40 protein-coding genes and 4 pseudogenes (1 of these 44 only partly in view) are annotated in these 57,671 nt (G+C 49.9%); 32 read left to right on the forward strand and 12 right to left on the reverse strand.

What is annotated here, in order from left to right; translation table 11 throughout:
* Positions 1-890, reverse strand: the 5' portion of a protein-coding gene (locus tag SBI19_RS02665; protein WP_317964670.1) for a prenyltransferase/squalene oxidase repeat-containing protein. The gene continues 103 nt to the left of window position 1, outside the view; 890 of the gene's 993 nt are visible here — the first part of the coding sequence; the start codon lies at positions 888-890; the stop codon falls past the left edge of the window.
* A gap of 297 nt (positions 891-1,187) precedes the next feature.
* Here SBI19_RS02665 and SBI19_RS02670 point away from each other — a divergent pair, with 297 nt between their 5' ends.
* Positions 1,188-1,553: a hypothetical protein gene (locus tag SBI19_RS02670; RefSeq protein WP_317964671.1), complete on the forward strand. Its 366-nt coding sequence runs from the start codon at positions 1,188-1,190 to the stop codon at positions 1,551-1,553.
* Here the strand turns inward: SBI19_RS02670 and SBI19_RS02675 are convergent.
* Together SBI19_RS02675 and SBI19_RS02680 are read right to left on the reverse strand one after the other, a co-directional pair.
* The gene (locus SBI19_RS02675) at positions 1,522-1,887 is read right to left on the reverse strand and encodes a hypothetical protein (RefSeq protein ID WP_317964673.1); all 366 of its coding nucleotides are present in this window, start codon (positions 1,885-1,887) and stop codon (positions 1,522-1,524) included. The two genes, SBI19_RS02670 and SBI19_RS02675, sit on opposite strands and share 32 nt — an antisense overlap.
* A gap of 647 nt (positions 1,888-2,534) precedes the next feature.
* Positions 2,535-3,401, reverse strand: a complete 867-nt coding sequence (locus tag SBI19_RS02680) for an AraC family transcriptional regulator (RefSeq protein ID WP_317964675.1) — start codon at positions 3,399-3,401, stop codon at positions 2,535-2,537.
* 139 nt (positions 3,402-3,540) lie between these two features.
* On the opposite strand from SBI19_RS02680, the gene SBI19_RS02685 reads away from it, so the two are divergent.
* The 7 genes and pseudogenes from SBI19_RS02685 (at position 3,541) to SBI19_RS02710 (ending at position 17,504) form a co-directional block, all read left to right on the forward strand.
* Positions 3,541-6,210 carry a glycoside hydrolase family 78 protein gene (locus SBI19_RS02685; protein WP_317964677.1) on the forward strand — a complete coding sequence of 890 codons (2,670 nt, stop codon included), beginning with the start codon at positions 3,541-3,543 and terminating at the stop codon, positions 6,208-6,210.
* Between the two features lie 193 nt (positions 6,211-6,403).
* Positions 6,404-6,694, forward strand: coding sequence for a hypothetical protein (locus tag SBI19_RS29615; RefSeq protein ID WP_483312226.1), 291 nt, complete (start codon positions 6,404-6,406; stop codon positions 6,692-6,694).
* A gap of 39 nt (positions 6,695-6,733) precedes the next feature.
* Positions 6,734-8,035: pseudogene (locus SBI19_RS02690) on the forward strand (spore germination protein); the annotation flags it as partial.
* A gap of 3 nt (positions 8,036-8,038) precedes the next feature.
* Positions 8,039-9,160 (forward strand): GerAB/ArcD/ProY family transporter, encoded by a 1,122-nt coding sequence (locus SBI19_RS02695; RefSeq protein ID WP_317964679.1) that lies wholly within the window; start codon positions 8,039-8,041, stop codon positions 9,158-9,160.
* Positions 9,132-10,361, forward strand: coding sequence for a Ger(x)C family spore germination protein (locus SBI19_RS02700; RefSeq protein ID WP_317964681.1), 1,230 nt, complete (start codon positions 9,132-9,134; stop codon positions 10,359-10,361). Before SBI19_RS02695 ends, SBI19_RS02700 begins: the two co-directional genes overlap by 29 nt.
* Before the next feature lie 23 nt (positions 10,362-10,384).
* Positions 10,385-10,591 (forward strand): CLC_0170 family protein, encoded by a 207-nt coding sequence (locus SBI19_RS02705; RefSeq protein ID WP_317964683.1) that lies wholly within the window; start codon positions 10,385-10,387, stop codon positions 10,589-10,591.
* Positions 10,592-10,769: 178 nt separating this feature from the next.
* Positions 10,770-17,504: an S-layer homology domain-containing protein gene (locus SBI19_RS02710; protein WP_317964685.1), complete on the forward strand. Its 6,735-nt coding sequence runs from the start codon at positions 10,770-10,772 to the stop codon at positions 17,502-17,504.
* Positions 17,505-18,158: 654 nt separating this feature from the next.
* Here SBI19_RS02710 and SBI19_RS02715 read toward each other — a convergent pair.
* On the reverse strand, positions 18,159-19,019 hold the full coding sequence (locus SBI19_RS02715; protein ID WP_317964687.1) for a helix-turn-helix transcriptional regulator: 861 nt from the start codon (positions 19,017-19,019) through the stop codon (positions 18,159-18,161).
* 151 nt (positions 19,020-19,170) lie between these two features.
* Here SBI19_RS02715 and SBI19_RS02720 point away from each other — a divergent pair, with 151 nt between their 5' ends.
* The 13 genes from SBI19_RS02720 to SBI19_RS02780 all read left to right on the forward strand — a co-directional run bounded on the left by SBI19_RS02720 (position 19,171) and on the right by SBI19_RS02780 (position 38,791).
* On the forward strand, positions 19,171-20,679 hold the full coding sequence (locus SBI19_RS02720; protein WP_317964689.1) for a tagaturonate reductase: 1,509 nt from the start codon (positions 19,171-19,173) through the stop codon (positions 20,677-20,679).
* Positions 20,679-22,184 (forward strand): UxaA family hydrolase, encoded by a 1,506-nt coding sequence (locus SBI19_RS02725; RefSeq protein ID WP_317964691.1) that lies wholly within the window; start codon positions 20,679-20,681, stop codon positions 22,182-22,184. Before SBI19_RS02720 ends, SBI19_RS02725 begins: the two co-directional genes overlap by 1 nt.
* Before the next feature lie 218 nt (positions 22,185-22,402).
* On the forward strand, positions 22,403-22,735 hold the full coding sequence (locus SBI19_RS02730) for a PadR family transcriptional regulator (RefSeq protein WP_317964693.1): 333 nt from the start codon (positions 22,403-22,405) through the stop codon (positions 22,733-22,735).
* Entirely contained in the window at positions 22,732-24,084 is a 1,353-nt protein-coding gene (locus SBI19_RS02735) for an FtsW/RodA/SpoVE family cell cycle protein (RefSeq protein WP_317964695.1), read from the forward strand. Before SBI19_RS02730 ends, SBI19_RS02735 begins: the two co-directional genes overlap by 4 nt.
* A 553-nt stretch (positions 24,085-24,637) precedes the next feature.
* Positions 24,638-26,092: a cysteine peptidase family C39 domain-containing protein gene (locus SBI19_RS02740; protein WP_317964697.1), complete on the forward strand. Its 1,455-nt coding sequence runs from the start codon at positions 24,638-24,640 to the stop codon at positions 26,090-26,092.
* Between the two features lie 735 nt (positions 26,093-26,827).
* Positions 26,828-27,766 carry a carbohydrate ABC transporter permease gene (locus SBI19_RS02745; RefSeq protein WP_317964699.1) on the forward strand — a complete coding sequence of 313 codons (939 nt, stop codon included), beginning with the start codon at positions 26,828-26,830 and terminating at the stop codon, positions 27,764-27,766.
* A 36-nt stretch (positions 27,767-27,802) separates the two neighbouring features.
* Positions 27,803-28,645: a carbohydrate ABC transporter permease gene (locus SBI19_RS02750; protein WP_317964701.1), complete on the forward strand. Its 843-nt coding sequence runs from the start codon at positions 27,803-27,805 to the stop codon at positions 28,643-28,645.
* Between the two features lie 168 nt (positions 28,646-28,813).
* A complete protein-coding gene (locus tag SBI19_RS02755; protein WP_317964703.1) occupies positions 28,814-30,229 on the forward strand; it encodes an ABC transporter substrate-binding protein in 1,416 nt (471 codons plus the stop codon).
* A gap of 74 nt (positions 30,230-30,303) precedes the next feature.
* Complete coding sequence (locus SBI19_RS02760) at positions 30,304-32,133, forward strand: cache domain-containing sensor histidine kinase (protein ID WP_317964705.1); 1,830 nt, start codon at positions 30,304-30,306, stop codon at positions 32,131-32,133.
* Positions 32,126-33,727, forward strand: a complete 1,602-nt coding sequence (locus tag SBI19_RS02765) for an AraC family transcriptional regulator (protein WP_317964707.1) — start codon at positions 32,126-32,128, stop codon at positions 33,725-33,727. The genes SBI19_RS02760 and SBI19_RS02765 overlap by 8 nt, the downstream gene beginning before the upstream one ends.
* A 210-nt stretch (positions 33,728-33,937) precedes the next feature.
* A complete protein-coding gene (locus SBI19_RS02770; protein ID WP_317964709.1) occupies positions 33,938-35,755 on the forward strand; it encodes a heparinase II/III family protein in 1,818 nt (605 codons plus the stop codon).
* Between the two features lie 13 nt (positions 35,756-35,768).
* Positions 35,769-36,896: a glycoside hydrolase family 88 protein gene (locus tag SBI19_RS02775; protein ID WP_317964711.1), complete on the forward strand. Its 1,128-nt coding sequence runs from the start codon at positions 35,769-35,771 to the stop codon at positions 36,894-36,896.
* The gene (locus SBI19_RS02780; RefSeq protein ID WP_317964713.1) at positions 36,887-38,791 is read left to right on the forward strand and encodes a DUF2264 domain-containing protein; all 1,905 of its coding nucleotides are present in this window, start codon (positions 36,887-36,889) and stop codon (positions 38,789-38,791) included. The genes SBI19_RS02775 and SBI19_RS02780 overlap by 10 nt, the downstream gene beginning before the upstream one ends.
* Before the next feature lie 237 nt (positions 38,792-39,028).
* Here SBI19_RS02780 and SBI19_RS02785 read toward each other — a convergent pair whose 3' ends face one another.
* Complete coding sequence (locus SBI19_RS02785) at positions 39,029-39,238, reverse strand: hypothetical protein (protein WP_317964715.1); 210 nt, start codon at positions 39,236-39,238, stop codon at positions 39,029-39,031.
* 450 nt (positions 39,239-39,688) lie between these two features.
* The gene (locus SBI19_RS02790) at positions 39,689-40,588 is read right to left on the reverse strand and encodes a LysR family transcriptional regulator (RefSeq protein WP_317964717.1); all 900 of its coding nucleotides are present in this window, start codon (positions 40,586-40,588) and stop codon (positions 39,689-39,691) included.
* A 135-nt stretch (positions 40,589-40,723) separates the two neighbouring features.
* Between SBI19_RS02790 and SBI19_RS02795 the strand changes: the two genes are divergently transcribed.
* Both SBI19_RS02795 and SBI19_RS02800 read left to right on the forward strand, forming a co-directional pair.
* On the forward strand, positions 40,724-42,115 hold the full coding sequence (locus SBI19_RS02795) for an MFS transporter (protein WP_317964719.1): 1,392 nt from the start codon (positions 40,724-40,726) through the stop codon (positions 42,113-42,115).
* Between the two features lie 410 nt (positions 42,116-42,525).
* The gene (locus SBI19_RS02800; protein WP_317964721.1) at positions 42,526-44,442 is read left to right on the forward strand and encodes an alpha/beta hydrolase; all 1,917 of its coding nucleotides are present in this window, start codon (positions 42,526-42,528) and stop codon (positions 44,440-44,442) included.
* A gap of 436 nt (positions 44,443-44,878) precedes the next feature.
* Here the strand turns inward: SBI19_RS02800 and SBI19_RS02805 are convergent, their stop codons facing one another.
* On the reverse strand, positions 44,879-45,310 hold the full coding sequence (locus SBI19_RS02805) for a pentapeptide repeat-containing protein (protein WP_317964723.1): 432 nt from the start codon (positions 45,308-45,310) through the stop codon (positions 44,879-44,881).
* Positions 45,311-45,514: 204 nt separating this feature from the next.
* On the opposite strand from SBI19_RS02805, the gene SBI19_RS02810 reads away from it, so the two are divergent.
* The 3 genes from SBI19_RS02810 to SBI19_RS02820 all read left to right on the forward strand — a co-directional run bounded on the left by SBI19_RS02810 (position 45,515) and on the right by SBI19_RS02820 (position 48,450).
* On the forward strand, positions 45,515-46,693 hold the full coding sequence (locus SBI19_RS02810) for a serine hydrolase domain-containing protein (RefSeq protein ID WP_317964725.1): 1,179 nt from the start codon (positions 45,515-45,517) through the stop codon (positions 46,691-46,693).
* Positions 46,694-46,830: 137 nt separating this feature from the next.
* Positions 46,831-47,823 (forward strand): copper amine oxidase N-terminal domain-containing protein, encoded by a 993-nt coding sequence (locus tag SBI19_RS02815; protein ID WP_317964727.1) that lies wholly within the window; start codon positions 46,831-46,833, stop codon positions 47,821-47,823.
* A gap of 300 nt (positions 47,824-48,123) precedes the next feature.
* Positions 48,124-48,450 (forward strand): NIPSNAP family protein, encoded by a 327-nt coding sequence (locus SBI19_RS02820; protein ID WP_317964729.1) that lies wholly within the window; start codon positions 48,124-48,126, stop codon positions 48,448-48,450.
* A 191-nt stretch (positions 48,451-48,641) separates the two neighbouring features.
* On the opposite strand, the gene SBI19_RS02825 is transcribed toward SBI19_RS02820, so the two are convergent.
* The gene (locus tag SBI19_RS02825) at positions 48,642-49,850 is read right to left on the reverse strand and encodes an IS110 family RNA-guided transposase (RefSeq protein WP_317964731.1); all 1,209 of its coding nucleotides are present in this window, start codon (positions 49,848-49,850) and stop codon (positions 48,642-48,644) included.
* 286 nt (positions 49,851-50,136) lie between these two features.
* Positions 50,137-50,550 carry a DUF3888 domain-containing protein gene (locus SBI19_RS02830; RefSeq protein WP_317964733.1) on the reverse strand — a complete coding sequence of 138 codons (414 nt, stop codon included), beginning with the start codon at positions 50,548-50,550 and terminating at the stop codon, positions 50,137-50,139.
* A 179-nt stretch (positions 50,551-50,729) separates the two neighbouring features.
* Here SBI19_RS02830 and SBI19_RS02835 point away from each other — a divergent pair.
* Positions 50,730-51,966: pseudogene (locus SBI19_RS02835) on the forward strand (IS110 family RNA-guided transposase).
* 565 nt (positions 51,967-52,531) lie between these two features.
* Here SBI19_RS02835 and SBI19_RS02840 read toward each other — a convergent pair.
* Positions 52,532-53,005, reverse strand: a complete 474-nt coding sequence (locus SBI19_RS02840) for a hypothetical protein (RefSeq protein WP_317964735.1) — start codon at positions 53,003-53,005, stop codon at positions 52,532-52,534.
* Positions 53,006-53,310: 305 nt separating this feature from the next.
* Here SBI19_RS02840 and SBI19_RS02845 point away from each other — a divergent pair, with 305 nt between their 5' ends.
* The 4 genes and pseudogenes from SBI19_RS02845 (at position 53,311) to SBI19_RS02860 (ending at position 55,358) form a co-directional block, all read left to right on the forward strand.
* The gene (locus SBI19_RS02845; protein ID WP_317964737.1) at positions 53,311-53,808 is read left to right on the forward strand and encodes a hypothetical protein; all 498 of its coding nucleotides are present in this window, start codon (positions 53,311-53,313) and stop codon (positions 53,806-53,808) included.
* Between the two features lie 218 nt (positions 53,809-54,026).
* Positions 54,027-54,542: pseudogene (locus tag SBI19_RS02850) on the forward strand (recombinase family protein); the annotation flags it as partial.
* A gap of 196 nt (positions 54,543-54,738) precedes the next feature.
* Positions 54,739-54,921, forward strand: coding sequence for a hypothetical protein (locus tag SBI19_RS02855; RefSeq protein ID WP_317964739.1), 183 nt, complete (start codon positions 54,739-54,741; stop codon positions 54,919-54,921).
* A gap of 122 nt (positions 54,922-55,043) precedes the next feature.
* Entirely contained in the window at positions 55,044-55,358 is a 315-nt protein-coding gene (locus SBI19_RS02860) for a hypothetical protein (RefSeq protein WP_317964741.1), read from the forward strand.
* A gap of 64 nt (positions 55,359-55,422) precedes the next feature.
* Here SBI19_RS02860 and SBI19_RS02865 read toward each other — a convergent pair whose 3' ends face one another.
* Positions 55,423-55,623, reverse strand: coding sequence for a hypothetical protein (locus SBI19_RS02865; protein ID WP_317964743.1), 201 nt, complete (start codon positions 55,621-55,623; stop codon positions 55,423-55,425).
* A gap of 74 nt (positions 55,624-55,697) precedes the next feature.
* On the opposite strand from SBI19_RS02865, the gene SBI19_RS02870 reads away from it, so the two are divergent.
* On the forward strand, positions 55,698-56,567 hold the full coding sequence (locus SBI19_RS02870) for a hypothetical protein (RefSeq protein WP_317964745.1): 870 nt from the start codon (positions 55,698-55,700) through the stop codon (positions 56,565-56,567).
* A gap of 562 nt (positions 56,568-57,129) precedes the next feature.
* On the opposite strand, the pseudogene SBI19_RS02875 reads toward SBI19_RS02870, so the two are convergent.
* A pseudogene (locus SBI19_RS02875) lies at positions 57,130-57,324 on the reverse strand (IS110 family RNA-guided transposase); the annotation flags it as partial.
* Positions 57,325-57,671 lie beyond the last annotated feature (347 nt).

A 57,671-nucleotide genomic window follows, 5' to 3' on the forward strand; every position in this document is an offset into this window, starting at 1 on the left:
CTAAGCTCATGAATATCCTCGAATACATCGCCGTCCGATCCGCCGGACAGTGACTCGACGCTTCTCAGAAGATGGTCGCATATGGCATGAATCATTGCTTGCAGCTCGGCTGCACGATGGTCGGTCAGTGATGCTGCGTGAATCAAAGTGTACAGCACATCCAGTTCAACGAACGACAAGGCATCGACTTTCAATGGAATTTCGTTCGCGTTATGCAGCTGTAAGCAGGTATCGATCCATGCCTTCGAATAGCGCATCTTGCGGTTGCGGTAAGTAAGATTGAATAGGTAGTGGAACGAGCTGGCCAAGTGATGGAATAACGGCGCGCTTGCTGCTTGCTGCATGGCTGCCTTCCGCCACAGACCTGTTGAAGGATCCGTCTCCTCGTGAAGCCAGTTGAAATAGGCTTCCTCCCATGCATCGTCCACTTCACCTGCTAATACCATGGCGGCGTACAAGCCCGCGCCTTTGTGCGATTCCGCCCAAGGCTCGCGGATCCAGTTGAGGTTGTCTAGAAACTCGTAAAGTGTCGTTGGATCCTTGAGATCTTGTAGGTCAATCAAAGGATATAGCGGTTTGCTGTCCAGCAGCTCCAGCGCCGATATCGCGAAAGCCGTTCCGTGGAGCGGATGATGTCCGATTCCGTTGAACAGACCCGTATGAGGGTCCTGGAACTGCTGAAGCGCTGCAACGAAAGCGCGGTGCTCGTCCGTATGTTGAGCCGGAAGTTCATTCAGTGTATATAGCAAAATGACCGCATTTGCCGTTCCGTACAAATCTGCCGTGGTTGACGAATCGGACAGCTTGCGGCGGTATCCGCCGGGTTCGCCCGCTTGATGGGCTGCGATAGATCGACGTATTTTAGCGAGAAATGGCCGTATATCAGTCATAAGGTCGTTGCCTCTTTTCCGATAGGTTGACCTCATTCTAGATCAATTCGGAACAGCCAGCTATATGATAATGGTCAAGAGTATATGGAATAATGTCAGTTGTTTAGGCTGGGGCTTGGTGGTAAGATATCGTCGCAATTGTTTTTAAGTTATGGATTTACGGGAGGCACATGATGAGAAGTCTGTACGTATTAGGGGAAAGCATATCGCGCTGATTAACTTGGACAACCGAACGGCGCTAACGGCGGTGACAGCAGCATGGTGCTGACGTTTCTGTTGGGGGAGCCGTGTAAAGGTGTGCGATATGATCTATTGCTGCTTAACTGCGGATTGCATGATATTAAGAGCGATCCAGCTACGGAAAGCAAGCAAGTTCCGATTCAACAATATCGGGATAATCTCGCACAAATCGTCGCAATTTCCCGGGAAATGTCAACAGAGCTGATCTCGGTTCGTACAACAGGTGCGGTTGAGGAAATTAACAACGTGAAGTCATCTGGACGGACGTTGTGCACGATCAGCTCAAGGGAATTGGTCATCGCGGGTATAAGGCAGATTTTATGGAGAAAGCCGGTCATCCTAGAGGATGTGCCGGCTTTCGTACTTCTTATTAATAACTTGTGGCCTCTTGTTATTTCACAACGATTTCGAGCGCTTCAGTAAGGTGATCATTTGCAAATCGCCAGACTACATCCACGTGCTTACCTGCTGTGATCGCTGAGATGTCAGCCTTCGACTTTTCATCTTTTGTCGTGTTGTAGATGACAGTGTTGGAAGTAATGGAGAAATTCCCTCTATCCATTTCAGACGAATTATTCTCTTGCTGCAGATTGCTAAGTGTGAGGAGATAATCAGTTCTTACACCTTCGATGGTTATGCCTGTTTTGTCAACGGATTGAACTTCACCAGCCGCGGAATAATGCGGCTCACCTTTGTCCTTGCTGCATCCAGTAATAAGTACGAGTAAAGAAACGATTATCGTAACTGCCATCTTCATCTAATCAATCCCCTATTCGATAGAGCTTATGTCATTAGACGCCGATCAACTGGAGCTTGTTGCAGCTAAATCTAGCCGGGGCAATTATTCTGGTTAAGGCTTTCGAATGAAAGTCACGAAGTAACCGGCGAATTCGACAATGGAACGATCCGTATTGAAATCCCTAAGGTGAAGTTGTGGAGCCTTGACGGGCGAACGCAGGCGCGTTGTGCTGACGGCGTATGCGGAGGGCATGCCATCGGCGGAGCTTGTGATTGTGGTGGAATGAGGATAGTGAACAGTTGGGCCAACCGTTAGACGGCGGCTAAAGGACCTCAGAGGTGCTATTTTCATTACTATTACATGACTCGTTATGCTAATGAACCACAGAGGCGCTATTCTATTACTTTGCAGCAATATCGGCACTTGTGAGGACTAATAAGGTCATCGTGGTCCGTTAGCGCGGTGGAGTTCGCAGTATGGGAGATATAGCGTCGCCTCAGTCCATTAGCGCATCGCGCCAGCATAATGACGAAGTCCCACCCATTTCAATGGCTGGCGTCATCTGCCGAATAGGGTACGGTCATTCCCGATGCATCATTATTTAATAGAAGAGAGTTGCCGCGATGGCAACCTTCTACTATTCGAAGCGGTTAGGCATATGATCTCTATTGTTTAAAAAAAGTTCTGCGATATTGCCCAGGCGTGGTGCCTTCAATCCGTTTGAACACGCGGTTGAACGATTGGATGTCGCGATAGCCGACGAGACCGGCAATCGCTTCGAGCTTGTGCTGCGTGCTGCGCAGAAGCTCGCATGCCGTCATGATCCGCTGATGCTGGACGAAGTCGAGGAACGTCTGTCCCGTGTGACGCTGGAACAGGCGCTGGAAGTGTCGTTCGCTTAGCCCGAATCGGGATGCTGCATCCTCTTGCGTCAGTCGGTCCAATGCTCGCTCGCGTACATAGGCGATCGCTTCATCCATGCTTGCGAGGGTGGATGCATTCGGCTCTTTCGCCGTCGACCGCAGCCGCGTCCATTCGATTAGAATTTGGGTCAATAAGGCGGTCAGCATGGCCGATGCACCTGGCCGATCAGCGGCATGCTCCGCGTAGATGCGTTCGAACAATGGCGCCAGCGCAGAACGCGTATCTCGCACGATTCCGCCCTCGATCGATTGTTCGGCGAGCGATTGCCATATGCGGCCCAGCGCAAGCTCCGGTGCTGCGGCTGAGATTTGTTCCAATACAGCAGGTGTGAACACGACATTATAGACGACTAGTCTATTCTTCTTGTCGGTGGAATAGGGACGGAACACATGAGAGGAACCAATCGGCAGCGCGAAGAAATCGCCTCGCGAAGCGGGTAGCGCTTTGTCCCCAAGATATTGAAAGCCGAGCCCTTCGGCTACGTAATTCAACTCGATGAAGTCATGTTCATGGAGATCGGAATCGACGAAGTTCTCTTCGATTCGGTTGACGAACACGTTGAGACCGCTTCGAAACAAGTCAGCCCCTCTTATGGTGTGACGCGCCATTTCGATGCCTCCTTGAGGAGATGGTGAGATGTCCATTTTACCACGTATTTTCGTCCGAATCAGCAATATAACTAACATCCTGGATCCGGTACACTGCTGTCAGAAGCAGCTATTCTATACGTGATAGGAGAATGGACGAATGTCGGAGATCGAAGTATATGGACTGACATGTAATCATAGGATGAATCCAATCGGAATCGGCGACGGATCGCCTGTATTAAGCTGGAAGCTTCGCTCGACGGGACGAGCTTTCCTGCAACAGGGCTATCAGATTCAAGTAGGGCAGCATTCGGACTTCAGCGGGGAGCTTGATTGGGACACGGGAAGACAAAAGAGCGGCCAATCGACGAACATCGGCTATGAAGGAACACCGCTGCAGCCGCGGACAAGATATTACTATCGGGTGAAGGCATGGGGAACGAGCGGGACGGAATCGGCATGGAGCGCGCCAGCTTATTTCGAAACAGGACTATTGTCGAACGAGGCATGGGCAGCAGCTGAGTGGATTTCGTACCCTCGGCCGCGCGACGAAGCAGGGGACGAACCGATCGCTTATTTGCGCAAGCGCTTCCTTCTCGATCGGCCGATTGCTTCCGCCCGCGTCTATGCAACGGCGCTCGGAATGTACCAGCTGTTCGTGAACGGAGAGAAGGCTGACGATACCCGGCTTAATCCCGGCTGGACCAGCTATACCAAACGGCTGCAGTACCAGACTTTTGACGTGACGCAGCTGTTGTCGGCAGGCGAGAACGCGCTTGGCGTCATGCTCGGGAATGGCTGGTATCGCGGTGTGATGGGCTGGGACAAAAAGCAGTATTATGGCGACACAAGGGCCGCGTTGGTTGTTCTGCATGTACGTTACGAGGACGGATCGGAACAAGTCGTTAGCTCGGATAACAGCTGGAAGGGCGGCGAAGGAGCCATTCGCAGCTCCGAAATCTACGATGGCGAGCGGTACGATGCAAGGCAGGAAAGCACCGGCTGGTCGCTTGCAAGTTTTGACGATAAGGAGTGGGGAGCTGTGACTCCTTACGATCACTCGAAGAAGCTTCTCATCGCACAGGAGAATGAGCCGGTTCGGGTCGTGAATACGATCGTCCCCGTGTCGGTATTGACGACGCCAAGCGGCGAAACCTTACTCGATATGGGGCAGAACATGGTGGGCTGGATGCGTTTCAACGTTCAAGCTAAGGCTGGGACGGTGGTGAAGCTCCAACATGCAGAAGTGCTGGACCGTAACGGAAACTTCTATATCGGCAACCTTCGCAAAGCCGAACAGACGATTACGTATATTTGCGCAGGTGACGGCGTTGAGACATTCGAGCCATCCTTTACGTTCCAAGGATTCCGTTATGTCAAAGTGGAAGGCATCTCGCCTGAGCAAATTCCTGGCCGCTTCGTCGGTTGCGTGCTGACGAGCGACCTGCAGGAAGCAGGACGATTCCGCTGTTCGGATCCGCTCATTAATAAGCTGGCGGACAATATCGTCTGGGGCCAAATCGGCAACTTCGTTGACGTGCCGACGGACTGCCCGCAGCGTGACGAACGGTTGGGCTGGACAGGCGATGCGCAAGCTTTCGTACGGGCCGCGGCCTATAATAGGAATGTCATGCCATTCTTCGCGAAGTGGCTGCGGGATCTGGCTGCCGATCAGAGGTCAGACGGAGGCGTTCCGCATGTTGTACCGGACCTATCGTCGTCTGCTGGCGAGAACTCCGCAGCTTGGGGAGATGCGGCGGCGATCGTGCCATGGGTATTGTATGAACGTTATGGTGACGAGCGCGTGCTGCGTGAGCAATACCCGAGCATGAAGGGCTGGGTCGAGTACATTCGCGCGCAGGGAGATAACGAACTGTTGTGGAATACGGGTTTTCACTTCGGCGATTGGCTTGGTCTGGATGCGAAGGAGAACAGCTATGTCGGCGCAACGCCGCGCGATCTCATTGCGACGGCCTTCTATGCGCATTCAACGGGGCTGTTGGCGAAGGCAGCAGCAGTGCTGGGCTATACGGAAGAGGCGGCCAAGTATGCGGATCTTCGCGCGAACATCGAGCAAGCTTTCCGCGATGAGTATGTAACGCCAAGCGGACGGATTGCATCGCCGACGCAGACAGCCTACGCTGTTGCATTAATGTTCGACTTGCTGAAGGAAGAAGATCGCGTTCAGGCAGCGAACCGCCTTGCTAAGCTAGTCGAGGAATCGGGCAACCAACTGACGACGGGCTTCGTCGGCACTCCATATTTGTGTCATGTGCTTACGAGATTCGGTCATGTAGAGCTTGCTTACAAGCTCCTTGAACGGCGCGAATATCCGTCTTGGCTGTACCCGGTAACGAAGGGAGCGACGACGATCTGGGAGCATTGGGACGGCATTAAACCGGACGGCAGTTTCTGGAGCGACGATATGAACTCCTATAACCATTACGCTTACGGAGCGGTAGGCGATTGGCTGTTCGGCACGGTCGCAGGCATAGATGCGGATGAGACTGAGCCAGGGTATCGACGCATTATCATCCGCCCGCTCCCTGGCGGCTCGCTAACCTCCGCTGAAGCAACATTCGAGTCTCCATTTGGCGAGATTCGTTCGGCGTGGTCGCGCCAGAAGGACGGCGGTATCGCGTATGAAGTGACAGTGCCGGCTAACACGTCCGCACGGGTACGGCTTCAAGGAGCGAGCCAGTCGAGCGTGACCGAGTCAGGCCGTGAACTTGCCGCTGCAGAAGGCATCGCCGATATCGTCGAGACGGCTGCGTGGGTGGAGTTCCAAGTCGGCTCAGGAACGTATCAATTCTACGCGCGGCAGCAGTAGGAACAATGGTTTATGGAAGCGACTAGTAGACAAGATTATCGAGTTGATGCGGGTTTTGACCTGCATCAACTTTTTTTTGTTCTCAACGATCTGATGATGTATTCACCAAGGCTGCCTTACGATCGGTCACAGAATAATTATCATTTAATTCCACATATTAGTATGTGACATTACGTTACAGGAGGGGATAAGGATGCCAAACAACAGCTGGTTTACTGCTAATAACAACGGAACCAAACAAACAGCGCAGCCGGCATCCCCTCTATTGGAGAGCCTCAAAGATCGAACGATAAGCAGTTCCCTAGAAGAAACGCTTCAAGTGATTCAAGGGGTGCTACAGAATGAAGATGATTTATTGATTAGACGCTTCCATGTATTCGCCCAATACCCGGCAGTCCTCATTTATTATTCCAGCATGATTAATCAAACGATGGTCAATCAGGACGTCATGAAACCATTGATGAAAGAGATGCCTCGTGCATAGTCGGGGGCTGTTGCGCTAGATCAGCTGCAAGACATCATTCTGAACGACACGTTGTACCACAGTCAGATTAATACAGATGAACAATATACGGCGATCATCGAACAAATTTTGCGCGGCAACTCGGTAATCATTATTGAAGGACTGAATCGGGCTCTTGTCGTCAATACGAGCAGCATTGAGAACCGATCGATTGAGCAGCCTGCGACCGAGCAGGTTATTCGGGGACCTCGTGAAGGTTTCATTGAAATGTTGGATAAAAATATCGCCTTGATCCGTTACCGGCTGTTGACCCCCGAGTTACGAATCAAGACGATGGAGATTGGCCGAAGGAGCAAGTCGAGGGTAGCGGTCTGCTATTTGGAAGATGTAGCAAATACCGACTTGGTGAATGAAGTATATCGCCGATTGTCCGTTATCGATATCGACGCTGTGCTGGATTCGGGCTACTTGGAGCAGCTTATCGAAGATAATCATTATTCGCCTTTTCCTCAAGTGCAGTACACCGAACGGCCGGATAAAGTAGCGGCTAACTTATTGGAGGGAAGAGTGGCCATTCTCGTCAATGGCTCGCCTTTGGCGCTGATCGTTCCTGCTGTGTTTAATCAGTTCTATCAGACGGTTGAGGATTATACGGAACGATTTGTCCTTATGAGTGCGATCCGCATAGCACGGCTGATTGCGCTCGTATTTTCATTGATTTTCCCATCCTTGTATGTGGCGATTATATCATTCAACCCGGAGCTCATTCCGACTGAATTTGCTGTCGCCGTTGCTGGGGGAAGAGCCGGGGTTCCTTTCCCCGCTGTGATTGAAGTGTTAATTATCGAAATTTCGATGGAAGTGCTGCGCGAAGCGACGATACGTCTTCCGCAGCAGGTAGGCGGCGCTCTCTCCATTGTAGGTGTGCTGGTCATCGGACAAGCTGCCGTTGCAGCAGGATTCGCTAGTCCGATCACAGTCGTTATTATCGCGCTTACAACGATCGGATCTTTTGCAACGCCTGCCTATAACGCGGCGCTCGCGCTGCGGCTGCTGCGTTTTCCTTTGATCATTATTTCGGGTATCTTCGGTCTCTATGGCGTCATGATCGGTTTCATCTTGATTGCTAATCATATGCTGGCGCTGAAGTCGTTCGGCTTGCCGTACTTAAGTCCGCTAGTCCCCGGCAACTTTCAGGGGATGAAGGATTTGCTTATTCGTGCGCCGCTGACCTGGATGCCGGAGCGGCCGGTGTTCCTCCTGCCGAAGGATAAGCAAAGGTTAAGCCAGACGACAATCGATGAACTTAAGAAACCGAAGCCTGAAGTCATTGGTCCGGAGAAGATCAAGGAGGAGCACTAAGACATGGATAATATCCGTCAGATTACGACGATCCAATCCGCTGCGATTCAAGTCAGTACGATTATCGGGGTAGGCGTGCTCGCGCTTCCGCTGATTGCGGTACGCGCTGCGGATTCAGGTGCCCCCCTGGTGACTTTGCTCGGGGTAATGGTGGGCTATATCGGTTTAATTTTGATTACGGCGCTTGGCATGCGATTCCCTGATCAATCGATTATCCAATATAGCGAGACCATTATCGGCAAATGGTTGGCTTGGATCGGCAGTATGTCTGCGATTGTATTCTTTGCCATTCTGACCTCGCTTGCCGCGCGAGAATTCGGCGAAGTCGTCGTAACGTCCGTATTGAAGAGCACGCCGGTAGAAGTGACCGTCATTGTCATGCTGCTGCTTGCAGCGATCTCATGCCGCAATAACATTATCACCTTCGCTTATTTTCACCATTTCTATTTCCCTCTGATCTTGTTTCCGGGATTGGGCATTGTCGTGCTGTCCATGAAGAATGCCGATTTGATCAATTTGCAGCCGATCATCGGCAATGATCCGAGCAACATGCTGACAGGCGTTTTGACGGTAGGGGCATTATTTCAAGGTTCTTTCATTATGACATTGGTCATACCCGCTATGCGCAAACCGAAGAAAGCGATGCTCGCCGGTTTCGTCGGGTTACTTATTGTCGGTGGTTTATATGTCGCGATCGTGGTCGCGGCAGTCGGTGTATTCGGGTCGGAAGAGATTAAGAATTTGCTGTGGCCGACGCTGGAATTAGCCAAAGCCACGACGCTGCCCGCGAACGTATTGGAACGGTTGGATGCTGCTTTTCTGGCGGTGTGGGTTACAGCTGTATTCACAACGCTGTTATCCAGTTATTTTCTGACCATTCGAATGACGAGCGAATTGTTCCGACTGAATGATCACAAGGCGATATCGACATTTATATTGCCGATCGTATTCATACTTGCGATGATTCCCCAGAATATTATTCAGCTCTATGCCGTAATCGAAGATGTTGGGCGTATTGGATTATACATTACGGTCGGATACCCCGGATTGCTGTTGATCGTCTCGCTAGTCCGCAAGAAACGAGGGAATCAGCCAAGTGACAACGTTATGGAGCCGGTTCATTAAGCTTTCGATTATATCGCTGCTGGTTTGCCCTTTGCTAACGGGTTGTTGGGATCGCCTGGAGATCGAAGATCGTGCAGTCGTGTTAGGGATCTCCATCGATCAGACGAAGTCCAATCGGGATGAAGATGATGCTGTAACCCATATGAGAGGGGCTATTCCTGCTCCGAAACAGGGATACTACCACGTTGCCGTCCAGATCGCATTGCCTGGAAGAATCCCGCTTGGTCCGGGCGAAGGCGGGGGCGGTGCAGCCAATTCGTCGGCCACCGTCTGGGTGCTGGACACATTCGGCCATACGCTCGATGACGCGTTTATGAGGCTGCAGCAGCAGACTTCCGCCCGTCTCTTTTTTGGTCATCTGAGGGTAATCATCATATCCGAAGCAGTGGCGAGGAAAGGGATGGATAACATCAACGATTTCTTTCGGCGGAACTCCGAAGTTCGTCGAATGGCGTGGATGATGGTTGCCAAAGGCAATGCAATGCGAATGATGAAGGCAGCCCCCAAGCTGGAGCGGATTCCAACCTTGTATTTGATCACGACTTTGGATCAAGGCATTAAGATGGGCAAGTTTCCAAAGGATTATATCGGCACGTTCTGGAGCAATTCGACCAAGAAGGGTCAAGAAGGGTATCTTCCTTATGTGGAGCTGCAGAAAGAACAGAACATCGAGATCAAAGGGCTTGCTTATTTCAAAGGGGCCCATATGGTCGGCAAAACGAAGCCGATTGAAATCGGAGCGTTCTTGGCGGTCAAAGGGGTCAACCCTGCTGGTTATCGTGTTTATGTCACGTTGGATGGATCTTCCAAGATGATTATGACCACCACAACGAATCGTAGTGTGAGTTGGACAGCAAGCATGAAGCAAGGGCACCCGCATTTTGATATCCGAATCATGCTGGAAGTCAATGTGGAAGAGAAGATGGATCAGGACCTCGATATAAATAGCGAAGAGGTTCTTCGTCAGATCGAGGCCGAACAAGCGGAGGGGGCAACGAAGGCCTGCAAAACGCTTATCGCACAGACGCAGGAAGCGGGGAGTGACATCTTCGGCTTCGGCGAATACATCCGAGCCAAGAAGAGACAGTATTGGAATACGAACGTGCAAACCAAAGAAAAGTGGCAGGAGCAATATCAAGACGTAACGTTCGATGTGGAGACTCGCGTTAATGTTAGACGAGTTGGTATGAAGGCCAAGTAATATCAGCAGCAAGGGGGAGCGTTGTGAATCTACTAGTTGGCTATACGGTTAATTTTATCGGCTATGCGATCCCTCTGCTCCTCTTCTCCGGGTTCATGATTCTTCGCGTAGATCGTGTGCAGCTCAAGAAGAACAAGATGACCAAAGAACAAAAGTTCTCGACGGTCCTCGGCGTAACGAATATCGTGCTCGCCTGTTCTTTCTATGTGTTGAAGGTAGTGTTGTTCTGATGATGTTTGACTTGTCCGTGACCAGCCTCTTTGAGGCTGGTTTTCTTTTGTTCCTGCAATGCGCAACTGCGTAATAAAACGACTACATCCTAGAAGAATACACATCGCTGTGAAAGCGATTTCTCACTATGATAGGTTCGAACCAATCGAATCCAAATATTGGGGAGGTCTATTCTTCATGGCACGATTCAGGACATGGCTGGCTTGTCTGATGGCGGTGATGCTGCTGTTAGGTTCACTGACGGCATATGCGGAGAGCAGCACGACAGATGACTCGGCGACGGGCAGCGATGGTGGTGCGGCGATTGCTGCATTGGCTTCGCCTTCAGGATCGGGGCAAACCGAGTTCGTTCGCATTAAGAACAAATGGCAGAGCAACTATTTGTACGAATCATCCGATGGCATCGTTCGATACGGTTTTACGGCAGTTAGCGACCAATCATCGCAGTGGCGAATCGTCGATGAGAACGGCAAGAAGCGGATTCAGAACCGCAAGACGGGACATTATCTGACGATTGCCGAGGTTGCGAAGCGAAGAGACGCGCTGACGAGCCGCGATACTGCAGCGACCACGGCCAGCGATCAATGGTATATCGAGGAGGCAAGCCGCCCCGGCTACGTGCTGATCAAGAGCGCGACGGTCGATTCTTCGGTCAACCTCGTTATCCACGAAGAGGATCAACTGGGGTATGCGGAAGCGAGCAGCGACATCAACGTGACGTTCGAGAGTCCGCAGTGGAAGCTGGAGCAGGTCGCAGCTGTGGAGCCGGTTCGGATCATTAACGAGGAGAGGGCCGGACAAGCGCTGTACGTGAAGAAGAATCCAGACAAGGACCGCGCAGCGGACGTCGTGGCATTCGGCAAGGTGGATGCCAATGATCCTAGCTCGCAATGGTATGTGGAGCCGGGCAGCAAGGGGAACTATCTGCTGAAAAACCGTGCGACGGGACAATATATCGTCCAGTTCGACGGGGGTGATTATTGGCGCGCGATCGAGCTGGGCGATTCTTCCGATCCGCTGAAGCTGGAGTGGAGCATGACGCCTTCCGTCAACCTGGCGGATACGCCGGTTGCCGGCTATGTGACGATCGCGAGTGCATTCAACGGCGCTTACGTATTGAATACGCAGTTCCCGACCGACAGCTATGCGCGTTCGAACGACTGGTCCAATGCCAAGCTTGCGAATGCGCATTGGCGGATCGTTCCTGCTGCCGATACGAAGCCTGTGAGGATCGTTAATTTTACAACGAGCATTGTGGGTACGGATTATCTGTATGAGGAAGGCGGCGTCGTGAAGCATGGCGCGCTGGGCGCGGCTAACGCCGACAACCTCAACTATCAATGGTATGTCGAAGACTATAACGGCACGAAGCGGATTCGCAATGCGGAGACGGGCCATTACGCACTAGCTGGCGATCCGCTCGCGACGGGAGATAGCGCGGCCGCCTCTGCTTCGAGTGGACAATGGCAGATCGCAGCGTCGCTGCAATACGACGACTATGTCTCGATCGGAAGCGCAGCCGGCGGTTATTTGAACGTCGATGCGTCCGTCGATACGGCACGTGCGAGCGCAGTCGATCCGAATTCGGATGGCGCGCAGTGGCTGCTCGAGGATCCGGCGGTCAAGACCGATGGCTCGGTGCAGTACATTCGCATTCAGAATGAATGGCAGCCGTTCGTGCTGTACGAAGATATGCAGGGTAATTTGAAATACGGCAATGCCCGCTTGGATCAACGCGACCAATGGGTGGTCGAGAAGTTCAGCGGCCGCAAACGGATCAAGAACCGTGCGACGGGGCACTACATCAACCTGCAGTCGATGAAGGACGGCCATATTCAAGTGACCGATGTCCAGGACGACTGGCGGAGCGCGATCTGGATCATCGAGACGGTGAGCGGGGGCTCCAAGCTCATTCACAGCGTGAACGATCCGAGCTCCGGCGGGGAGACAGACCGTCTGATCAACCTGCAGAACTTGACCAAATATGCCGAGTACGCGGTCATTAACCGCAACTGGGGCAGTCCGAAGTGGAAGTTCATCAACGTCGTGGACGACCGGCCGACGAACATTCGTCTCGTGAACAAGGCGGGCCAATCGCTGTATGAAGAAGTGTCAGCGAGCGATCCGACGCAGGGCGCGGTGAAATACGGCGACCGCGATGCTTCGGATGATTCTTCCGTTTGGTTCATCGAGGATGCAGGCGACAATGCGATCCGGTTGAAAAATACGGCGACGGGCCACTATGCAGCGATGGAAAACGTCGGCGCCGACGTTTCACTCGACGACCCGCCGCAGCCGCTGCAGACTCTCGAAACGATCTACCCGACGTGGGGAAGCGCGAAGTGGTTCATGGATACGACGCAGGAAGCGGGCTACATCGCCCTGCGCAGCGCTTGGGCCCAGCATTATATTAAGGCTGCCGATCCGGACAGCGTCGCGAAAGTGAGCAAGACGGTGAAGGCGGGTGACGGTACGATAGCCGACTCGGCGTTGTTCAGCGCAGTTCCGGTTACGCCGGCATCGCCGCCGGTTCCGACCGGTTATGTCCGCATCCGCAACGTGTTCAATCAGCAGGTGCTGTACGAAAACCAAGGCGGCGTTGTGCTCTACGGCAATGTGGACGCGTCCAACGGCTACTCGCATTGGCAGCTCGCGCAATTGCAAGACGGCAGCACGCGTCTGGTGAACCGCGTAACGGGTCATGTGATGGCGATGAGCGCCGATTACCGTTACATCGAGGCCGTACCTGCTTCTAGCAGCGCGGATTCGTCGACCTTATGGGCGATCGAACCGACGGCCGACGGAGCGAACGCCCTCATTCGGAGCCTGAACGGAAGCTACGACGACGAGTATATGAATGTGCAAAATAGTGCCGGCTACGCCGAGCGCGGATTGTATCCGTCCAACTTCGGCTCGCTGCAATGGCACTTCGAAACGGCGCCTGACGACTACGACGCGCCGTCCGTCGACGCTGCTCGCAATGATGCGACGAGTACGCCGGCGCTCCCGTCGCGCAATATCGTGCACATTGCCGTTCCGGCGGCGGGTTCGACCGCTGCGCGTTACTTGAGCGAAACGAACGGTGCAATCTCGCTGAGCGAGGACGGCTCTGGTGCGGGTACGCAATGGCGCACGTATGACTACAACGGCCGCCAATTGCTGCAGAACACGGCGAGCGGACATCTGCTGTCGCTTGGTGATAACGGTTCGCTGGCTGTTACAGCCTTCAGTAACGCTGTCGATGTAAACACGCAATGGACGATCGATGAGACGGTCGGTTATAGGACGATTCGCAGCGCTATCGAAGGAAATCCAGTTCTGACGCATACAAGCGGCGATGCGGGGGCGGAGGCGAATGCTGACCTTGACGATGCTCGATGGGTATTCCAGCTGGTTCGCGCAGACATTGCTTATGAAGCAGAGAATGCTTTCTTAGGCGGAGGCGTCCAGCTGTCGCAATCGACTTCAGGTTTTACAGGAACGAGTTATGTTGAAGGTTTATCGGTGGGAGGCGCGAAGCTGGCGTTCGCCATCAACGCACCAGAAGCAGATGCGTATCAGGCAGCGCTTCGCTACAAGGCAAGCGGTGCGAATGCCAAGTTGAACGTTTACGTGAACGGTCTGTTGTCGCAGCCGATCACGCTGCCAGCTTCGGCGGACTGGACGTACGCTGTCTTGAATCTTGAGCTGCGTGCAGGAATTAACAATGTCACCGTACAATTCGATGCCGACAGCAGCAGCGGCAATGCGCTGATCGATTCGCTGACCGTGAAGAACAGCACGGCGCCGAATGACCGAGGCGCAACGGTGCCTTACATCACTTATGAAGCCGAGAATGGCGTGACGAATGGGACGAAGCTCGGACCTTCCCGCGCTTACAAGGATGTCGCGTCGGAGGCATCTGGCCGTGAAGCAGTCCGCCTGGACGCAACCGGACAGTATGTGGAATTCACGACGACGCAAGCAATCAATTCGATCGTCGTTCGGTTCTCGATGCCGGACAGCAGCACGGGTACGGGAATGGATGCAACGCTCGGCTTGTACGTGAACGGCGAATTCCGCCAGAAGCTGAGTCTGAACTCCAACCATGCTTGGGAGTACGGCAGCTATCCTTGGTCCAACGATCCGAACCAAGGCGGCGCTCACCGATTCTTCGATGAGGCGCATGCGCTGATCGGGGATGTGCCGGCTGGCGCGACGATCCGACTGGAGAAGGATGCCGACAGCGCCGCAGACTATTACGTCATCGACCTTGCGGAGCTGGAACAAGTGGCGGCACCGCTTGCAATGCCGGACGGCTTCGTATCGCTAGCCGACTACGGCGCGGTGCCGAATGACGGCGCGGACGATACGTCGGCTTTCCAAGAGGCACTTGCAGCGGCGCAGAAGGACGGCAATGGCCTATGGATTCCGGAAGGCGAATTCGAGCTTCGCGGCGATCAGATCTTGCTCGGAAGTCATGTCACGATTCGCGGAGCAGGCATGTGGTACACCCAATTGACGGGCGCCCGATTCATGGGCAAGGGCAGTGATATTGAGGTGTACGATTTGCTCATTGACGGTGATCTCAACATTCGCGACGACGAAGCGCATACGCATGCTTTTGAAGGTGCATTCGGTCCAGGTTCCGTCATCCAGAACGTATGGATCGAACATTCCAAGACAGGCTTGTGGCTCACGAAGCTGAAGGACAGCGACGACTACACAGATGGCCTCTATATGGTTGGTCTGCGTATTCGCAACCTGATGGCGGACGGCATCAACTTCTGCGTCGGCACAAGCAACAGCATGATGGAGCAGACCGACATTCGTTATCCGGGCGATGACGGCATCGCGATGTGGTCCGCAGAAGGACGCGCCAGCATCAACAACACCGCGCGTTTCAATACGGTTGCGCTGCCATGGCTGGCGGACAACATCGTCGTCTTCGGCGGAACGGACAATAAGATTCAAGACAACATCGCGAAGGATACGATTACGAACGGTGCGGGCATCGCGGTATCGACGCGGTTCAACCCGGTTCCTTTCGCCGGCACGACGATCGTGGAACGCAATACGCTCATCCGCACTGGCAGCTATGATACGGGGTATCTGACTGATCTCGGTGCGATCTGGGTATTCGCGAGCGAGAAGGACTTGAACGGCAAAGTTATGATTCGGAACAACGTCGCGCTCGACAGCACGTATTTGGGCCTGACGGTACAAGGGATTTACGGCGTTGATAACGTTACGTTGGAGAACTTGGTCATCGATGGGGTCGGCACCAAAGGCGTCGACGTCGCCAGCAGCGTTCGAGGCAAGCTGACAATCGACAATGTCATCGTCCGCAACAGCCGAATCGCGGACGTGGCGAACAACTCGTCCAGCTTCCAGCTGCAAGAAGTGAATGAAGGCTTCGCTTCGATGGTGAAGCCGTTCTCGGTGAAGGCGGCTGATGGTACGACGGGACGCTTCAGCCTGACGGCTGGCACCGCACTGCCGGTTCAAGTATTCAATAGCAGCGGCAACGATGTAACGACGCAGGCGCAGCTAACCATCAGCAACGGCTCGAATGCGGCTGTAATAGCGGGCAGCGGTAAAGCGATTGTAGGGCTTGCGGCAGGCGAAGCGATTGTTACGGTTACTTACAATGGAGCGGTTCGTGCTTATTCAGTCGCTGTTGCACCTTCGACGAATAGCGGCAATGGCGGAGGCGTCATCAGTCCAGGAGGCAACGGCGGTACAGGATCGACGGGCGAAGGAGGCTCGGAAGGTGTCGTTGCCAGCGGCAGCGCGGCTGACAACGATGCAAGACTAGCGGAGATGACAGGCGGCACGATTACGTTCGACGTTGGTTCATCGCATGCAGCGGGTCAAGCGTCGTTTACCGTGAAAGGGCTTCAAGCCGCGATATTAGCCCATCCTGACGGTACGATCATCGTTCAGAACGGCGACATATCCTACAAGCTGCCACTGTCTATCCTTGCAGAGCTATTGAAAGGAAAACCCGTTCCTTCGGACGCAGTCATTACATTCGTCGTCAAACCGCTTGATGAAGCGGCAGCGAAGAAGCTGGCAGAGCAGGCGAAGAAGCAAGGTCTCGATCTCAAGGGAGCGCTGGTCGACTTCGGCATCACGCTCCAAGCGAATGGCAAGACGACAGCTATTTCCAGCTTCGGCAGCACTTATGTCACGCGTATGCTTGTGATAGACGGCACGCTTGATCCGAAGACGGCAACGGCACTCGTCTACAATGAAGCGGCAGGCGCATTCCAATACGTGCCGGCAACCTTCGCGTCGTCCGGCGGCAAGACGACGATGACGATCATGAGCATGGGCAACAGCATCTACGGCGTGGCGGTTCACCCTGTTACCTTCGAGGATGTATCGGCGCACTGGGCGAAAGACTGGATCGAGCCGCTCGCATCCAAATTGATCGTCAAAGGCGTTTCAGCCTCCTCCTTCGCGCCTAATCGCTCTATTACAAGAGCGGAATTCGCCGCGCTGCTTGTCCGCGCGCTTGGCTTGCGGGAGCAATCCGGCGGCGCGAGCTTCTCGGATATAGCCGCGAACGCATGGTACGCGCAAGACGTCCGCACGGCTTCGCAGTTCGGACTTGTGCAAGGGATGACGGACGGCAAGTTCCATCCAGGCGATTCGATAACGCGCGAGCAGATGGCGGTCATGCTTGCCAAGGCGATCGCGATCGTGAAAGGCGAGCAATCGAGTGAAGTTACAGAGGCAGCGCCATCCAGCTTTACGGACGCTTCGAAGATTCACAGCTGGGCGGCAGATGCTGTCGCGTTGACGGTGCAACAGGGCATCATGCAGGGCAACCCTTCCGGCGAGTTTGCGCCTCAGAATCTCGCAACTCGCGCGGAAGCGGCCGTCGTCATTGGCCGGCTTCTTCAATCGGCAGGGCTAATAGATTAGCAACCCTGAACGATCGATTCTATTTAAAGCTAGTACTTTCTTGGGCAGCCGGGCATCCGAATAGGATGCCCGGCTCAGGCTGTAGAGAAACCCCCTGTTTTTTAGAGGGCTGCGAATTACTCGGATTTTTTATTCAAAAAGTTGCTCTCAGATCGTTTTTAATCGATTTTTCATTCACGAGATGAGAGCCACCATATAAAAATAAAAGTGTCGAAAAGTCCGTTGGACTTTCTCGACACTCTGAGCCGGGCATCCGAATAGGATGCCCGGCTCTTTTTGTTACAATGAATCCATTAGCGTGAACGCTTTGGTAGGTTATCGAGAGGGCCCTCCACTTGCAAATGAGTATTGAAAACCTGCGAATGGTTGCGCACTCTGGAGAAAATCCCTTATATTCGAGGGACGGTTGCAGAAAGGCTTATTTGGCTCAAAATGCACCATTCCACGCTGTAAAGGTTGTGCCGGCGCTTATTAGCTCGAATGTGCCTATCAATCGGTCCAATTAACACGAATAGCCTCGCTGGCAAACGTTAGGCGCATGATACAGCCGATTCTCGCGGAATAACGACTGCGGCAACCGTTAGGCGTTAGGCTTGCTAATAGAGAGGGCATCTTGGATTTCTCCAAGATGCCCTTTTGTGCAGCTGCAACTGATTACTTCCCTTGGATACGATAAGCCCGCGGGGTTAGTCCTGTAATTTTCTTGAACGCATCATAGAAGTGCCGCATCCCTTGGAAGCCGCAAGCCAGAGCAATCGTCTCGACATTATCATCGGTCGTTAAGAGCAGCTCTTTGGCAATGATGATCCGTTTGGCATTTACGTATTCGATGACGTTCATGCCCGTTATTTGCTTAAACACTCTGGAGAAGTGACCGGGACTGATCTTGGCCTTCTCGGATAGCTCGGCGAGCCCGCCGCAGCGTACAGGATCATGATCGATGTCACGAAGGGCGTTGTGAATCCACTGGGGGACAAATCCCGATACGGCCGCAGAAGATTCCTTTATAAAAGGATGACGGCTCAAGTCCAGCAGGAGCCGCTGCAACTGCAGCTGCAGCGCATGGCGGTACCCATATTCTTGCGCTTTCAGTTCGCCTGCCATCGTATGAATGACAGCTTCGATCGTCTGCCGCAGGGGATCGGAGAGTTCAATCTTATACTGCTTCTTTCTTCGCGCTATATTGAAGCATCGAAGCGGATCATAGCCGTCGTCCAGCGAGTCGTTCTGGATAAGCGAAGGGGCGAAGAAAATAGCGGTCGAGACAATCGGATCATGCTCGGACGGATAGGCGCGATGCAGCGTGTTGCCTGGAATGATGAACAGATCGTCTTTGCCTTTCTCATACAAGGAGCCGTTGATGAAGAACATCCCGCTGCCCTCGTGTACGTAGACGATCTCATACATGTCGTGAAGATGGTCCGGCAGCTCTTTATCCGAATATCGAACGCCCTTGTAGACGAGCTCGAATGGGAAGTTCGGGTCTAAGTAAAAAGGTTTGCGAAAGGGCTGCACAACGTCCAACTCCTAACGGTATGAATATAGGTTCATTATATCAGAATAGGATACAAAATAATAGAAAACCGACATTTTCATTTCCTATTCCATGCATGAGAATGATAGTAAGAAGGCGCTTACTTTACATTTGGTACAGGGGGATGAAAGGGTGGAAACGAAAGAGACGAAGCTTCAGCAGCTGCGTGCAGATCGGTTGTCAGAAGAGCAGAAGCGGCAGTATGAGGACGTCATTGCAAGCCCGATTACGGTATTGCAGATTGGCGAAGGCAACTTCTTAAGAGGTTTCGCCGACTGGATGCTGCAGGTTAGCAGAGAGCGGGGGTTGTTCCAAGGCAGCGTTGCGGTTACCCAGCCGCGACCTTCCGGCAAACATAACATTGATCAGCTAGCTGCGCAGGATGGACTGTATACGTTAGTCGTTCGAGGGTTGGAAGACGGACAGCCGGTCGAACGTCAACATATCGTATCGGTATTCTCCAAAGTATTCGATCCTTATGAGAACTGGCAGGAATTCACGGCGCTAGCGGGCTGCGAGACATTGCGATTCGTCATCTCGAATACGACCGAAGCAGGGATTGCCTACAAGAAGGAGCCTTTAACGTACGGTCCGATCGCTTCTTATCCAGGCAAAATGGCTTACTTGTTATACGAACGGTATATCAAGTTTCAAGGCGCACTGGATAAAGGCATCATCTTCCTGCCATGCGAGCTGTTAGAGCGGAATGGCGACGCGCTGCGGGACAATATTGTGAGATACAGCCTCGATTGGGGCTACCCGGACGATTTTAGAAGATGGATAGCTTCGAGCTGCCGCTTCTTGAACTCGCTTGTCGATCGCATTGTGACCGGATACCCCGCTGAGGACCAGGCGGCGGAATGGTTCGAACAATGGTCGTATTCGGACCGGATGCTGACGACAGCGGAGCCTTATCATCTGTGGGCGATCGAAGGGGAAGAAGAGCTGGATGATCTGCTGCCGCTTAAGAAAGCGGGTCTGAACGTACACTGGACGAATGATCTGCGGCCTTATCAGCAGCGCAAGGTGCGCATCCTTAACGCCTCCCATACGTGGATGGCTCCACTCGGGATTTTGCACGGAGTCGGACATGTTCGAGAGCTGATCGAGCACCCGATACTTGGTCAACGCGTAAGAGCGATGGTGCGTGAAGAGATTATTCCGGCCATCCCTTATTCACCGGATGAAATGAGCGTGTATGCAGATACGGTGTTCGAGCGTTTCGCTAACCCGTTTATCCGCCATCGGCTAGAAGATATTGCAATGAACAGCTTGTCCAAGTTCAAAGTGCGTTTGCTGCCGACCTTAAACCATTATGCCGAGCTCGGCATGACGATTCCATTTGGGCTCGCGACTGGCTTGGCGGGATTGCTGCGATACTATCGGATTTCGCAGGCGAATGGTCAATACGAAGGGCGAAACTTGCAAGGTGAGCGGTATGTGGTCCGAGATAATGTCGAGCTGCTGCAACAGATCGCTGCAATATGGGCGAATGCCGAGCAGCAGGATCAAGATTTGAATACGACGGTGAAGCAGCTGCTCGCCCTGGAAGCCTTGTGGGAGCAAGATCTATCGAATTGGCCGGGCTTGGCTGATGCCATCTGTCAATGGTGGACGAAGACGGAAGGAGGAGAAGTCTGATGAAGCAGTGGGTACGGTTGGCGCCTAACGATCAAGTCATTATCGCACTCGATTCGTTATCGAGAGGACAAGAGCTGCAACTGGAGAACGGAGAATTGCTCACGTTAACAGAGGATGTTGCCCGCGGGCATAAGATTGCGACGAGCAAAGTGTCCGCTGGCAGCGATGTCCTCAAATTCGGCTATTCGATCGGCAAGGCTCGCGAAGAGATTACGGCAGGTTCATGGGTGCATACGCATAATCTGAGAACGGGCTTGGACGGCATTGTCGAGTATCAATACGAACCGCTGGAAGATTTAAACACTTCTACCCCTCCATCTTCGGTGGATGCGGGACGTACGTTTATGGGCTATGAGCGGCCTAACGGCGAGGTTGGCATTCGCAATGAGATTTGGATCATCAATACGGTAGGCTGCATCAATAAGTCTTGCGAGCTGCTTGCACGCGAAGGCAACCGTCAATATGCAGGGCAGGTGGACGGCATCTACCATTTCGCACATCCATTCGGATGCTCGCAGCTTGGAGATGATTTGGTTTATACGCAGAAGCTGCTGGCATCGCTTGTCCATCATCCGAATGCCGCCGGCGTATTAGTGGTAGGACTCGGCTGCGAGAATAACCAGATTGAATCGTTCAAATCGGTCATTGGAGACTATGATCCGCAGCGGATTAAATTTATGAAATCGCAAGAGACCGAAGACGAACAAGAGGAAGGGCTGGCGTTAATCGGCGAGCTAGTGGCGTACGCGCAGACCTTCACTGCCAAGCCGATCCCTGTGTCGAAGCTGAAGATCGGGTTAAAGTGCGGCGGTTCTGACGGCTTCTCGGGCATTACGGCGAATCCGCTAGTCGGCAGACTATCGGATCGGTTAATTGCTGCTGGGGGAACGTCCATCCTGACAGAAGTGCCCGAGATGTTCGGCGCGGAGACCATTCTGATGAATCGAGCATCCGACGAAGAGGTGTATGGTCAAATCGTCTCGCTCATCAACGATTTCAAGCAGTATTACGTTCGGCATAATCAGGTGATCTACGAGAACCCTTCGCCAGGCAACAAGTCGGGCGGCATCAGCACGCTTGAGGAGAAGTCGCTTGGATGTACGCAGAAGGGCGGCCATGCGGTCGTTACCGATGTGCTCCCTTACGGGGCAAGGGCAAAGAAGCATGGATTGAATTTGCTCGAGGCGCCAGGCAACGACTTGGTTTCGGTTACGGCACTAACGGCTGCTGGAGCGCATATCGTGTTCTTCACGACGGGAAGAGGAACGCCGTTCGGCGGGCCCGTTCCGACGGTTAAGATCGCAACGAATTCCGAACTCGCGCAGCGCAAACGGAACTGGATCGATTTCAATGCCGGCAAGCTGTTGGAAGGAACATCCATGGATGAGCTGGCTGACGAGCTGTGGGAGCATACGATTGCCATCGCATCTGGGGAGAAAGTGACTCATAACGAGAAGAATGGCTACAAAGAAATCGCAATCTTCAAGGATGGCGTCATCTTGTAAGCATACAACAGATGACTTGTATTAACCCTAACTCTGCCGGTTTAAGAGTTAGGGTTATTTCGCTATCTGATGATGTTGGGACAGGAGACGGGTCTTCTTACAGTTGGCCTGCGAAAATATCTGCTTGGATTTAATTGTAAATCCTACATCTTTTATGTATACTGATACCTAGATATCCGATACATAGATAAACGATGGCAAGGAGGGGTCCTAACAACATGAAAATCAACAAAGAACTGATGAAGGGCAGTACGGTTATCCTGATTCTGAAGCTTCTGGACAGCAAAGCCTTGTACGGTTACGAGATGACGAAGCTGATCGAGCAGAAGTCGGAAGGGCTGTTCACCTTCAAGGAAGGGACGCTGTACCCGATACTTCATACGCTTGAAGTGGAGCAGCTTGTCGAGTCCTATTGGGATGAAGAAGGCGGGCGCAAACGCAAATATTACCGGATTACGGACCAAGGGCGCCGAGAGCTTGGCCTCAAGCAGCAGGAATGGTCGCTGTTCAGCTCCACTGTGTCTAGAATCGTCGGGGAGGGTAGCGTATGAACCTGTCCCATGATGTAAACACACATCCTCTCGTTCAGGAATTCCTTGATCGCATCTGTAATAACGTCCGGGCATCGGCGGTGCATGATGACATTCGGTTGGAGATGCTGAATCATCTCGAGGAGCGCATCATCGAGGGAATGGACGCAGGGAAGACGGAGGAAGAAGCGATTGCTGCCGCGGTGGAACAGATGGGCGATCCGAACGTGTTAGGGAAGCAGCTTAATGCAGCGCATCGGCCGAAGCTGGCATGGGATGTTGTCGCTCTATTAGTCGGTATGATGATCATTGGCGGCATCACCTTGCTCTCCTTGTACAGTGCCATGGATGAAGGCAGAATACAGATTATCCGCAAAATAACGTTCGCAGCAGTCGGCATTGCCGCTATGGGTGTGTTGTATTTCGTTGATTATCGAAGGCTGCTGAAGTATTCGGGCCTTCTTTATGTTGGAGCCTTGCTCCTAATGGCCATTACCTTTCGGTATGGCATGGCTATAAACGGAGTGAAATATCTCTCCTTTGCAAGCTTTACTTGGAATGTCTATACAACGGCACCTTATCTATTGATCGTGGCCGCTGCAGGTTTACTATATCAGGAGAAGGCCCGCGCGCCTGTAGGGAATGAAATACAGCAGTTGCGTCAGTTCTGGAAGGATACCCTGATCTATATCATCGTGCCGTCGGGGTTCTTTATCGCGGCGCCTGCGATGGGTTCTCTATTTATTTATCTGATCAGTATTTCGGTTCTCTTGCTTATTAGAGGGAAATGGAAGTTGATCCTAGCAGGGGCCGGTACGATGGGCGGTTTGCTGCTAACTGCACTGCCAATATGGAAGGGAGATAAGCTGTTATTTACACTGGAGCGGCACATGGCATTCATCCACCCTACAGATCGAAATTCATACATGTTGAACCGTTCCATTGAAGCAATCCATGCCGGAGGCTGGTGGGGGCAGGGCTTCGGTGTACCAAGCGAACGATTGATTGGCATTAATAGCGAGATGACCTTCTCGTATTTGGTCTACAGCTTAGGCTGGGTGTTCGGTATAGCTTTGGCACTGCTCGCTTTATTGTTAATCATTCGGATAGCGAGAATGGGCATGCAAGTGAGAGACGGATATGCTAGAACTATCATTATCGGTCTAACCTCCGTATTCGCCGTACAATATGTGTGGACGTTATTAATGTGCATCGGATTGTTGCCGATTTTGGGGATTCAGCTGCCGATCGTTAATTGGTCGAGCTGGACGATATTCGAGCTGGGGGCGCTTGGACTGATGTTAGGTGCCTATCGGCGGAAAGATATGCTTGGATATGCTGTGTTGCTTCCAACGCAACGATCGATCTGAGTAAGCGATGATCGTTTGGCTAACGAACTACAGAGACACTATTTGGTTGAAAATGCACCTATGTTATCTCTAACGAACTCAGGTAACGCTATTGAGCTGGAAATCTCGATTTTGACACATCCAAGTATTGAATAGCGTTCGCTCAGTTCGTTATACGACAGTCTGCTCTCAGTTGATCGAATAGCGACTCTAGCGTTCGTTAGCGCAAAGTTGGCTTCTATACTTTTGTTTACAAGACTGCAGCTATGAAGAGTAGCTGTAGTTTTTTGTGTATGTGGAAGAACGAGAAGGACATTATTTGACGCTCAGTATCCAAGTTAAATTTTAGTCAGTATTAATACTTATGTTAATTATGTAATATATTGTTTAATTCATATTTCGTTGGTATACTGATAGCGTTTGGATATTCGTTGGTTATAAAGGGGCAAAGATCATGCAGATCAATCTAAATGGTAAGCCGTGTTTCCCTTCAATTCCTCGAAATAGTTTTCAGACCTGCACGGACGACATCATTGCCACGATTGCTGAACATGTCGGAAGAGATCACCGATTAATGTTTGCACAAACTTGGACTTTCGATTATGACGCCTCTGACAGCGAGAAGAAGATCGCGGATCGATTCATCTTGTCGGATGCTCAAGCGAAGTGTTTGTACCAGTTGCTCGGGATGCAGATCGTCATGCATAACGGGCTTCAGCAGCATGAATTAATAGAATTGGTCGCAATCAACCTGGAACAGAACCTGCCGATTATCGCTAGGTTTGATTCCTATTATAATCCGTGGGATCAATTGTTCGGCAAGGAGCATAATGATCATTCGTGTTTAATAACCGGAATGGATTTGCAGGCGCGGACTTTTACGATATGCGATCCTTATTTCGGCAAACAGAATGAATGGGTACCAATCGAAGTGATCAAGCAAGCAGCAGACGGGCGTTACGGTAGTGTGATATTGCTGCCGATTGCCGACAATCCGGCTCCGCTGGAGCTTCTGTATACATCAGCCGAACGATTCCTACAAGAAAACGGGATGCTGCAGTTTGTTACGGACATGGAACGCGATTGGACGGACGATCTCTCTTTTATTTGGAGCAAAGTCTCAGAGGGCTTAACCTTCTGGCATACGAATTTCTATCGCGTGATCAAAACCCATATCATTCTGAATCGACACAAGTTCAAACAGTTCGTCCAATACTATATCGATCATGAAGGACATCATTTGGTTCTCCAGAGTATGACGGATCAGCTGGATCTCATTATTACCCATTGGGAAGCCGCGCTGAATACGTTGACCAAAGCGGCCATCACTTCGATGATCAGTCCTCGATTGAAAGATCATTTCATTGCGAAAGTGAAAGATATCGTTCAATTGGAATACAACCTTGCGCATATGATCGTCTCCAAATCGCTTGATACTAGCAGTCAATCGCAAGAAAAAGAAACAGAAACAGCAGCGAAAGCGGGGGAACTAACGGGTCATTGGCAGCACGTACAGCTCGATCTGTCCGAACATCTTAATAATCAGGGGTTTTCCTACGAGCTGTCCGCAGCTTGCGAGGCAGATATAACGGGGACCGGAGAGTATGTGTATGTAAACAGCGGCCAGCTGGAGTCCAGCACCTTCAACATCTCCACGATCGATAGCGATCGAATGGACAACATCTCCTGCATGGGGCAGGTCATTCCGATCGAGCCGACACGCTGCAAGGGAGTTGCGATATTGGGCTGCTCCGAATGGGGCGATAGCAGTGCGTTTCTCACCGTTATTCATCAAGATGGGACGGAAAAGCGGTACCCTTTTATCCTATCTGACATCGTAACTCAGCCGAATTATAACGAATCGATCGAGATGAAGCTGAGCTTGGTCAATAAAAATAAAGGCTTGAACGTAAGCGATGCCTATCTGTTCCGAGTTACGGTGTCCTTCGAGGGGGATGAAGTTGTCGACTCCATTCAATTGCCTATCTGCACGAACATGCATATCATTGCGATGAACATGTTGGTGTAGATTGATTAAAGTGAAATGTACGCATCCAGACGATACGGATCATGTAGATGATGCCAAGGAACCTCAGAGACGCTATTTGTTCGAAAATGCACCAACTGAAGCGCTAAAGAACTCAGTTGGCGCTATTGAGCGGCAAATCACATTTACGAGACGTTCCAGTGACGAATAGCGTTGGCTCAGTTCGTTACACGACTGACTTACCTCTGGAGAACAAATAGCGTTACTACAGTTCATTAGCGAGTACAGGTCAGGTTGAGTATTAGCATACGAGTCGCGAAGAAGCCGTAGTGGATTGCTAAAGGACCAGAGAGTCGCTATTGTGTGTAAAATGAACCATCGGGGCGCTAATGGACTCAGACGACGCTATTAGGCAGCGAATCGACGATTTGAGCCGACGCAGTGCCAAATAGCGACCGCTAAGTCCGTTGTGTGACGGATCGACTATCAAAGAACCAATAGCGTCACTATAGTCCGTTAGCGAAAAAAGAGTTCAGCGTTGGACGAGTGCGGCGATTGAGCAGAAGGTAGCGCACGGATTACAGTAACTCCACATTATGAGCTCTCCCCATCGGGAGAGTTTTTTTTCTGCTGCCCTCTTCCATTCCCACCCTCTCCGCCATCTCCCCAGCAACAAGTCAAATTTGTCGCATAAGAGATCAAAATACCGTCATCGGGCATACCCGCCCGTTCCCTATAATGAAATCAACTTACTCAATTGAATTCGAGGTGTTCGTTATGGAGACTCCAACCCAGGTTGCCGTGAAGGGTGGGCTTGAGAGGCGCAAGAAAGGATGGTCGCTGTCCAGCGGCGAGAACCTGTCCGGCTGGCTGTTCGTCAGTCCGATGCTGATCGGCGTGTGCGTGCTCGTCCTGCTGCCGATTATAGCTACGATCGTGCTGAGCTTCGCCGATTGGAATTTTGTACAGGGCTGGGATGGGATCGACTGGGTCGGCATCGGCAACTTCAAGAAGCTGCTCCACGATGACCAATTCCTCCGCTCGGTTCGCAACAACTTCCTGTTCCTGCTGACCGTGCCGATCTATATGATCATCTCGATGGTGCTGGCGGTGCTGATCGACCGTCATGTGTACTTGAAGAGCTACTTTAAAGTCGCTTACTTCATGCCTTACATCTCGAGCATCGTAGCCGTTGCGGTCGTATGGCAGGTGTTGTTCCAGCCATCGTATGGCCCGATCAACGAAATGCTGAAAGCAATCGGCATCAGCAAACCGCCGATGTGGATCGCCGATCCCAACTATGCGCTCATCTCGATCATGATGATCGTCGTCTGGACTTCGATCGGCTTTAACATGATCATCTACATTGCCGGTCTTCAGTCGATTCCGAGGGATCTGTATGAAGCGGCCGACATCGACGGGGCCGATGGCTGGACCAAATTCCGCCGCATTACGTTCCCGCTGCTATCGCCGACATCGTTCTTCCTGCTCGTTACAGGTGTGATCGCTACGTTCAAAGTATTCGACATCATCGCCGTTATGACGCAAGGCGGGCCGATCGGCTCCACTTCGCTGATGGTCTGGTATTTGTACGATACGGCGTTCGTCAACCTGAAGGTCGGTTATGCCTCCTCCATCGCCGCTGTCCTGTTCCTGTTCGTGCTGCTCATTACGTTCGGACAATGGCTCGCGCAGAAACGATGGGTCAACTATTAATCCCAAATTGCCGAAGAAAGGAGCGAAAGCGGCCGTATGCCTACAACTATCGATAGGATCAGCTGGCGCAAGCTTATTCTGACCCTGCTCATGTTCGCCGTCAGTATTGTATTCCTGCTGCCATTCTTCTGGATGTTAGTCAGTTCCTTCAAGGTCGAGAAAGACGTATTCGTCTACCCGATCCAATGGATTCCGAAGGAATGGAACGCGATCGCCAACTACAAGGAAGTATGGTCAGGCGATTATCCGTTCTGGAAATACTATCTCAATTCGATCAAGGTCAGCGTGACGACAACCGTCATCTCAGCGCTCGTATCCGCACTTGCGGCCTACGGTTTCTCGAAGATCAACTTTAAAGGCCGCAATTACGTATTCCTGATCGTCCTCGCGACCTACATGGTGCCGAGCCAAGCGATTCTCATTCCTCAGTTCATCCTGTACCGTCAGATCGGCTTGTTCGACAGCCATCTAGGCCTTATTCTATTAGGAAGCTTCAGCGTGCTCGGCACGTTCATGCTGCGCCAGTTCTTCATGGGGGTGCATCAGGAATTCATCGAGTCTGCCAAAATGGACGGAGCGAATCACTTCCGCATCTTCTGGAGCATCGGCCTGCCGCTCGTGAAGCCAGCCGTTGCGACGTATGCGATTCTGCGATTCATCTGGACATGGAACGACTACCAGAATCCGCTTATCTTCATTCGCAGCGATAAGCTGTTCACGATTCCGCTCGCGGTGCAGAAGTTCACGTCGCTGAGCGGAGAATTCTACTCGCTGATCATGGCGGCAGCGGTATCGGCGATTCTGCCGCTGCTCATTATCTTCATCATCGGACAGAAGAGCGTCATCGAAGGCATCGCACTCGGCGGCGTCAAAGGTTAAATTCCACAAAACACTAAAAAGTCGAATTATTTGCAAATAAGTAAAAATACTTGCATCACGCGATGCGAGATGCTCCCTATAATCAAACCCGTAAGCGCTTATGAGTTAACAAACATAACCATGCGAAACATTTTACAATCGCAAAAAAACTTTAAGGGGGCTCACAAGATGAAGAAGATTTGGACGGCAGGCCTGGCAAGCGTCATGGTAGTAGGGTTGCTCGCAGGATGCGGCAGCGACAAAACCGACGATACGAAGACGACGACGGATACGAATGCCAGCACAGACGCGACCAGCAACACGAGCACAACGGACGACACGAAGAAAAACGATCCGGTCAATCTCAGGCTCTATACGTACGGCACCGAAGAAGCGTACAACTGGAAGAAGACGCTCGCGGCTTATCAAGATTCGCATCCAGGCGTGACGATCGAGCTCGTACAGCTCAGCGAAAAGGGCGATACGCAGGAAGCAACGAAGAAGCTTGATCTTGCTGCTGCCTCCTCCGAGCAGATCGACGTTCTCATGTTCAGTGACGCGGCTGCTTACGCACAACGCGTAGCACTCGGCATGGCGGCGCCGCTGGACGAATATATCGCCAAGGACGGCTACAAGGTTGAAGAAGATTACAAGGTAGACACGCACCTGAACGGCAAAGTGTATGCGCTGCCAGGCAAGTTTAATCCATGGTACGTTCTGCTGAACAAAGACCATCTGGATGAAGCGGGACTCGCAGTTCCAACGGATTGGACATGGGACGAGTACGCGGACTATGCGAAGAAGTTGACGAAGGGCGAAGGCGCAAGCAAGCGTTACGGCACTTACTTCCACGGCCCTCAGAATGGCGGATGGATGGAGTACTTGAAGCTGAAGATGGAGAACCAGCCGCAAGGCTCGGAATTCCTAAAGGCGGACGGCTCCTCCAACTTAGCGGATCCGAACTTCAAGGCAACGTTGGAGCTGCGGGTGAAGATGGAGAAGGAAGACAAGTCTTCCGTGCCTTACACGGATATGATTTCGCAGAAGCTTGCTTACCGCAACCAGTTCTTCAACCAATCGGCAAGCATGCTGACGATCGGTTCCTGGATGAACACGGAGATCGGCGGTACGGATAAAGTACCTCTTACGTTCCATGTGGCTGTAGCGCCGTTCCCTAAGAATAACGCGAGCGACCCGACGGGCCTGACGCCGGTAACGACAGATTATGTAGCCGTGTCGGATACGTCGAAGCATAAGGAAGAAGCCTACCAATTCGTTCGCTGGTACACAACGGAAGGTCAAGTGGTGCAAGGCAAGAACATTCCAGCGTGGAACGGCGTGAAGTCGGACCAAGTGGCAAGCATTATCGATACGATTCTGAGCGGTACGAAGAATCCGGAGCTCGTCGATAAAGCTTCACTCGTGGATACACTTGTCAAATCCAAAGCATCGCAGATTATCGCTCCTGCATCGTATCAAGCCGAAGTGTATAAAGCGATCAACGAGGAATATGAGAAGCTCATCCTCGAGAAGCAGGATATCGATACGACGGTTGCCAATTCGATTAAACGCGTTGACGAAATTATTGCCGCCAACAAAAAATAATCCGATATAATGGGTCAAAAGGGGACGGTACGCTAGTCCCCCTTTTGTTTTCTACAAGACGAGGGGGATGAAACATGTACCGGCAGCTCAGCGGTTCAACCTTCAAGACGGTACGTGCGAAGCTGTCGCTGGCTTCGATCGTCTGCATTCTCGTGCCGGCTCTGCTTACGATGCTGATCTATAACGGATTGACGAGGGACGCAGTCGAACAGCAGGCACGATCGAACAGCACGGACGCCATGCAGCTTGTCAGAGGATCGGTCAACAATCTGCTGCAAGGGATGCTCAATCTAGCGAACTATATTCAAGTCAACACCGATATCAACGGCACGCTGAAACGAATCGCAGACGGCTCGGAGTCTACCGCTGACCCGTACAACCGTTTTACGGCGACGAGCCGCATCATGCAGCAGTTGGAAGGGCTTACCTACATCGGAGAGAAAAGTTATATTACAATCATTCTGACGAACGGCACGACGTTCACGAATTATTCCAAGGATGAATTCGATCCGCTGCGATTCAAGCAGGAACCGTGGTTCCAACAGCTGGAAGGGTTAGCCGGCTTGCGTTCGTATTGGGTGGGGGCGACGCCCACGATATTCCCTTACGATCGATTCGATAATCCGTATCAGATCTCGGTTGCACGCACGTTGCGGCTCGAGAGCTCGAAGATTTATGGCTATGTCATCGTCACGATGATGGAGAGCAAGATCAGCAAGATTTTCCAAGGGCTGACAAGCGGGCAGGATGTTATGCTGGTGGATGGTCAAGGAACCATCATCTCCTCGTCAGATGGCGAGCGCATTAATACATTGTACCAATACCGCGATCTGCTCAGTCAAGACAGCTTAACGCCAGCCTCCCAGATTGTGCGGGACGGGAAGCGGAAGCTGCTCGTCACGACGTCGAAGCTGACGTTCAACGATTGGCATCTGGTTGCGGTGCAGCCTTATCAGAATGCGATTTTGAATATTAGCTCCATCTTCAGCCGGGTATTCACGTTCCAGATCGTATCCTTCTTCATTTTCCTTATCCTGCTATTAGTGCTTATGAGAGCGTTTACGAAGCCGTTAATTCGTCTAGGTCGAGTGGCATCAAGCGTGCAGCGGGGCAACTTGGAAGTTCGCTCCGGCGTGCGCGGACAGGATGAGATCGGAAGGCTTGGCTTCCTGTTCGACCAGATGTTGGACCGGATTAAAGATATGATTACCGAAGTATCCGTTACGCAGGCGCGCAAGCGCAAGGCGGAGCTGGCGATGCTGCAAGCGCAAATTAATCCGCATTTTCTGTTCAATGTGCTCAATTCGATTCGGATGAAAGTGATGCGCGGCGGCGACTCGGACAGCGCGAAGATGATCGCCTCCTTATCCAAGCTGCTGCGAATGACGATCAGCCGGGATGAGGACGCCATCACGCTGCATGAAGAGATCGAGCTGCTGACGCATTACGTGGACCTGATGAATTTGCGGCAAAAGGAGGAGGTTCGGCTTCAGCTCGAGGTGGATGCTTCAGCGTTCCATATCGAGGTGCCGAGATTCATTCTTCAGCCGCTCGTCGAGAACGCGCTCATTCACGGCTTGAATCGGAGCGCAGGCACGATTGTCGTGCGCACCGTTATGAAGGAGCGATTCCTAGAGTTGTCTGTAGAGGACAACGGGATTGGCATGGAGCCGGATGTACTGGCGAAGCTGTCATCGCAGCTTGCTGCCGCTTCGATCGTGATGGAGACGAAGGGGGAGCGGCCGAAGGGCGGCATGTCGGGCATCGGCGTTGTGAACGTAGCCGAGCGCATGCGCATTATGTTCGGCGATGCATTCGATATGACGGCAGCCAGCAGTCTTAATGAAGGAACGCGAATCATTATGCACATTCCGCTGCGGGAGGAGAGTAGACATCATGTATAAAGTCATGCTCGTAGATGATGATTACCCGGTATTGGAGCTGTTGTCCGAAGCCGTTGATTGGGCGTCCTTGGGCCTTACGCTCTGCAGCAAGCATGAGAACGGACTTGCCGCTTGGGAGCAGGCGCAGTCGGAGCCGCCCGATATTCTCGTCACCGATATCGGGATGCCGAAGATGGATGGGCTTACGCTGTCCGCTCATATGAAGGAGCTTAATCCATCCGTACGGATCGCGATCTTATCGTGTCACAGCGAGTTTCAATACGCGCAGCAGGCGATGCGGCTGAACGTTCAGGATTATCTGCTCAAGGATCTGCTGGAGCCCGAAGATCTGGAGAAATTGCTGGCGAAATTCAAGTCAGGTCTTGACGGCGAACGGCAATTGCAGCAAGAGCAGGTGCAGATGAAGCATCTCGTCAATGAAACGAGGGAGCTGCGCAAGGAGAAGTCGTTCCGCGACTTTATTCAGCAGCCGCTGCTGTCGACCGCCGATTGGCAGAAGACGTTCGGCGCATATGGCTTGTTCAGCCCCGGCGAACAGGTGCTTCCGGTCATCGGCTTCCTCGACAACTACGGTACGATTAAGCACCGGTTCGACTCGGATCAGACGCTGCATTTTGCCCTAAGCAATGTAATGGAAGAGATGATGGGCAGCCTGCCGCTGCGTACGGTGCATATCGGGTATACGAGCCGCCAGTCGCTGCTGCTGTTCGCGTTCAAGCCGGGCATTAAAACGAATGTGCACGATCAAGTGCAGCAAAGTCTGCGAATGATTAGCCGGACGCTCGAGCAGGTGTTGAAAATCAAGATGGCGTTCCTGATCGGCAGCGGCTGCGAGCATCCGGAGAAGCTGAAGCCGATGTTATGCGGATTGCTTGGCGCAGTGGAGCAGCGCTTCTATCTGTCGCCGGGCGAGATCGCTAGATGGCAGCCGATGCAGGTAAAGGGTGCAGGGCTGTTCACGTTATACGATCAAGCGAGCGCCGACATTCGCGAGCCGTTGATCGAGAAGGATGAGGCTAAGATGGTGGCGATCGCTTCCTCTTGGGAGAAGCGGATGCAGGAAGCGCGGTACCCATCGGAAGAAGTGCGGGATTGGGTGCTGAAGCTGCTCATCGACTTGCGGCTGAAGCTGCATGCGCTGTTGTACCAGCCTTCATCCTCATCGGCGGAGACGCTGCATAAAGAAATTGCCCAATTCGATACGCTGCTGGAGCTGTTCCAATGGCTGAAGGGGCAATTGCGTTCTTTCCTTCACACGCGGGAAGAGCTGGCGCCGGTAAGCAGACGCCGCGAAATAACGGAAGCGTATCAATACGTATCACTTAATCTCGGACAGCGCATCTCGCTGGAGGAAGTATCGGCGCATCTGCATATGAATCCGAGCTATTTCAGCCGCTTCTTCAAGAAGGAAACCGGGTATACGTTTATTGAATACGTCACCTGCAAGAAGATCGAGCGGGCGAAAGAGCTGCTCGACCAGACGAATCGCCCAGTCAACGAGATCTGCGAGATGCTGGGCTACGACAACCAGAGCTATTTCATCAAGACCTTCAAGAATCAAGTTGGCGTGACGCCGACGGAATATCGTGGTTGACACCGAATCTTGCCGTGATGTGAGATACGGCAAGATTCGGTAATGCTTCGGTGTCCCGTAATAAGTGATGCGGGATGCTTCGGTAATGCTGCGGAGTTTCGTGATATGAGATACGGCAAGATTCGGTAAGGCCGCAAAATTACCGTAGTTCGTGCAGTGGTCCACGACTGGAAACAAGCGGTATGATGGAATGGAGGCAAGGAAACGAAGATGCGATTTCACTGGGAGAAGGAGCTGCTGCAGAGCTGGCTGAAGGATCATTCGCTGCAGGATGAAGCGCTCTACTGGATCGGAGGGAAGCTCGTCGATTGGGCGGTGCTCTCGGCTTCTCCGCCGTATGCGGACCTCATCGGCGAGATTCGGGAAGAAGCCGATCGGCTGCTGGAGCGGCCTGAACCGGAACTGACGCAGGAGCTGTATGAACGATTCGAGAAGACAGGCAATCGGCTGGCGTACGAAGACAAATATTTTGAACGGCGCAGAAGGCTTACGTCTTTCACATTAATGAGCCTGCTTGAACCGGATAAACGGGATTACAAGCAGGCGTTGATCGGCACGATCGGAGCGATATTGGAGGAGCCGACTTGGTGTCTTCCAGCGCATATGCGCGGCCAAGAGATCGACCGCAATATCGATCTTTTCTCGGCTGAGACGGGTTTTGCGCTTAGCGAGATTATAGTTCTGCTGGGAGCAAGACTGCCCGATCCGCTCCGCGAAGCGATGCTCGGCCATATCGACCGCCGCTTGTTCGTGCCCTATTTATCTTATGGCCCTTACGGCTGGGAAACGGCGGAGCATAACTGGGCGGCCGTATGCGCAGGCTCGATCGGAGCGGCGGCGCTGCTCGTCGAGCAGAGCGCAGCGCGCAAGTCGGCCATGCTCGTCAAAGCGGTCGAGACGATGAATCATTACTTGGACGGCTTCGGCGAGGATGGCGCTTGCTTGGAGGGGCCGGGCTATTGGAATTACGGTTTCGGCTACTTCGTTTATTTTGCCGATCTGCTGGGCAAGGCGACTGATGGAAAGGCTGACCTATTCGCTTCAGACAAAGTGAAAGCGGTAGCATTGTTTCAACAACGTTGTTACCTCGCAGGGGATCGGCCCGCCAACTTCTCGGATGCGATGCCGCATGTCAGCGTTCATATTGGTCTGTCGGACTATCTTGCCGATCGATTCGAAGAGGTTGAGCATCCATCGCTGCAGCTGCGTTCACGGTTTACGGACGATCATTGCGCACGATTCGCCCCAGCGCTGCGCAACGTGCTTTGGTTCCAGCCGAAGGCAGGACGCGAGGCGAATTGGCAGCCGGGCAGCTGGTATTTGCCCGATGCGCAGTGGTTCATCTCGCGCAGCGCAAGCAGCGCCGGAAGCTTCGGCTTCGCGGCGAAGGGCGGATCGAATAACGAGCCGCACAACCATATCGACGTCGGCCATTTCATCCTGCTGGCAGGCGATGACCCTGCGGTTGCAGCGGATTTGGGCAGCGGCGAATATACGGCGGATTACTTCGGCGACGGGCGCTATACCTACGACTGCAATGGAGCGCAGGGTCACTCGCTGCCGATGGTGAGCGGCCATCAGCAGCAGGTTGGCGGGACGAGCAAGGCAGAGGTGATCGAAGCGGTTACGGGCGATCAGGAGGATCGATTCGCATTGGAGCTGGCGGACTGTTATCCTTCGGAGAGCGGGCTGCAGTCTTTCCAGCGAAGCTTCGTCCTTCGCAAGGATGAGAAGCCTTCGCTTACCGTTACCGATACCTTCGCATTCGGAGAAGGCGGCGGTCAGGTATCGGAAGTGATCGTTACTCGCTGCCAGCCGAGCTTAGCGGAGGATGGGCGCATTGTTTTGGCCGGAGGCCTCCATACTGCTGAGCTTTCCTATGGGGTTGGACGGTTTCGAGCGGCCATTGTAGAGAGGCCGTTCGTGAACCATTTTGGACAAGAAGAGAGCTATTATCGCATTCATCTGATCGCTGAGCACAGTGCCGAGCGGTCGCAGCAATTCGCACTTGATTTCGAATTCAAGTAGAGGGTAGGTCAGGATGACAATGACGATGTGGACACAGGAAGCTTGGGAGAAGACGGTTGCCAAAGTGAAGCGGACGAGCGAGCGGATCGGGGCGAATTTCCCGCATGCGAGCCAAGGCGGGACCTATGGATTGGAGGAGCCGGGCTGGTGGACGGCCGGCTTCTGGCCGGGGCAGCTCTGGCTGCTGCATGACGGCAGCGGCGAAGAGAAGTTCCGTGCGATCGCGGAGCAGTGCGAAGAGAAGCTGGATGAAGTGCTGGACGGTTATTACCGTCTGGATCACGATATCGGTTTCATGTGGACGATGACGAGTGTCGCGAACTACAAACGTACAGGAAACGTGGAGTCCCGCAGACGCGCGTTCAAGGCGGCGAACTATCTGGTAGGCCGATTCAACCTGCAAGGAAATTATATCCGCGCCTGGAATCCATGGAGCGAAGGCGACGATAACGCAGGTCTTGCGATCATCGACTGCGCGATGAACGTGCCGCTGCTGTACTGGGCGTCGCGCGAGAGCGGCGATCCGCGATACAAGCATATTGCGGAAGCGCATATGGGAACGGTGCTGCGTCATTTTATACGGGAAGATGGTTCGGTTCGTCATATCGTTCGCTTCGATCCGCACACAGGCGAAGTGGCTGAATATATCGGCGGTCAAGGGTATGCGCCAGAGTCGGCATGGTCGCGCGGTACGTCTTGGGCGATTTATGGTCTCGCATTGGCGGCTCATCATACGGGACGTCAAGATTATCTGGATGCTGCGAAACGTGTGGCACATTTCTTCGTGTCGCAGCTGGAAGAGGACTTCGTTCCGGCATGGGATTTCCGTGCGCCGGAGGATACGAAGTGGCTGCGCGATTCGTCGGCAGGCGCTTGCGCGGCATGCGGCTTGCTGAAGATTGCCGAATTGGTATCGGAGCCGGAGGCGAAGAGCTACCGCCAAGCTGGGGAACGGATTCTCGAATCGTTGTACCGGAATTACGGAGCGTTTGAGGATGAGAACGAAGAAGGGTTGATTTTGCACGGCACGAGTCATTATCCGGAACGCAGAAATATGGACGTACCGCTCATCTACGGCGATTACTATTTCGTCGAGGGACTCGCTAAGCTGAGGGGAGGCCACACCATTCCATGGGAGTGATCAAGCATCCGATCGCTAGCAACCCTTTGCGCACGAAGGCGGATTTGGCGCTGGCCTTCCAGCAGTTGGTGAAGCCCCTCCTGCCTCGCTATTCAGAGGGGAGGGCTCGCTTGCAACTGACGGGATCAGGTGCGGGGTATTCGTCTGATGTCGCGGAGATGGAAGGCTTCTCCCGTATTCTGTGGGGGCTCGTTCCATTCCTGGCTGGCGGCGGAGAGGACGAGTCGTTCACGCAGCTTATCGTGCAAGGGATCGATAACGGCACGAATCCGGAGCATTCCGAGTATTGGGGCAAGGTGAACGATTATGATCAGCGGCTCGTCGAGATGGCGTCGATGGGTTTCTCGCTGGCGCTTGTGCCAGAGCAGATCTGGGGGCGGCTGTCGGACGAGTCGCAGCAGCGGTTCTATGCATGGCTGAGCCAGATTAATCGTCATCCCGCGTACGACTGCAATTGGCTGTTCTTCCAAGTGCTCGTCAACATTGGATTCCGCAAGCTGGGCTTGCCGGTCGACGAGGCACGGACGGAAGCGAATCTGCAGCGAATCGAGCAGTTCTACCTCGAGGAGGGCTGGTATGCGGATGGAATCGGCGGACACAGCGATTACTACGTGCCGTTCGCGATCCAATATTATGCGCTGCTGTATGCGAAGCTGATGAAGGCGGAGGATCCACAGCGTGCGGAGCGATTCCAGGAGCGGGCGGGTCAGTTCGCCGAGCAGTTCATCCATTGGTTCGCCGGCGAAGGTCAAGCGATCCCGTATGGCCGAAGCATGGCGTACCGCTATTCGCAAGGTGCGTTCTGGGGCGCGATGGCTTGGGCAGAAGATGGAACATACTCCTACGGCGTGCTGAAGGGATTGTTCCTGCGCCATCTGCGCTGGTGGTTCCAGCAGCCGATCTTTGCCAGCGATGGCATTATGACAGTTGGTTATGCGTACCCGAATCTGATCATGGCCGAGAATTATAACGCGCCGGGCTCCGTCTATTGGGCGATGAAAGCGTTCCTGCCGCTCGCGCTGCCGGATGATCATCCGTTCTGGCAGGCGGAGGAGGAAGCGTTGCCTGCGCTGCCTTGGGTGTCGGTGCAGCGGGCGCCGCATATGGTCGTTGTTCATTCTGCTGCGACCGGTCATACTGCTGCGTTCAACACCGGGCACCTTGGCTCGAATGAACACACGCATACTTCAGCGAAGTATGAGAAGTTCGCCTACTCGGCGTCATTCGGCTTCAGCGTGCCTCGTGCCGAATGGGGGCTGTCGCAAGGCGCATTCGATTCGATGCTTGCGCTCAGCGAAGGGGACAATATATACCGCGTGCGCCGCAAGAACGAGGAAACTTCGATCCTAGTTGGCGGCGTGCTGAAGTCCACATGGCATCCTTGGCGCGATGTGAAGGTGACGACATGGATCGTGCCAGGACTCCCATGGCATCTGCGTGTTCATCACGTGGAGACAGCGCGTGAGCTGGATGCGGCGGAAGGCGGCTTCGCGCTGCCGATCGATGCGTCGCTTGTGGAGCTTCGCGGTGAGGCGGCGGAATGCGGCAATGAGGCTGCTGCGATTGCGAGTGGCAGCGAGACAACTACTGCAATCGGCGGCCGATCCGGCTTTGGCGTTTGCAGTGTTGTAGGTCTTGCGGGTTACTCGGAGGCAGCGCTCATCTATGCCCAAGCCAACACGAACCTGATGCATCCGCGCACAGCGATTCCGACGCTGAAGGCGAAGCTGACGGCAGGCGAGCATTGGCTCGTGTCAGCCATTTATGGGGAGACAGGCGCTGTGGATGGCGGGTTCGAGCTTGCGAGCTGGCAGGGGAGCTTCAAGGTGGAGATCGAGCCTAGTGTGATTCGAATTGAAGGACCGCATGGTGTAGGCGTGACGATAGAACGGTAGATTCGGAGGCTGTCCCCCGTGGTTAGTTGGTTGGGGACAGCTTTTTTTGCTGCCTGCCCCTTTGCTTCTCCTGTGCAGTATTGATCCCATATCGATCACAGCGACAGCCTGTCTGAAGTTGGTCCGGCTATAGCCGAATAACGATTGTAGCATCCGTTAGACCTGCCTGTAGGTAGTTAGGTCTTCATTATTTTCGCTGTAGGTCATTCCATTGTGTGTTAGGGATGACTCGTTCGATCAGGGCAGATCGATTTTGTTAGTAGAAGCATTTTTCCTCGCTTGCAGTGTAAGGATGAGACTCGGAACGCCAGCAAGCATACTCACCATAAAGCTCCACATCCCATATCGCCATTCACCCGTCACGATGGATACGCCAACGAATAAGGCGAGTTGTCCTACTAATGTAAACCATACTGCAATCCACGCCAGTTTCAAATTTTCCTTCATGATGGACACCAACCTCCCCTTCCTATCAGTCATCTAATTAAGTAAATACTGGCAATTTATAGTTTACCATAGGGTAGACATATTAGGAATGTGATAGGTGTACTTGATAGAGCTTGTGAGATAGTGATAGGGAGGGCGAAGGTTCCATCGGGGAGAGAGGCTGAAAGGCTTACACGCATTCGATGCATTCGAAGCCTGCATGAAATACAGGCTTCCCAACGCAGACGTATGCAGATTCCCCCAGAATGTCGAAGCATACGCCACGATTAAAGCAGAAAACTAATACAGCATGTCCGGCGTAAAGAGCGAGACAAGCTCCGGGGGGCGGCCAGACTCCCCATACGGTAACAGGTTTTATTATTTCACCTGTATACCGTATGGGGAGAATACCAGATTACGGCACGCCTTTAGATTTTGACCACTGAATTGTTCAGATTGAACGAGCTTCCATCAGGTGGTTTTTATTTGCCGCTTATCATGTCGATCGTAGGATTGCAAGAATTCCAGATACTGCCTCGATGCGAGGGACAAGTATCGCCTGTCGTTCCAGGCGATGGAGAATTCGCGTTCACAGACCGGTGATTGAATCTGCAGCAGCTTAACATTGGGATCCTCATTCGTATTGTGCGGTACAAAAGCGACGCCAAGTCCAGCTTGGACAAGGCTCCATAACGCAGAGGGTTCATCTACCTCGCAAATAATCGTTCTGGAGATGCCCGCCTCTTCGCAGAAAGCTTCGTTAATCTGACGGAATGGATGCCCCGCATGATATTCGATATAAGCCTCATTCTCTGTTTCGATCAAAGTAATCGTGTCTCGGCTTGCTAGCGGGTTGGTGACGGGTACGGCGAGATAGACTTCTGTTTTCCATACGATTTGCTCTTTAATCCAGGATTGATTGAGCGGTGCAGCAATGAAACAGAGGTCTACATCTCCCCGCTCCAGCAATCCGATCATGTCGCTCGACGAGGCCGGCGGGATCTGGGTCACGCGAAAAACAATTTCCGGATTCTCTTTGCGAAATTCGCTTATGGTGGAGGAGAGACGACTAAGCGTTGGGGTGGCCAGCCTTATGGTTCCTTGCTCTGTGCCTAGCATATCCGCCAATTCTCGCCGTCCTTCGTCCAGCGCTCCGAGCGCGATCTCAACCTGCTGCAGAAATGCTCGGCCATAGCGATTTAACCGGATTTGCCGATTATTGCGATCAAATAGAGGAACACCAACGTCCTCTTCGAGACGTGATATGGTCTTGCTAAGCGCAGGCTGAGCAATGCGAAGCGCCTCGGCCGCTTTGGTCATATGCTCGTATTTGGCAACCGTACGAAAATAATGAAGCTGCAGCAGTTCCATGAAGTAAACCTCCCCGTCCTGTTCCATTGTTTCCATATACCTGAGTATATAATAACATGTATTAATATATATTATCATTTATTGATTGTGAGGGGTATATTGGTAAATATAAAGCGAAGCAGGAGGGAACTCACAATGCCAATAGAACAACCGGATGCCGCACAACCGGCTATAGGAAACGTACTCATTAAGCTTCTTGCGTTCACCCTGATTGTCTCTTCCATGAGCGCAACGATGTTCAATATTGTTCTTCCCGAGATTCGGGCCGACTTTGACCTCTCCGTCGCGCAAGTCAGCTGGGTGTCGACTGCCTACTTACTGATCTATGCCGTTGGTTCCGTTATATACGGAAAGCTGCTTGATCGTTATCAGGCCCGTAATCTGATTACCTTCGGACTTCTCGTATTTGCTTCAGGTTCATTATTAGGGCTGCTCGCGGGATCGTTTCCCGTCGTGCTGATAGCCAGAATTTTGCAAGCGGTGGGCGCATCCGTTATTCCCGCATTAGCGATGTTAATTCCAGTTCGCTATTTTCCGCCGGAAAGAAGAGGGCATGCGCTAGGCATTTCGGCAACCGGATTAGCGCTCGGCAATGCGATTGGACCCATTGTTTCTTCACTCTTGGTGTCGTTTGTCCATTGGAGATGGTTGTTTGCCATTCCGCTGCTTATTCTGATCACGCTGCCTTTCTACCGTAAACATCTGAGCTCGGAAATTCGAGAAGGCGGGCATATAGATTGGCTTGGTGGAGGACTTCTGACGGGGACGGTAGCTCTGCTGCTTCTTGCGATTACGCAAGGGAACTTGTGGCTTGGTGCCGGAAGCGCGTTGATGGTTATCGGTTTCTTGTGGCGTATTCGCAAAGCGGCTGATCCGTTTATGTCCAGGACGCTTCTGCAGGACCGTATTTATCTAATGGGATTGATGATTGCGGCAGTTGTGATGAGCATCAGTTATGCACTGCCGTTTCTAACGCCTCAATTGCTGTCGGACATCAATCGCTTGGAGCCAGGTGTAATTGGTTTTGTTATGGTACCGGGAGCGTGTTTGTCTGCTTATCTCGGTCGTAAAGCAGGGAAATTGGCGGACTCCAAAGGCAATTCCTTCGTTTATCACATGGCATCCTTATTATTATTCGGCTGTTTTATTCTGTTATCGTTTTTTGTTGGGAGTCCGGCCGTTCTGATTGGATTGATTTTCATGATCGGCAATGTTGGTCAGATGTTTATGCAAATCGTATTGTCCAATACGATCTCGCGAAGTATTCCTAAGGATCAGATTGGCGTCGGAATGGGAATGTTGACGCTGTGCAATTTCCTTTCCGGTGCGGTTGCTACGGGGATTTACGGCAAAGTGATGGACCATGGCGCACAATCGAGCTGGCTGCCTTGGCATTCCAATGAAGCTTCCTATGTATTCAGCAATCTCTATCTTGTGCTGGCTCTTATGTATATTGGCCTGCTTCTTCTGTATCGCAGCGTATATGCCGGCAGGACGAAGGCGAAGACGGCGGGGCAAATGGCTTAAGTCGAAGTGATAGGTTTTATAAACAATTTGAGTCAATGAGATTAAGGAAATTGTTGAAGAAGTAAAATCATTATTTTAAAACAGGTATTAAGGTTCTCTTTGTAATTAATATTTTGCGGTAAAGAACCTGCAACATACATGTGTTGGAGGCTTCTTTAGCATATCCTCGGTTTATTCTGTTGATAGATTCTTGTCAGACAGTCACAGATTCCAATCTGCCTCTATACCAACAAATGTGGCTTACATAGCCAAAAAGGTACATATATCAACATAGTTAGGATATACATAGTTTCTCGATGAAGAAAGTTTGTGGAAAATTTAAATACAAGTATGTAGTTATATATTAGAATTGGTTTGATAGTTGATGTTAATAAGTGGAATTCGTCTGGGAGATAAGGGAGGGAATCGGTGTGTATAAAAAGATAATGACGGTCATGCTTCTCATGAGTTTGTTGGTAACGATGTTTATCGTACCACCGAACCAGCAGCGAGTAGAGGCAGCTACAACAGTTCAAACAAAAGTAAGACCTATTCTTTTTGTTCACGGTAGAACGGGCGGAACAGATACATTTGCTTCGTTCAAAGAGAAATATGAACAAGAGTTTGGTTCGAAAGGCGAAATTCAAATCAACAAAAACGGCACCATCACAACATTGGTACCAGTGCAGGTCATTGATTCTATCACGGATGGACCTGGTGGAAGAAGAGTAGCGCAAATGCCCATCGTTATTAGTATCGTATTCGAGGACAACATTGGAACGATAGCGAAACAAGCGGAATGGCTTAAAATCGCCATTACAGCGATAAAAAAGCAATTAAATGTCCCCCAGGTTGATATTTGGGCGCATAGTATGGGTGGATTAGCCGCAACTAAATACATTTTGGATAATGGCGGAGCAGATATCAATACGTTGATTACGTTTGATAGTCCGATTTTGGGTTCAGATAATGCGTTTTATCTCAACGAGATAAAAAACCCGATACGGCCTCTCTATACAAATGACCCAACGCTTGTTGATTTGGTGCCAGGCTCAAAAGCCCTCACAAGTTTAAAAGATGCCGGTTTCATGACGAAAGGGAACAAATTCAATAAAAACATCAAAGTAATAAGCTGGGAAGCTACAGAGCTAGATGTCGTTTATAAAGCAACAATTGAATATCCGGCAGGTATCAAAGTTAATATAAACCCTCTTGCTGGTCCGGTAACGGTTGGTCTCGTGACGAAATCGAAAACACAAACCATAAAAGCGGAGATTGTCTCACGAGACAGCGCTTGTGGTCTGTCTTTGTTTACAACAAACATCCATTGTTATCCGATTGACACAGACCATTCGGGAATGCTCAGAATTTTGCCGACCTTGAAAGATTACTATGTAGAACAGTATCCTGAATTGGATTACTATCAAACGGTTCAGGTTCAAATCAATGGCAAAGGATACGGTATCGGTCCGGTCATTAATGGCAGTGTTTATCTTCCATTTATTGCAGTAGATGCATTAAAAGCTAGAGGAACAACCTCGGTTACAATTGATGGAAAGCAGTTTTACAAATGGGATGAATTAAGTGTCAAACTAAACTATCAGAAATTGAACGACCAGACCTATAATTTCACTGTTCAACCCGCTCCAGTACAGAAGAAAGAAATTGATTCATATCGCACATTGAATGTGCAAATTAACGGGGTAAGTTACGGCGTTGGTGTTGTTGTAAACAATGATACTTATATCCCTCAAGCAGCACTTAATGCACTGAAGGCAACAGGTGGTACAAAGATTTCGGTAGATGGTGCATACTACTACAAGTGGAATGACCTTAGTGTAAAAGTGACGGCTATAGCACTGGATGGAGGCTACAACTTCGTTCCGATAGCTACATCTACACCAACTGTTACTTACTCGAGTGTTACGGTTAAACTGAATGGCGTAGCTTATGAGGATGGTATCCGAGTTGGTTCGGACACGTATTTGCCGCAAACAGCTCTTAACGCTATATACGCAACAAACCCGACCTATGTGGACTACAAAGGCAAACGTTACTATAAGTGGACGGATTTCTCAGTACCACTAATCGCAGAACCCATTACAGGCGGATACAATTTTAAGACGTATTATCAAGTCGTCCGCACCCAAGTGAATGGGAAAGACTTCTTGCCTGGTTATATGGTCAATGGCAGTACGTATTTGCACTCTTCTGTGTTAACGCTGCTGGGTGTAAAGTACACAGGCAAAGAAACGATTGTTGTTAAGGGTGTAACATATATTAAGTGGACAGAACTGCCGCTTTCGTATTCGTACATCACTGGCGGATATAACTTTACTAAAAAATAATCAAGTAAAAGGACGTTGCTCATATGGGTAACGTCCTTTTTGGTAGTTTGAATCAAATACGATTTGAGTTAGAAGTGGGTAATCGAAGTGAAAATAGCGCTACTGAAAAAAACAATAATGGTAGGTTTTGAAACCCGAGTGGTACTATTTTTACGTCTTATTTCATTGACCCCAAGCGCTTGAAAATATGGTTAGATGTTGCATAAAAATAGAACAGGTTATTCTATTTGAGTTTGTAAAAGAAATTCTTCTGCCGAATTTGATAATCTGTTTATTAATAACAGCAGTATACTCCTGTCGGAGATTGACATTGATTGGCCTCAACAAACTTCCTCCTCATGCGCGATTCTACTCTCTGTTTGGACGCTAATCATTGAATTCATAAAATATAACCGCCCGTGGGGCGGAGGCTCTTTCTCACTTGTCCAATCGGGCTTTAAACCCGAGCTCCTGCCTCATTATAGACAGTCTTCTGCGGCACAGTCTCTTCATTGCAGCGGTAGTCGGGATGGTTCTCAATCAATTCTTTGATCGAGACGCCATTAATCATTAAGCCGTCAATCATGCAGTTCTCGAACGTTACATTGACGAGATGCGAGTTGGAAACTGTCGCGTCTTCCAAGGTGCCGGCATCAAACTTCATTCCATATACGTCACACTTGTTCATACGCATGTCCCACCATGCATTGCCTTCCACATTCATAGCGGACAAGTTGGATGCCCGAACGGTAGTGCCCCTTAAGTCAACGTGAATGAGTTGAGCGTTTTGCATGTTTGCATATCTGATGATTGTTTCGTTCAAGTTTGCATTTTCGATCGTCGAGTTGGTTAGATCACCTGTATAAAATTTTCCGTTTGTTTCGTTCATATCGAGATCCTCCATAATATGGAATACTGTTCTATTCCATTCATTCGCTTGAGGATACAATAATCCTGCATGCGCGAGTCTGAAAACTTTCCTGCATGTTATTATAAATCAACGAACGGTATGGCTGTCTTGGCTCATCTTCTGTACAATAAATAGTTGATGCCATAGGATTTGAGAGATTTAAATGAGAGGAGCTTACTACTTATGTTGGACCAATTAGCGATTAATCAATTGAAAGCCGTGCTGCGTGCAGGCATTGATAACAACGAAGTTGCTGGCGCGAATATGATGGTGATTCATAAAGGCGAGGAGATTTTCTATCACGAGGATGGTTTGGCGGATATCGAAGCGGGTAAGCCGATCAAACGGGATTCGATCTTCCGTCTGTATTCGATGACGAAGCCGGTGACGGCAACGGCGGTCATGATGCTGCTGGAGCGCGGGGAGATCGACCTGTTCGATCCGGTTAGCAAGTTCCTGCCAGGCTTCAAGGGGCAAAAGGTTGTCGAAGGGGACAAGCTCGTCCCTGCGAAACGCGAGGTTAACCTGCAGGACCTGCTCAACATGACCTCCGGCTTGGTATATCCGGGCCTTGGCAATCAGGCAGAGCGCGAGACGGATGAGCTGTTCAAAGAGCTCGATCGCCGCTTGTTCAGCGATTCTCCGATGACGACGATTGAACTGGCCAATCGACTTGGTCAAGCGCCGCTTGCGTTCCAACCAGGCTCTGCTTGGCAGTATGGCACGAATACCGATGTACTCGGCGCTGTCGTTGAGGTTGTTAGCGGCGTGAGCTTCGGAGAGTTCCTGAAGCAGCAAATCTTCGAACCGCTGGGCATGAATGATACGGCCTTTTGGGTACCAGAAGAGAAGCGCTCGCGCCTTGCGAGGACGTACGGCGATGACGGCAAAGGCGGCTTGGAGCTGTACCTGGGCAACAATCTGGGCATTAACCATCAGCTCGACCGTGCGCCTGGATTCGAATCGGGCGGCGCCGGACTGGCTTCCACGATCGATGACAGCGCGAAGTTTACGACGATGCTCATGAACGAGGGCAGCTTGAATGGCGTACAGATTTTGCGTCCGAGAACGGTTCGCTACTTCCGTTCCTCTACGCTGACGGATGAGCAGCAGCAGAACTTCAATGGCTGGCAAACGCTGCGCGGCCACAGCTACGGCAACATGATGCGCGTCATCACAGACTTCGGCAAAGCTGGTGTTATCGGCAGCACAGGCGAATACGGCTGGGACGGCTGGCTCGGCGCTTTCTTCACTAACTGCCCAGCGGACGACCTTACATTCCTGTATATGATCCAAAAGAAAGACGCAGGCACCATGCCTCTCACCCGCAAACTGCGCAATATTGTGGTTAGCTCGTTCTAGCAAATCGAATACTCGATCCCTATCGTAATGGTAGGGATCTTTTTCTATATTGTATTAAGCATCCATTATTTACTTATGGTTGAGTACACAACCTTTTGCGACAATGAAACCAACATTTAGCATAGAAGGTGAACGGTATGAAGAAGGTTATTGCGGCGTTTGCCGTAATCGGCATGATTTGTTGTAGTTCGATTGCCGCAGCGGACGAGAGAATCAGTATTGTGGTAAAAAATAAACAGCTGCAATCAGACAGCGACCCGATTGTCGTTCAGGGCAGGGTGCTGCTTCCGCTTCGTGCCGTCTCCGAATCGCTCGGTGCGTCAGTCGAGTGGAATCAACGACAGAAAACCGCTATCGTATCCAAATGGTCCAAAATAGCTTCGCTGACTGTCGGTAAGAAGACAGCATGGGTGGACAATTTCGCAGCTCCTGAATTGTCAGCAGACACATTACTGGACGTTTCGGTCACATTGATCAATAACCGCGTATATGTACCTTTGCGGTTCATTTCTGAGCAGCTCGGCTATATGGTAGATTATAAAAACAATACCGTTTCGATCCGATCGCCATATGCAGGTCTGCCCAATGAGAATTCTCGCGCTCAGATCCTCTCCGGTGACTTGGAGAGAAGCAGATCGTACTTGGTTGGAAACATGAGCGCATACGGTTTACGCAATTATGAGCACCGGCCATTGAAAACGAATCAACCTGCTGCCAGCGCGGCCTACCTGTTTCCTGAAGGAGAAGCGCTTCGGTTTTTCATGATCGAGAACAATTCGACCATCACCTTCTTTGAGTATAAGGATGATTTCTTCGTGGCAACTTGGCAGGCTTACGTGGAAGATGCAGAGGGCAGCGCCATTCAACAATTATTCGCGGATCGGCTTAAGGGCCGCACAGGACATACGCCCCTGATCAACAAGCGGTTCGCTTATTTCTACTATCAAGACTACATGGGGCCGATCCATCGAAGCGGCTATATCGATACCGATGGAACGTATACCGAAACGGCTTACGATAACATTCTATACGATGCGGCCAATTCCTACGGAACGTTGTCGTTCGTACTTCCGAATGAGGTTCGAAAGGAAACCGTAACCGTAACGCAAACTAGTCTGAAGATCCCTTGATCGGAAAGCAAACGGACGGGCAGGATAACGAAATTAACTTCTTTACTTCGGTAAATATTCTAACTATAATCACAGTAAACATTTGGTAAGTGTGACTGGCGTAAACGTGGAGACACACGAGGAGCACATATTGTCATAGCCGTACGCCTGGTCAGAGGTAAGGGAGAGGTATCCCTTACCTCTGTGTGTTTTAGGAGGTTAGCATGAGTGTCCAGAGAGAATGCGCTCGATCTGATTTTTAACAAGTCGAAATAGATGTGTGCTGGATTACCAATCAGATTCATTCAGGGAGGAAATAACATGATATACGAGTTGCGAATCTATACGATTTACGAAAGTCGAATGGATGCCATTCAAGACAGATTTAAGGAGCATACGTTTAGAATTTTTACAAGACTGGGAATGAAGGTCGTGAATTTCTGGATAGATGCAACAGGACAAAATAAACTATATTATGTGATGGAATTTAAGGACATGGCGCAGCGTCAAAGACTATGGGAGCAGTTTAAGAAAGACAACGAATGGATTCAAGTAAAACGCAGCTCGGAAGAAAACGGAGGGCTTATAGTCGAAAAAATTGATGAATATTTTATGAATCAAGCTGAATTTTTTAAATTGGAAAATTAAACCAAATGGATACCATACTTCATTAATACAGCCTGCCGGAGTGATCCAGCAGGCTGTTCAACTATACCAGCTAATAGCTTGTCAACATTACCAGCAAAGCAACTGGAGGACTTGTGTTATATTGATTAATAAGCATGCCAAACAGCCCTCCAATTTGAGTTGTATTGGAAGGTTATACCATCATTGTTTTGTTATGCTGGACGGAACGATTTCTTACTTTTTAAAATGGCATACAACCAATGAACTAACTTATTTGCACAAGCCACTAGAGCCACTTTGTGAGGTTTTCCTTCAGCTCTTTTGCGTTCGTAGAACTCTTTAAAACGAGTGTTGCGAGAGCGGATCAAGCCACACTGTACCGCTATAACTAGTGCATATCTAAGCTGCCTGGAACCACGTTTGGTGATTCGATTACGTGTAGCTGTAAACTTGCCTGAAGCAAAAACGCTGGGGTCTATTCCTGCAAAGGCAACCAGTTTCTTTGGATGATCAAACCTGTCGACTTCACCAATTTCCGCTAAAATTGTTGCAGCAATTTTTGGGCCAATACCGGGGATCGACAGGATTAAATCATACTCTTCAATCTCAGTAGCCAGGGCATCTATGGTCTGTTCCAATGTAGAAAGATGCTCTTGGTACTGAAGGATAAGGCTGATCAAGATCTTAAGATTAATTAAGTGGCTCTCATACATCGTTTGCTGAAATGGGTTTCGTTTTGCAGCTTCCATCAGCCGTTGAACTCGTTCATTAATCCACTTCTCTGATCGTCCACGTTTTGAAGATAGAAGATCACTGATTGTGATGTTAAGAGTCTCTTCACTGACTTGTAGAACAGAGGATGAAGTCGGAAACTCAAGTAAGAAGCGAAGGGACACGTTAGAATACATAGCCCCGAAAACACCTTTGTACGCCGGAAAAACCTGATCCAGAACGGCTTGGAATTGTAGCTTCGTCTGCACGCACATCTTAGAGAAGGACTCGTGTTGTCGCGTCAGATAACGCATATTAAGCAGTTTTACACCTCTTGTTTTGAATGGTTCGAATTCCTCCCTATAGTAAAGCTCGCCCAGAAGATAAGCGTCAGCAGCATCCGTTTTTACTTTACGAAGATTGGTTTTTCGAAGCCGATTAGAAATGAGCGGATCGATAACGATAAATAAATAATGATGCTCCTCTAGAAATTGAACAACAGGGCTTTGATAGTGCCCGGTTGCTTCGAGGATCATTGTAGGTCGATGCCCTGATTCATGTTCAATGTCATGAATCACTTGAAGCAATATCTCGAGACCATCCCGTGTATGTTCGAAATGGAATACCCCTCGGTATGGTTTTCCTTGATATAAGAAAGCTTGTCCATGGCTTTCTTCTTTAGAAATGTCTAGCCCTATAACAGGGTTCATTTTATCTCTCCTCGAAATAGATTTACCGGTAGCCCATATGAACCTCCTTGTCGCTCCACAGCATCGCATGTGATACGGGATCTATGTCCCAACCAGCCTCAATCATGGTCATGACAAGTAGGGGTGAACATAATAGCGCTCGGGATCAAGTCCCACGGGCAGGTACGTTCGACCCGGCTACCCTAATCCTCGAAGCTAATGCAAAAAGGATCAACCAGAAAGAAATGGTTGATCTCATAATACGAACGGGCAGGTTAGTTATAAAAAGCTAACAATTATTTTGTATTCACTCTAGAAGATACTTATATGTGGTTACGTGAGTATGATTAATCAATTTAACCTTGGGTCCAGAGGAGATTTCATAGGTCATTCTGTCCTTTCCAATGGAGACCCAATGCCCACCATCCGTAGGTTCAATTTCAAATGTAATTTCCAAAATAAAGCCACGGAAACCATTTACCCTTCTTGTTTCAATCACATTAATTTTCCACGGAGCAACAATAGGTGAGAAAGCACTAAATATCTTTGGGTAATAGTAGTTGTGCAAATCCTTTTCAATATAAGGTGTAAGCAGGTTCATAAGCATATCCTGTAACCTAAGCTCTTCAGAGTCTTGAGTTGGTTTATTTGATGCAAAGGTTGTTGTTTGAAAACAGCTACTAACAAGGGATAGGATAAAAGTGAATAGCACTCTTCTCATTTTCTTTATACACCTCTCGAATGACTTTATCCAAACATAGATATTGTTACCTTTGCCAAATAAGTTATGTGTATTTCGAACTAAACAATCCTGTAGAGCTTAAGAAATGAGCTTTGTAAAAAAAGGAGCTCCTCGGTATGATGGGTTTGTCGAGAACACATCAGGGAGGAGCTCTTACTATGAAGTTTAAGGAAATAGACGCACAAAATCAACGGGTTGAACAAATTACTACCTCGCATCTTGTAATAGGGATCGATATGGCGAAAGAAATACATGTCGCACAAGCTACAAATTTCCGCGGGATAGTGGTTTCAAAACGCCATCTATCATTTTCCAATAGTATTGAAGGGTTTGAAAAACTGAACCGCTGGATGAGTGAATTACAGCAGAAACATCGATTGAATAAGCTCATCATCGGCATGGAACCAACCGGTCATTACTGGTTTAACATGGCCAACTGGCTAGCAGATAAAAGCGTGCATGTGGTCATGGTTAATCCAGCAACGACGAAGAGAAATAAAGAAAACCGTGATAATAGCCCGTCAAAGAATGACCCAAAAGATGCACTGACTATTGCAGATTCCGTCAGCCGAGGTTTCTACTACGAGTACACGCGTCAGTCACATGAGTTTCAGCGCTTGAAGACCTTGATGAGTGACCGAGAATTTTGGGTGACGAATAGTGTACGTTTGCAGAATCGAATTGTACGCTGGCTGGACATCCGTTTCCACTCTCAAGACCTTCCCTTGTCCACAGGATCTTGAGAAGTATACTGTATCGGATGTCCTTAGTGCATGGCGAGTCCATATGCAGCGTGCTGGAGGCACTACGGGAACTGAAAAGGCCGCGCAACTGATCGCACAAGCAAAACGAAGTGTTGGAGAACGGGTTGCTGTTGACGAAGCGAAAGCAGATTTAAAACGGCTCATTGAAGAGTTTGAGCGTGTAACCTCCATGCTAGAACAGATCGAAAAGGATATCGAAGCGTTGCTTTTGGAGATTCCAATGGCGCAGCAACTTCGCACCATAAAAGGGCTCGGAAAGATCTTCACCGCAGCCATATTGGCTGGTACAGGGGATTTAAGGCACTATGCACACGGACGCCAGGTTTTACGGAAGGCTGGCCTTAATCTGGCTCAAAGTAAGTCTGGAAAACGTAAAGGACAAATTGTTCTTTCGAAACGTGGAGACTCTGCCTTGCGAAAATATCTCTATCTCGCGACAGTTCAACTTGTTTGGAATAACCCCGTTTTTCGCCATCTGCATGAACATAATTTGCAGGAAAAGAAGATGAAAAAGCAGCAGTCCATCTTTAAGCTAATTGGAAAACTAGCGCGGATCTTAGTTGGTATTGTTCAAAGAGGAGAAGAGTTTACGCCAGAGAAAACGGTTTTGAACTGGACTGAAGCAGCTTAGGTTTTATGAAGAAACATCACGTATATTGACTCGTTCGCGGGATTTCACAAAGAAAGCACGGAGGACCGAGTTCGTCTCCCTTAAGGGCTATGACCCATCCGCTAAACGCGATCGGTCTCCACACCTTGGACAAGTATAACGAAGGATTGTAAGGGCAATGACCCGTTGAGTTATGGAAGGGTGAACGCCAAGGGATTAGTGGAGTATGTGCAGTAGAAAATTAATTGGGTAATATTTCCTAATGATCCTCTATTTCCGCATGCCCAGCCCACCACCTCAATGGGGTTCATCAGTTCTCTATCCTAAGATTGATCTGATCTAAGGTGTTGAAATCCTGCGAATGAGTGAGTATATGTGAGATAAATCCTTAAAACCGAGGGAGGGAGACGTTTGTTCAATAAATTAATGGAGCAGTTCAGATAATAGAAGAAGCCCCACTTAATGAAACAGAGGTGGGTGGAATTAAAGAAATCTATAGTCAGGGTGTAAAAAACCGCCCATATTATCTTGGGCGGTTGGTTGAGCTATCGTTTCCCTTTAACTTAATAAGATAGTCCTTAACTCTTTATTTTGTTTCCTCTGTTCCATTTCCATTGCGAACATTTAAATATCCCTCGATACGATTGCTAATGTTCTGACTCGAAAGGTCTGATATAAAACCTTTTACTATTTTATTTGCCATACTCATACTTTTTATTTGGGTTGCTCCCTTGCCCACAACCCCAATAATTTTCCCAATTTTAAATACATCAATAGTATCAATAATCTCTTTTGCTAAATCTATCAGTAAATCAGAATAAGGTTTAGTATGTCCAATATTCGCATCGTAATATTTCTTATATTGACCCGTAGAAATCAAATCTGTTATTTGTTTTGCATTATTTTTGTCAATAAAATATGCGAAGAAACGCCTTATAGAATTGTCATCTGATTCCATAAGCTGTTTGCGTTTTTCTGGTATAATAATGAAATCAGCAATCAAACACTTGTTATTCAATATCGCATTTAAGTCTAAAGACAATTCTTTTTTTTCACTCATTATCATAACCCCCGAGATGTATTTCGACTACTACTTTTATCATAGTTGTTTTCAAATGACAAGTTTTGTCACCTAAACAACTCAAATTGTAGTATATCACAATATTCCGTATTCTCCCTTTTGAAACGAGAGAATTTTAGACGAATGGCAAGGTCAGGAAATCCCATTCAGCAACATCTTTTCAACCCATAAACTCCGAGAGCTCGGCGTATCTGACGTATTCCTCCCTGATGCTTGACGATTAGGAAACTATAATGTCGGTTCTACGTATAAATTTGGAAGAATATTTATACGGGGGTATATTGATGATGGTGTGGGATGCAGTGATTTCAAGCACATCGGGACTAATAGGAGCGGCTGTGGGATACTTCGGGGCGGTCTCAGCAGCAAAAGCACAGATAAGAGAAGAAAGAAAAAAAGAAATGAATTTAGAGGTTGAAAAAAGAAAGCGCTTGGGTCGTTCAATCCAATTATTCCTGACCCATGAAATTGAAACTAATATGTCAAGGGTTCATTGCAAAGAACTTACACAGCTGCTACAAACTAATGAAAAGCCGTTTTCTTACAAGATTCCTGATAGCGTTTTCCTTTTTAATTTTTCGGAATACGATCGTGTAAAGTATGAACTAATTATGCTTGATGATGAAGAAGGTAATAGTATCAATCTGGCATACAACTTGTTTTACTATCTTAGACAGCTCACAGACATCAACGAGTTATCAGAACAAGAGTACGAAAGGGTTCGAGTGGGTTACTTTAGCACTTTGGATTTCATATATAAAGCCAAAGGGGTTAGGCTTTAACAGTCTCAGAAAGTACACATTTCGATACGTGCTGATACCCACCCATTATTGAGTTTCAATAAGTCATTATCTCACTGAAACATGTTCCAAAAGTGGATGTTGACTATTTGAAACACTCCATAGTAGAGTTCAGACAAATATTGGTATGGGGGTTGGGGCGGTTGAAGATCGGGTACGTCAGGGTATCAAGCGTAGACTAAAACGAGGAACGACAGGTTGTTGCACTAACAGTGCAAGGCGTTGAGAAGTTCTTTACTGAAAAGGTCAGTGGCAAGAACATGAACCGTCCGAAGCTGAACGAGATGATGGACTTCGTGCGCGAGGGCGACACAATCTACATAGAATCCATATCAAGATTAGCGCGGAACACGTTCGACTTCTTGAGCATCGTGAAGGAATTGAGCGAGAAAGGCGTTAAGGTCGTCAGCCTGAAAGAAATGATCGACACCAGTACGCCGCAAGGTCAATTTATGTTGATGGTATTCGGTGCGTTATATCAATTGGAACGTGACAGCATCAAGCAACGGCAAGCGGAAGGTATCGCAGTAGCTATGGAACGGGGCGTATCGTTCGGTAGACCGAAGATTGAAGCCGATGATCGGTTCGTGGAAGCGTACACCCAATGGAAACAGGGAAAATTGACCGCCAGAGCAACGATGAAGCTGTTAGGCATGACAAAGCCGACATTCTATCGTCGCGTCAAGGAGCATGAAACAGGTCGTGAAAATGCCTAATGCCGCCGCCGAGCGGCTTTTTTTACTTTGTTATGGTTTAAAAACGTCGTTAAATGCGATTAGATTCATTTGAACAAATTAATTAGGAGGAGATATAAATGGCGGTTACGGTTCATCAACAAGTATATCAAAAAAACTTGTCTTTGATAAGGAAACGGGCAATATCAAGAGTGTTTTTAAATGGATGCTCGATGATGTGAACATCGGTGAATGGGATCGTATGGGCGGAATGGAAATCGAAATGGATAATCTACGCAATGAAATTAATGATTTTATTAAAAGGAAAAATAATACTGTAAAAATTTTAAAGGAAATAAATCATCATATGATTAAAATTCAGGAATATCAAGGCATTTGGCTGAGTCGGTCGATGCCCTAATTGCTTTAGAGAAGAAGTTATTTGAATAGACCGGGACTGACCCCCGTCTCTGAGACAGAGATCAAAACACCTTATTTAATTAAGCAATTGCGTTCGGCGCGGAAAAATGCGGGCACAGGAACATGCTGATCGAGGATGATATTCTCGAACAAGTCAAACTTGAGATCAAACGACTACGTACAGAAGACCTGATCGGACTCTTTGAACTTTACATCAGGATCAAGTTCTCGTTCGACATCAGCAGCAACAGGCAAGCCGAGATTGAGCGACTGCTTCAAAAGCTGACCTTAAGCAAGGACAAAGAAATTGATATATATAAGGAAGCGTTAATTAGCAAGGACGACTTCGTTCGACGTACTCGGCGCATCGACAAGGACATTCAAGCCCTTACCTTGGAACTTGATCGAATCGTGAACTATGACCGCCAGGATGTTTGACTAAAACGTCCTGTTATAGAAGCATAGAATTGGAAATAATAAAAAAATGAGCCCTTATAGGGGCTCAATATTGTTCAAATGTTGCGTCGAATGTTGGGTCGAATGAAACGTCATATGGTGGGTCGAATGATGATTCGAGTGTCGGATATTCAGCGTGTTGCTCACTACCCGACCTCTTTCTAAATTCTTCGTAAGCCGCTCTCATGAATGGTATTTCAGAAACCGAGTACCATTTCTTGATGTCGTAAAGTCCGTCTGTATTCATTATCATCTACCTCCCTTAGGTGACAGATGAGAATATGCGGACAGTTGGTAAAGTATGATTTTGGAGGCAACACAGTGTATAGAAGAATGGCACACTCTCAAAATGATGGACTAAGTATGAAAGAATTGGAAAAAATTCATCCTGAGCTACGTGGGGTTCTTAGCAAAGCAGGACGGCAAGACTTTAATATATATAGGCAGCTACCTAAGAAGCTTGACGTTAATGCTATCGTCCCTTGGTATAAAGACAGGCTTCAACAGAATAAGGGCTCGATAAATTTTGATAATTCGATTATCCCATACGATCAAATCTATAGTTATTGTAGAGAGATCGGGGTAGAGGATTCTCACCTAATTGATTTAAGTGCTCATTTGCCAGCATTGCACGATATCGTATCGTCTGTCTTTGGGGAATCCTTAACAACTTGGGTTGAATTTCAAGAAGAGGTTGACAGACAGATGGCATTGGAAAAAGTTAATCCCAGTAACTTCATTGCCAATAGTGAAGGTTGGGAAGAACTATATAAATCCATGGGATGTCCCAGCGTTGACCCTCAAATAAAATTTGGATTGTGTATTATGTTACGAAAGTATCGTGGCTACAACGGATTTGTAAAAGAATTGATTACAACAGATTTGTTGTTAGCTCTTTCTATCCAAGGTGAATTATTTGATGTTTACCGAAGTGACGCTAATGGAGACATGAACGGGAAAGTTGATTTATTTATTTATGAAGAGAGTACAGACCGATGGGCAGGAATTTCTATTACAGGAAGTAGTGGCATCGAGAACGACATCGTACTGGAGGTAGGTAGTAGCTTCCTAAAAAACTCCCAAAAGGTTTTTGCTTCTGTTTACGCACCGAAGATTGAGTACTTAGAGAAGAAAATTAACACATGGTTAAATGGACCACAGCAGAACCAAATAGAAAATGTATCGAGTTGACGACTTAAATCACTGGGACCAAAACCACCACCCCATAAGTGAACGTTTCAGATGGTATGGTAACAAACGGGGTAGAGGGTACTTCCCCGATTGATACGCGCTGAATGACTGCGTTCGATTGAGCAAGGATCGGCTGATGCCCAGCTTGCCGGCGACGCTGTAGATTTTGGTTGCTTCGAGCGCCTCTTCATCGGATAGAGGTGAAAGAGCCCTCGGCAAATCTATGAAAAGCATACCCACCATAGCCAAATATCTTCGTACATAGCCGTGTTTGAATGATCGGTCAGACCATTGAGCTAATGGAGACGATAGTTGCATAAGGATACCGCGGCAGCCGACCAGACAATCCCTGACGTTTCATTAAACTCCCTCGAAATGATTCGGTTTCCTCACTCAGACTCATGAATTCGCAGGATATCATCCTGTAGTAAATAGAAGAAAAGGATGATCGGGGAGACGGTGGCTGGGAGATGGAAAATTGGACATGCGGAAATAAAGGTGTATAAGGATCACCCATAATGTTCCACTATACGCACGTCTCCACTTCGCCCTAGCGATTCTCTTGAATCCAGCGTCCGAACAGATTGAACCCTTCACGATGGTTACCGAACTCGAGAGGAGTTCCCAGAGCAATCCCGCGGAAGCTGACAGCGCGGGCCACATGAACTTCTTGGGCGATATCTACGCCAATGACTAGGTGAGAAACGGTAATGTTTTCAATGAGTTGATTTTGCTTGTCCTGTGACTTAAACTTCATAGTAGAGCGACCTCCTGATGGGCTTTTTAAGGCTTTTGACCTCGTGCGTAACTCCATCGTACAGAGGCGCTCGTTTTTGTTCAAACGCCAAATTATTCGTGTTACAGGAATTCTAACGGAAAACGATAGTTCAGAAATAACCGCCTATTGAGCGGTTTTTTCTTTTTGGTCAACTATCAACAATCAAGGATAACTAAATCCAAATTAAAACGTTCGAGCCATATTGCGAGACCGTTCACCCATTCCCCACCGCCACAACTGTTAAGTCAACGTAGTGGACGAATGATTCTGGAGAAGCGCTTGTCGCCAAGAACGAAGTGAACAAATGATTCTGGAGAAGCAAAGCG

It is taken from the genome of Paenibacillus sp. CCS19, from assembly GCF_033239625.1.
Lineage (GTDB): Bacteria > Bacillota > Bacilli > Paenibacillales > Paenibacillaceae > Paenibacillus_T.

Excerpts from the sequence above, each read along its gene's own strand:
- SBI19_RS02760 (WP_317964705.1), top strand. The coding sequence starts at position 30,304 with ATGTACCGGCAGCTCAGCGGTTCAACCTTCAAGACGGTACGTGCGAAG.
- SBI19_RS02810 (WP_317964725.1), top strand. The coding sequence starts at position 45,515 with ATGTTGGACCAATTAGCGATTAATCAATTGAAAGCCGTGCTGCGTGCA.
- SBI19_RS02735 (WP_317964695.1), top strand. The coding sequence starts at position 22,732 with ATGAACCTGTCCCATGATGTAAACACACATCCTCTCGTTCAGGAATTC.
- SBI19_RS02775 (WP_317964711.1), top strand. The coding sequence starts at position 35,769 with ATGACAATGACGATGTGGACACAGGAAGCTTGGGAGAAGACGGTTGCC.
- SBI19_RS02750 (WP_317964701.1), top strand. The coding sequence starts at position 27,803 with ATGCCTACAACTATCGATAGGATCAGCTGGCGCAAGCTTATTCTGACC.
- SBI19_RS02825 (WP_317964731.1), bottom strand. The coding sequence starts at position 49,850 with ATGAACCCTGTTATAGGGCTAGACATTTCTAAAGAAGAAAGCCATGGA.
- SBI19_RS02815 (WP_317964727.1), top strand. The coding sequence starts at position 46,831 with ATGAAGAAGGTTATTGCGGCGTTTGCCGTAATCGGCATGATTTGTTGT.
- SBI19_RS02710 (WP_317964685.1), top strand. The coding sequence starts at position 10,770 with ATGGCACGATTCAGGACATGGCTGGCTTGTCTGATGGCGGTGATGCTG.
- SBI19_RS02755 (WP_317964703.1), top strand. The coding sequence starts at position 28,814 with ATGAAGAAGATTTGGACGGCAGGCCTGGCAAGCGTCATGGTAGTAGGG.
- SBI19_RS02865 (WP_317964743.1), bottom strand. The coding sequence starts at position 55,623 with ATGAATACAGACGGACTTTACGACATCAAGAAATGGTACTCGGTTTCT.
- SBI19_RS02740 (WP_317964697.1), top strand. The coding sequence starts at position 24,638 with ATGTTTGCACAAACTTGGACTTTCGATTATGACGCCTCTGACAGCGAG.
- SBI19_RS02785 (WP_317964715.1), bottom strand. The coding sequence starts at position 39,238 with ATGAAGGAAAATTTGAAACTGGCGTGGATTGCAGTATGGTTTACATTA.
- SBI19_RS29615 (WP_483312226.1), top strand. The coding sequence starts at position 6,404 with ATGCCAAACAACAGCTGGTTTACTGCTAATAACAACGGAACCAAACAA.
- SBI19_RS02730 (WP_317964693.1), top strand. The coding sequence starts at position 22,403 with ATGAAAATCAACAAAGAACTGATGAAGGGCAGTACGGTTATCCTGATT.
- SBI19_RS02680 (WP_317964675.1), bottom strand. The coding sequence starts at position 3,401 with ATGGCGCGTCACACCATAAGAGGGGCTGACTTGTTTCGAAGCGGTCTC.
- SBI19_RS02795 (WP_317964719.1), top strand. The coding sequence starts at position 40,724 with ATGCCAATAGAACAACCGGATGCCGCACAACCGGCTATAGGAAACGTA.
- SBI19_RS02830 (WP_317964733.1), bottom strand. The coding sequence starts at position 50,550 with ATGAGAAGAGTGCTATTCACTTTTATCCTATCCCTTGTTAGTAGCTGT.
- SBI19_RS02675 (WP_317964673.1), bottom strand. The coding sequence starts at position 1,887 with ATGAAGATGGCAGTTACGATAATCGTTTCTTTACTCGTACTTATTACT.
- SBI19_RS02685 (WP_317964677.1), top strand. The coding sequence starts at position 3,541 with ATGTCGGAGATCGAAGTATATGGACTGACATGTAATCATAGGATGAAT.
- SBI19_RS02725 (WP_317964691.1), top strand. The coding sequence starts at position 20,679 with ATGAAGCAGTGGGTACGGTTGGCGCCTAACGATCAAGTCATTATCGCA.
- SBI19_RS02845 (WP_317964737.1), top strand. The coding sequence starts at position 53,311 with ATGATGGTGTGGGATGCAGTGATTTCAAGCACATCGGGACTAATAGGA.
- SBI19_RS02790 (WP_317964717.1), bottom strand. The coding sequence starts at position 40,588 with ATGGAACTGCTGCAGCTTCATTATTTTCGTACGGTTGCCAAATACGAG.
- SBI19_RS02695 (WP_317964679.1), top strand. The coding sequence starts at position 8,039 with ATGGATAATATCCGTCAGATTACGACGATCCAATCCGCTGCGATTCAA.
- SBI19_RS02780 (WP_317964713.1), top strand. The coding sequence starts at position 36,887 with ATGGGAGTGATCAAGCATCCGATCGCTAGCAACCCTTTGCGCACGAAG.
- SBI19_RS02820 (WP_317964729.1), top strand. The coding sequence starts at position 48,124 with ATGATATACGAGTTGCGAATCTATACGATTTACGAAAGTCGAATGGAT.
- SBI19_RS02805 (WP_317964723.1), bottom strand. The coding sequence starts at position 45,310 with ATGAACGAAACAAACGGAAAATTTTATACAGGTGATCTAACCAACTCG.
- SBI19_RS02860 (WP_317964741.1), top strand. The coding sequence starts at position 55,044 with ATGCTGATCGAGGATGATATTCTCGAACAAGTCAAACTTGAGATCAAA.
- SBI19_RS02765 (WP_317964707.1), top strand. The coding sequence starts at position 32,126 with ATGTATAAAGTCATGCTCGTAGATGATGATTACCCGGTATTGGAGCTG.
- SBI19_RS02770 (WP_317964709.1), top strand. The coding sequence starts at position 33,938 with ATGCGATTTCACTGGGAGAAGGAGCTGCTGCAGAGCTGGCTGAAGGAT.
- SBI19_RS02745 (WP_317964699.1), top strand. The coding sequence starts at position 26,828 with ATGGAGACTCCAACCCAGGTTGCCGTGAAGGGTGGGCTTGAGAGGCGC.
- SBI19_RS02840 (WP_317964735.1), bottom strand. The coding sequence starts at position 53,005 with ATGAGTGAAAAAAAAGAATTGTCTTTAGACTTAAATGCGATATTGAAT.